The organism is Bifidobacterium phasiani, assembly GCF_019331775.1.
Classification (GTDB): domain Bacteria; phylum Actinomycetota; class Actinomycetes; order Actinomycetales; family Bifidobacteriaceae; genus Bifidobacterium; species Bifidobacterium phasiani.
The window spans coordinates 1-56,507 of the sequence record NZ_JAHBBD010000010.1; the positions used below are offsets into that span (position 1 = coordinate 1).

General features: G+C 70.4%; 49 protein-coding genes, 3 tRNA genes and 1 pseudogene. 14 read left to right on the plus strand and 39 right to left on the minus strand.

Annotated elements, in window-relative coordinates:
- Window positions 1-140: pseudogene (locus KIH73_RS10885) on the plus strand (IS30 family transposase); the annotation flags it as partial.
- Window positions 141-182: 42 nt separating this feature from the next.
- Window positions 183-704 (plus strand): YbaK/EbsC family protein, encoded by a 522-nt coding sequence (locus KIH73_RS05380; protein ID WP_219081348.1) that lies wholly within the window; start codon window positions 183-185, stop codon window positions 702-704.
- Window positions 705-851: 147 nt separating this feature from the next.
- Here KIH73_RS05380 and tsf read toward each other — a convergent pair whose 3' ends face one another.
- From tsf to KIH73_RS05410, 6 genes are all read right to left on the minus strand, one after another.
- Window positions 852-1,703 carry a translation elongation factor Ts gene (gene tsf, locus KIH73_RS05385; protein WP_219081350.1) on the minus strand — a complete coding sequence of 284 codons (852 nt, stop codon included), beginning with the start codon at window positions 1,701-1,703 and terminating at the stop codon, window positions 852-854.
- Between the two features lie 74 nt (window positions 1,704-1,777).
- Window positions 1,778-2,605 carry a 30S ribosomal protein S2 gene (rpsB, locus tag KIH73_RS05390; RefSeq protein ID WP_219081352.1) on the minus strand — a complete coding sequence of 276 codons (828 nt, stop codon included), beginning with the start codon at window positions 2,603-2,605 and terminating at the stop codon, window positions 1,778-1,780.
- 466 nt (window positions 2,606-3,071) lie between these two features.
- Window positions 3,072-3,554 carry a peptide deformylase gene (locus KIH73_RS05395; protein WP_219081354.1) on the minus strand — a complete coding sequence of 161 codons (483 nt, stop codon included), beginning with the start codon at window positions 3,552-3,554 and terminating at the stop codon, window positions 3,072-3,074.
- Between the two features lie 38 nt (window positions 3,555-3,592).
- A complete protein-coding gene (locus KIH73_RS05400; protein WP_219081356.1) occupies window positions 3,593-5,671 on the minus strand; it encodes an AMP-dependent synthetase/ligase in 2,079 nt (692 codons plus the stop codon).
- Window positions 5,672-5,817: 146 nt separating this feature from the next.
- A complete protein-coding gene (locus KIH73_RS05405; protein ID WP_219081358.1) occupies window positions 5,818-6,309 on the minus strand; it encodes an Rv3235 family protein in 492 nt (163 codons plus the stop codon).
- Window positions 6,310-6,436: 127 nt separating this feature from the next.
- The gene (locus KIH73_RS05410; RefSeq protein WP_219081360.1) at window positions 6,437-7,561 is read right to left on the minus strand and encodes a GuaB3 family IMP dehydrogenase-related protein; all 1,125 of its coding nucleotides are present in this window, start codon (window positions 7,559-7,561) and stop codon (window positions 6,437-6,439) included.
- A gap of 138 nt (window positions 7,562-7,699) precedes the next feature.
- On the opposite strand from KIH73_RS05410, the gene KIH73_RS05415 reads away from it, so the two are divergent.
- On the plus strand, window positions 7,700-8,917 hold the full coding sequence (locus KIH73_RS05415) for an NADP-dependent isocitrate dehydrogenase (protein ID WP_219081362.1): 1,218 nt from the start codon (window positions 7,700-7,702) through the stop codon (window positions 8,915-8,917).
- 154 nt (window positions 8,918-9,071) lie between these two features.
- Complete coding sequence (locus tag KIH73_RS05420; protein WP_219081473.1) at window positions 9,072-10,697, plus strand: substrate-binding domain-containing protein; 1,626 nt, start codon at window positions 9,072-9,074, stop codon at window positions 10,695-10,697.
- 456 nt (window positions 10,698-11,153) lie between these two features.
- On the opposite strand, the gene KIH73_RS05425 is transcribed toward KIH73_RS05420, so the two are convergent.
- On the minus strand, window positions 11,154-12,968 hold the full coding sequence (locus KIH73_RS05425; RefSeq protein WP_219081364.1) for an AMP-dependent synthetase/ligase: 1,815 nt from the start codon (window positions 12,966-12,968) through the stop codon (window positions 11,154-11,156).
- A gap of 58 nt (window positions 12,969-13,026) precedes the next feature.
- The gene (locus KIH73_RS10890; RefSeq protein WP_236022606.1) at window positions 13,027-13,788 is read right to left on the minus strand and encodes a M23 family metallopeptidase; all 762 of its coding nucleotides are present in this window, start codon (window positions 13,786-13,788) and stop codon (window positions 13,027-13,029) included.
- A 314-nt stretch (window positions 13,789-14,102) separates the two neighbouring features.
- On the opposite strand from KIH73_RS10890, the gene KIH73_RS05435 reads away from it, so the two are divergent.
- Together KIH73_RS05435 and KIH73_RS05440 are read left to right on the plus strand one after the other, a co-directional pair.
- Window positions 14,103-15,131, plus strand: coding sequence for a metal ABC transporter solute-binding protein, Zn/Mn family (locus KIH73_RS05435; RefSeq protein WP_219081366.1), 1,029 nt, complete (start codon window positions 14,103-14,105; stop codon window positions 15,129-15,131).
- A 554-nt stretch (window positions 15,132-15,685) separates the two neighbouring features.
- Complete coding sequence (locus KIH73_RS05440; RefSeq protein WP_219081368.1) at window positions 15,686-17,035, plus strand: polysaccharide deacetylase family protein; 1,350 nt, start codon at window positions 15,686-15,688, stop codon at window positions 17,033-17,035.
- A gap of 417 nt (window positions 17,036-17,452) precedes the next feature.
- Here the strand turns inward: KIH73_RS05440 and KIH73_RS05445 are convergent, their stop codons facing one another.
- The 18 genes from KIH73_RS05445 to KIH73_RS05530 all read right to left on the minus strand — a co-directional run bounded on the left by KIH73_RS05445 (window position 17,453) and on the right by KIH73_RS05530 (window position 40,064).
- Window positions 17,453-18,592, minus strand: a complete 1,140-nt coding sequence (locus KIH73_RS05445) for an MFS transporter (RefSeq protein ID WP_219081370.1) — start codon at window positions 18,590-18,592, stop codon at window positions 17,453-17,455.
- Window positions 18,593-19,157: 565 nt separating this feature from the next.
- Window positions 19,158-19,230 (minus strand) — tRNA-Asn (locus tag KIH73_RS05450).
- 412 nt (window positions 19,231-19,642) lie between these two features.
- Complete coding sequence (locus tag KIH73_RS05455; RefSeq protein WP_219081372.1) at window positions 19,643-20,536, minus strand: YobA family protein; 894 nt, start codon at window positions 20,534-20,536, stop codon at window positions 19,643-19,645.
- Between the two features lie 768 nt (window positions 20,537-21,304).
- The gene (gene tsaD, locus KIH73_RS05460) at window positions 21,305-22,348 is read right to left on the minus strand and encodes a tRNA (adenosine(37)-N6)-threonylcarbamoyltransferase complex transferase subunit TsaD (RefSeq protein ID WP_219081475.1); all 1,044 of its coding nucleotides are present in this window, start codon (window positions 22,346-22,348) and stop codon (window positions 21,305-21,307) included.
- Window positions 22,348-22,917 carry a ribosomal protein S18-alanine N-acetyltransferase gene (gene rimI, locus KIH73_RS05465; RefSeq protein ID WP_219081477.1) on the minus strand — a complete coding sequence of 190 codons (570 nt, stop codon included), beginning with the start codon at window positions 22,915-22,917 and terminating at the stop codon, window positions 22,348-22,350. The genes tsaD and rimI overlap by 1 nt, the downstream gene beginning before the upstream one ends.
- Window positions 22,917-23,762, minus strand: coding sequence for a tRNA (adenosine(37)-N6)-threonylcarbamoyltransferase complex dimerization subunit type 1 TsaB (tsaB, locus tag KIH73_RS05470; protein WP_219081374.1), 846 nt, complete (start codon window positions 23,760-23,762; stop codon window positions 22,917-22,919). Before tsaB ends, rimI begins: the two co-directional genes overlap by 1 nt.
- Before the next feature lie 60 nt (window positions 23,763-23,822).
- Window positions 23,823-24,764 carry a D-alanyl-D-alanine carboxypeptidase family protein gene (locus KIH73_RS05475; RefSeq protein WP_219081377.1) on the minus strand — a complete coding sequence of 314 codons (942 nt, stop codon included), beginning with the start codon at window positions 24,762-24,764 and terminating at the stop codon, window positions 23,823-23,825.
- Window positions 24,765-24,993: 229 nt separating this feature from the next.
- Complete coding sequence (locus KIH73_RS05480; RefSeq protein WP_236022611.1) at window positions 24,994-26,190, minus strand: sensor histidine kinase; 1,197 nt, start codon at window positions 26,188-26,190, stop codon at window positions 24,994-24,996.
- 127 nt (window positions 26,191-26,317) lie between these two features.
- On the minus strand, window positions 26,318-27,028 hold the full coding sequence (locus KIH73_RS05485) for a response regulator transcription factor (RefSeq protein WP_219081479.1): 711 nt from the start codon (window positions 27,026-27,028) through the stop codon (window positions 26,318-26,320).
- Between the two features lie 183 nt (window positions 27,029-27,211).
- Window positions 27,212-27,826: a tRNA (adenosine(37)-N6)-threonylcarbamoyltransferase complex ATPase subunit type 1 TsaE gene (gene tsaE, locus KIH73_RS05490; protein WP_219081381.1), complete on the minus strand. Its 615-nt coding sequence runs from the start codon at window positions 27,824-27,826 to the stop codon at window positions 27,212-27,214.
- Window positions 27,827-27,906: 80 nt separating this feature from the next.
- Window positions 27,907-28,887: a DNA polymerase III subunit delta gene (gene holA / locus KIH73_RS05495; RefSeq protein ID WP_219081383.1), complete on the minus strand. Its 981-nt coding sequence runs from the start codon at window positions 28,885-28,887 to the stop codon at window positions 27,907-27,909.
- Between the two features lie 152 nt (window positions 28,888-29,039).
- The gene (locus KIH73_RS05500) at window positions 29,040-31,112 is read right to left on the minus strand and encodes a ComEC/Rec2 family competence protein (RefSeq protein ID WP_219081386.1); all 2,073 of its coding nucleotides are present in this window, start codon (window positions 31,110-31,112) and stop codon (window positions 29,040-29,042) included.
- Between the two features lie 2 nt (window positions 31,113-31,114).
- Window positions 31,115-32,137, minus strand: coding sequence for a ComEA family DNA-binding protein (locus KIH73_RS10895; RefSeq protein WP_236022607.1), 1,023 nt, complete (start codon window positions 32,135-32,137; stop codon window positions 31,115-31,117).
- A 163-nt stretch (window positions 32,138-32,300) separates the two neighbouring features.
- On the minus strand, window positions 32,301-35,264 hold the full coding sequence (gene leuS, locus KIH73_RS05510; protein ID WP_219081388.1) for a leucine--tRNA ligase: 2,964 nt from the start codon (window positions 35,262-35,264) through the stop codon (window positions 32,301-32,303).
- A gap of 41 nt (window positions 35,265-35,305) precedes the next feature.
- Window positions 35,306-36,172, minus strand: coding sequence for a transporter substrate-binding domain-containing protein (locus KIH73_RS05515; RefSeq protein WP_219081390.1), 867 nt, complete (start codon window positions 36,170-36,172; stop codon window positions 35,306-35,308).
- Entirely contained in the window at window positions 36,169-37,119 is a 951-nt protein-coding gene (locus KIH73_RS05520) for a magnesium transporter CorA family protein (protein ID WP_219081392.1), read from the minus strand. Before KIH73_RS05520 ends, KIH73_RS05515 begins: the two co-directional genes overlap by 4 nt.
- A gap of 160 nt (window positions 37,120-37,279) precedes the next feature.
- A complete protein-coding gene (locus tag KIH73_RS05525; protein ID WP_219081394.1) occupies window positions 37,280-38,104 on the minus strand; it encodes a histidine phosphatase family protein in 825 nt (274 codons plus the stop codon).
- A gap of 31 nt (window positions 38,105-38,135) precedes the next feature.
- Window positions 38,136-40,064, minus strand: coding sequence for a DUF5696 domain-containing protein (locus tag KIH73_RS05530; RefSeq protein ID WP_219081395.1), 1,929 nt, complete (start codon window positions 40,062-40,064; stop codon window positions 38,136-38,138).
- A 137-nt stretch (window positions 40,065-40,201) separates the two neighbouring features.
- On the opposite strand from KIH73_RS05530, the gene KIH73_RS05535 reads away from it, so the two are divergent.
- A complete protein-coding gene (locus KIH73_RS05535; protein WP_219081396.1) occupies window positions 40,202-40,762 on the plus strand; it encodes a DNA-deoxyinosine glycosylase in 561 nt (186 codons plus the stop codon).
- Between the two features lie 135 nt (window positions 40,763-40,897).
- Here KIH73_RS05535 and KIH73_RS05540 read toward each other — a convergent pair whose 3' ends face one another.
- From KIH73_RS05540 to KIH73_RS05570, 7 genes are all read right to left on the minus strand, one after another.
- Window positions 40,898-41,188: a hypothetical protein gene (locus KIH73_RS05540; protein ID WP_219081397.1), complete on the minus strand. Its 291-nt coding sequence runs from the start codon at window positions 41,186-41,188 to the stop codon at window positions 40,898-40,900.
- 350 nt (window positions 41,189-41,538) lie between these two features.
- Complete coding sequence (locus tag KIH73_RS05545) at window positions 41,539-41,718, minus strand: hypothetical protein (protein WP_219081398.1); 180 nt, start codon at window positions 41,716-41,718, stop codon at window positions 41,539-41,541.
- Window positions 41,719-41,925: 207 nt separating this feature from the next.
- Window positions 41,926-42,642 carry an ABC-2 transporter permease gene (locus KIH73_RS05550; RefSeq protein WP_219081399.1) on the minus strand — a complete coding sequence of 239 codons (717 nt, stop codon included), beginning with the start codon at window positions 42,640-42,642 and terminating at the stop codon, window positions 41,926-41,928.
- Window positions 42,639-43,538 (minus strand): ABC transporter ATP-binding protein, encoded by a 900-nt coding sequence (locus KIH73_RS05555; protein WP_219081400.1) that lies wholly within the window; start codon window positions 43,536-43,538, stop codon window positions 42,639-42,641. Before KIH73_RS05555 ends, KIH73_RS05550 begins: the two co-directional genes overlap by 4 nt.
- Complete coding sequence (locus KIH73_RS05560; RefSeq protein WP_219081401.1) at window positions 43,535-43,915, minus strand: GntR family transcriptional regulator; 381 nt, start codon at window positions 43,913-43,915, stop codon at window positions 43,535-43,537. The genes KIH73_RS05555 and KIH73_RS05560 overlap by 4 nt, the downstream gene beginning before the upstream one ends.
- Window positions 43,916-44,116: 201 nt before the next feature.
- Complete coding sequence (locus KIH73_RS05565; protein ID WP_219081402.1) at window positions 44,117-44,980, minus strand: aminoglycoside 6-adenylyltransferase; 864 nt, start codon at window positions 44,978-44,980, stop codon at window positions 44,117-44,119.
- A 93-nt stretch (window positions 44,981-45,073) separates the two neighbouring features.
- Complete coding sequence (locus tag KIH73_RS05570; RefSeq protein ID WP_219081403.1) at window positions 45,074-46,042, minus strand: hypothetical protein; 969 nt, start codon at window positions 46,040-46,042, stop codon at window positions 45,074-45,076.
- Between the two features lie 533 nt (window positions 46,043-46,575).
- On the opposite strand from KIH73_RS05570, the gene KIH73_RS05575 reads away from it, so the two are divergent.
- On the plus strand, window positions 46,576-47,376 hold the full coding sequence (locus KIH73_RS05575) for a response regulator transcription factor (protein ID WP_219081405.1): 801 nt from the start codon (window positions 46,576-46,578) through the stop codon (window positions 47,374-47,376).
- A 21-nt stretch (window positions 47,377-47,397) separates the two neighbouring features.
- Here KIH73_RS05575 and KIH73_RS05580 read toward each other — a convergent pair whose 3' ends face one another.
- Complete coding sequence (locus KIH73_RS05580; protein WP_219081407.1) at window positions 47,398-48,987, minus strand: S10 family peptidase; 1,590 nt, start codon at window positions 48,985-48,987, stop codon at window positions 47,398-47,400.
- Window positions 48,988-49,156: 169 nt separating this feature from the next.
- Between KIH73_RS05580 and KIH73_RS05585 the strand changes: the two genes are divergently transcribed.
- From KIH73_RS05585 to KIH73_RS05595, 3 genes are all read left to right on the plus strand, one after another.
- A complete protein-coding gene (locus KIH73_RS05585) occupies window positions 49,157-49,669 on the plus strand; it encodes an LURP-one-related/scramblase family protein (protein WP_219081409.1) in 513 nt (170 codons plus the stop codon).
- A gap of 76 nt (window positions 49,670-49,745) precedes the next feature.
- Window positions 49,746-50,342 (plus strand): nuclear transport factor 2 family protein, encoded by a 597-nt coding sequence (locus KIH73_RS05590; RefSeq protein ID WP_219081411.1) that lies wholly within the window; start codon window positions 49,746-49,748, stop codon window positions 50,340-50,342.
- Window positions 50,339-51,073, plus strand: a complete 735-nt coding sequence (locus KIH73_RS05595; RefSeq protein WP_219081413.1) for an AAA family ATPase — start codon at window positions 50,339-50,341, stop codon at window positions 51,071-51,073. The genes KIH73_RS05590 and KIH73_RS05595 overlap by 4 nt, the downstream gene beginning before the upstream one ends.
- Window positions 51,074-51,545: 472 nt before the next feature.
- Here KIH73_RS05595 and KIH73_RS05600 read toward each other — a convergent pair whose 3' ends face one another.
- Together KIH73_RS05600 and KIH73_RS05605 are read right to left on the minus strand one after the other, a co-directional pair.
- Window positions 51,546-51,950, minus strand: a complete 405-nt coding sequence (locus KIH73_RS05600; protein WP_219081414.1) for a pyridoxamine 5'-phosphate oxidase family protein — start codon at window positions 51,948-51,950, stop codon at window positions 51,546-51,548.
- A 116-nt stretch (window positions 51,951-52,066) separates the two neighbouring features.
- Entirely contained in the window at window positions 52,067-53,071 is a 1,005-nt protein-coding gene (locus KIH73_RS05605) for a VanZ family protein (protein WP_219081483.1), read from the minus strand.
- A 284-nt stretch (window positions 53,072-53,355) separates the two neighbouring features.
- Between KIH73_RS05605 and KIH73_RS05610 the strand changes: the two genes are divergently transcribed.
- The gene (locus KIH73_RS05610) at window positions 53,356-53,871 is read left to right on the plus strand and encodes a hypothetical protein (RefSeq protein WP_219081416.1); all 516 of its coding nucleotides are present in this window, start codon (window positions 53,356-53,358) and stop codon (window positions 53,869-53,871) included.
- Window positions 53,872-53,961: 90 nt separating this feature from the next.
- Here the strand turns inward: KIH73_RS05610 and KIH73_RS05615 are convergent, their stop codons facing one another.
- Window positions 53,962-54,639, minus strand: coding sequence for an endonuclease III domain-containing protein (locus KIH73_RS05615; RefSeq protein WP_219081418.1), 678 nt, complete (start codon window positions 54,637-54,639; stop codon window positions 53,962-53,964).
- 100 nt (window positions 54,640-54,739) lie between these two features.
- Here KIH73_RS05615 and KIH73_RS05620 point away from each other — a divergent pair, with 100 nt between their 5' ends.
- Both KIH73_RS05620 and KIH73_RS05625 read left to right on the plus strand, forming a co-directional pair.
- Window positions 54,740-55,165: a hypothetical protein gene (locus KIH73_RS05620; RefSeq protein ID WP_219081420.1), complete on the plus strand. Its 426-nt coding sequence runs from the start codon at window positions 54,740-54,742 to the stop codon at window positions 55,163-55,165.
- A 311-nt stretch (window positions 55,166-55,476) separates the two neighbouring features.
- On the plus strand, window positions 55,477-55,623 hold the full coding sequence (locus KIH73_RS05625; protein ID WP_219081422.1) for a hypothetical protein: 147 nt from the start codon (window positions 55,477-55,479) through the stop codon (window positions 55,621-55,623).
- 575 nt (window positions 55,624-56,198) lie between these two features.
- Here KIH73_RS05625 and KIH73_RS05630 read toward each other — a convergent pair.
- A tRNA-Ala gene (locus KIH73_RS05630) sits at window positions 56,199-56,271 on the minus strand.
- 75 nt (window positions 56,272-56,346) lie between these two features.
- Window positions 56,347-56,419 (minus strand) — tRNA-Ala (locus KIH73_RS05635).
- Window positions 56,420-56,507: the final 88 nt, after the last annotated feature.

Here is a 56,507-nt window from a genome sequence, read left to right on the forward strand (position 1 = left end):
ACGCCATCGTCGAGGAGATCAACGACACCCCCATGCGCGTCCTCGGCTACAAGACACCCAACGAGGTTTGGCAGCACGAGCTCGAGGAGATAGCATCATACCGAAACCACCCGAAGACAGGTGTTGCACTCACAAATTGAAACCGGGCGGACACGGAATCGTCACGGCGCTACCATAGGGGCATGGCAACCCGTATCTGCGACGCCGCGGCCATCGAGGCTCTGCTCGCCGCCCTGCACGTCCCGTACCGCATCGTCGAACACGACCCGATCCTCACGGTCGAGGAGGGGTTCCGGCTCGGCGTGGTCGACAGGATCGGCGTGCCGGCCGGCAACGTCGTCAAGAACCTGCTGCTCGCCGACACCCATGGCGGCCTGCTGCTGGTCGCCGCGGCCGGCGCGGCCCGGCTCGACCTCAAGGCGATCGCCCGGACGATGGGCACCACGCGGCTGAGCTTCGCGCGGCCCGACGTCGTGACGGCCCGGCTGGGCGTGGAGCCGGGCGGCGTGTCGCTGTTCTCGCTGCTCGACGCCGCGGCGGACGGCATCCGGCTGGTCGTCGACGACACGCTGCCGAGACTGCCCGGCGACATCGGTTTCCCGGCCGGCGGCAACACGCGCACCGTCGTGTTCGCGGCGGCCGCGCTCCCCCGCGTCGCCGCCGCGCTGCGGCCGGACGCGGTCGTCATGCCGGTCGCGCGCTGAGACTCTCCCCGCGCGGTGCGGACGATATGACGAAGGTGGCCGCACATCCGTACGGGATGTGCGGCCACCTTCGTTCGATCATGCGATACGTGACGCCGCCGTCCGCGGCCGGGCCATACCCGGCGGGACGCTCACGGCGTCACCGGCTCACGCCTCCTCGCCTTTGCCGACCTCGACGCGGGCGAAGGACAGCGCCTGGCCGCCGACCTCCTTGAACAGGTCGCCGACGCTCTTGGACGGGTCCTTGACGAACGCCTGCTCGAGCAGCACGTTCTCCTTGAAGAACGCGTTCAGACGGCCCTCGACGATCTTCGGGACGATCTTCTCGGGCTTGCCCTCGGCCAGGGACTTCTCGGTGGCCACGCGGCGCTCGGACTCGACGACCTCGGCCGGGACGTCCTCGCGGGTCAGCCACTGGGCGCCCATGGCGGAGATCTGCAGGGCGGCCTCGTGGGCCACGGCGGCGCCGGCCTCGTCGGTCGCGATCATCGCCACGATGCTCGGCGGCATCTCGGCGGACTTCTTGTGCGCGTAGATCTCGACGTGCGGGCCTTCGATCTTGGCGACCTGGCCGACCTTGACGTGCTCGCCGAACAGCGCGGCGGCCGACTCGACGGCCTCCTTGACGGTGCCCTCGTCGGCGGCGGCCGCGAGCACATCGTCGACGGTGGCGGCGTCGGCCTTGACGGCGTAGCCGAGCACGGTCTCGGAGAACTCGACGAACTTCGGGGTCTTGGCCACGAAGTCGGTCTCGGAGTTGAGCTCGACGGCGTAGCCGGCCTGGCCGTTCGCGGTCTCGACGACGGTGGAGGCGATGGTGCCCTCCTGGGCCTTGCGGCCCTCACGCTTGCCGGCGGCCTGGATGCCCTTGGCGCGGATGATCTCCTTGGCGCGCGCGACGTCGCCCTCGGCCTCGGTCAGGGCCTTCTTGACGTCCATCATGCCGGCGCCGGTCTCTTCACGCACCTGCTTGATCAGAGCTGCAGTGATTGCTGCCATTGCTGTGTCTCCTCGTAGAAAATTCGTATGCCCCACGCGATGGGAGGCGGGTCACCTCCCATCGTACGGGATGATCACTCGGCCTTGGCCTCTTCGCCCTGGGCTTCGGCGGCGGCCTCGGCGGCCGGGGCCTCGGCGGTGGCGCCCTGGGTCAGCAGATCCTTCTCCCACTCGGCCATCGGCTGCTCGTCCTCGGCCTTGGCGGCCTTGCCCGAACGCTCGAGCAGGCCGTCGGCGACGGCGTCGGCCATCAGGCTGGTCAGCAGCTCGATGCCGCGGATCGCGTCGTCGTTGGCCGGGATCGGGTAGTCCACGGACTCCGGATCGGTGTTGGTGTCGACGATGGCGACGACCGGGATGCCCAGCTTGTGGGCCTCCTCGACGGCCAGCGCCTCCTTGTTGACGTCGACGACGAACATCGCGGACGGGGTGCGGGTCATGTTGCGGATGCCGCCCAGCTGCTTGGCGAGCTTGTCCTTCTCGCGCTCGAGCAGGAGCAGCTCCTTCTTCGTCAGGCCGGAGCCGCGCACGTCGGTGAAGTCCATCTCCTCAAGCTCCTTGAGGCGGGAGACGCGCTTGGACACGGTCTGGAAGTTGGTCAGCATGCCGCCGAGCCAGCGCTCGGAGACATACGGCATGTTCACGCGGGTCGCCTGCTTGGCGACGGCCTCCTGGGCCTGCTTCTTGGTGCCGACGAACAGCACGGTGCCGTTGTGGGCGACCGTCTGCTTGATGAAGTCGTAGGCGGTGTCGATCATGTCGAGCGACTTGAACAGGTTGATGATGTGGATGCCGTTGCGCTGGGTGAGGATGTACTGCTTCATCTTCGGGTTCCAGCGGCGGGTCTGATGGCCGAAGTGCAGGCCGGCCTTGAGCATGTCGCTCATCGTGATCTGAGCCATGGTATGACTGCCTTTCTTTGTCGGTTCTTGCCTGGCCATGCGCACCTGCGTGCAATCCCCGAGGGGACCGACCGACACAGGCCGTCGCGGGCATGGCGCGATGTGCGTGCGCCGGGTAGGGAACATCGGGTGGATCCGCCCGCCTGCGACCGCGGAGGGACCCGGTTGGCGCACGAGGCACGATGATAGCATACGGCCCCGCCATCACGCGGATGGCGGGGCCGTGGGCATCGATGGGTATGCGGGGCGCTCGGTGGAGGCCTACGGACAGCCCACCGGGCTGTCCAAACGGAACGCTGCCGCGTACCGCCATACTGCCTCGCGCTCGATACGATCGCGCTCGGCGCCGCCCTACAGACAGCCCACCGGGCTGTCTCAACGGAACGCTACGCGTACCGCCACGTTACCTCGCGCTCGAGCAATCGCGCTCGGCGGCAGCCTACGGACAGCCCACCGGGCTGTCCGTTTAACGGCTGCCGCGCATCATACGCATGGCTTTGCGGCGCTCCTCCTTTTCCAGGCGGTCGATGTAGACGTGGCCGTCGAGGTGGTCGCACTCGTGCTGGAGCATGCGGCCCATGATGCCCGTGCCCTCCAGCACCACGGTCTTGCCGTCCAGGTCGATGCCGCGCACGCGGGCGTAGTCGGCGCGCCTGGTGGCGTACCACAGGCCCGGCAGCGACAGGCAGCCCTCGTCGCCGTACTGCTCGCCGCGCGTCTCCTCGAGCACCGGGTTGAGCACGTAGCCGACCTTGCCGTCGATGTTGTAGGAGAACGCCCTCAGCCCCACGCCGATCTGGTTGGCGGACAGCCCGGCGCGCCCGGGGTCGTCCACGGTGTCCAGCAGGTCCTGCACCAGGCGGCGCACCGCCGGCGTGATGGTCTCGATCGGGTCGCACGGCGTGCGCAGCACGGGGTCGGGCACGACGCGAATCTCACGAATCGCCACAATGATCTCCTCTTCGATGTTCCGTTGGCGGGACGCCGCTACCGCTCGTCGGCGGCGGGCCCGGCATCCTCGGCGGCCTCGGGGCCGGCGCCCTCCCCGGGGCCGGCGTCGTCCTGCTGCTGCCGCTTCATCATCTCGGATACGCTAGCAATCGAATCAGACATGTTCGTCCTCGCCTGGTCGAACGCCTGGCGGACCTTCGGGCTGACGTTCTCCGAGGCCTGGCGCACGCTCTCCGAAGCCTGCTTGACCGTCTCCGAGGTCCGGTCGATGATGCGCACCGCGGCGGAGGCCGGGCGCGGGGCGCTCCTCGGCGCGTACAGCACGTCCTCGATGAGCTGCGCGTACCGTTCGAGCACCTTGGGGCGCACGACCTTCATGCTCGGGGTGAGCGTGCCCTCCTCCTGCGTGAAGTCGTGGTCCAGGATGACGAACTTGCGCACCGACTCGGCGCGGGAGACGCTGAGGTTCGCCCGGTCGACGTACTGCTGGACGTAGGCGCGGACCGCGTCGTTCTGCGCGATCTGCTCCGGCGGCATCTGCGGGTCGAGCCCCTGCGCGGCCAGCCAGGAGGACGTCATCTCGTCGTCCAGCGCGACCAGCGCCCCCACGAACGGCTTGGCGTCGCCGACAAGCACGGTGTGCGAGACGATCGGGCAGGTGGTGATGACGTCCTCCATCGGCGCGGGGCTGATGTTCTTGCCGCCCGCGGTGATGATGATGTCCTTCTTGCGCCCGGTGATGAACAGGAACCCCTGGTCGTCGATGTGGCCGAGGTCGCCGCTGTGCAGCCACCCGTCCTCGCGGCGCACCTCGGCGGTGAGCTCGGGCTGCCTGTAGTAGCCCAGGAACACGTTCGGCCCCTTGATCATCACCTCGCCGTCGTCCTCGGTCCTGATCGCGATGCCGGGGCCGGGACGGCCGACCGAGCCGACCTCGTTGGCGTCCTGGAAGTTGACCACGCACGGCGCCGCGGTCTCGGTCATGCCGTAGCCCTGGATGAACGTGATGCCGTCCATGCCGTTGAAGAAGTGCGCCAGGTCGGCGTTCATCGGGGCGCCGCCGCAGGCCAGGTACTTCAGGTTCGGGCCGAGCGCGGAGCGCACCGACGAGCCGACGGTCCTCATGTAGAACGCGTGGCCCAGCCGGTCCGCGAGGGAGTGCGCGCCGCCCGCCATCTCGTCCTTCGACCACTTGGTGAAATGCTCGACGGCCTTGGCGAAGATCAGGCCGCTGACGCCGGTGCCGGCCTTCTGCGAGGCCGCGTTGTACACCTTCTCGAACACGCGCGGCACGCCGAGCAGGTAGGTGGGCTTGAAGCCGCGCAGGTCGGCGAGCAGATGGTCGGCGTTCGGGATGTAGCCCACCACGCCGTTGGCCCCGATGGCCACGTACTGGATGTACCGGGCGAAGCAGTGCGCGAGCGGCAGGAACAGCAGCAGGCGGCTGGGCTGGTAGAGCATGTCGTCGAGCACGTCGTAGCCGGCGTACACGATGTGGGTGAAGTTGCGATGCGACAGCATCGCCCCCTTCGGCCGGCCCGTCGAGCCGGACGTGTACACGATCGTCGCCAGGTCGTCGGCCTTGACCCGGGCGATGGCGCGGTGCAGGTCGTCGTCGTCCACGCCCTCGCCGAAGTCGACCACCGCGTCCAGGCCCCCGGCGCGGAAGTTGAACACGTACCGCAGCGAGGGATGGCCGGCGCGCAGCTCCTCCAGCACGCGGGCGTGGTCGTCGTCGCCGGCGAACGCGATGGCGGGCTCCACGTCGCCGACGATGCTCCCCGCCTGGCGCGCGGAGTCGGTCTCGTAGATGGGCACGGTGACCACGCCGATCGCGGCGCAGGCGAAGTCGACGACACCCCACTCGTAGCAGGTCGGCGAGTAGATGACCACCATGCTGCCCGGCTTCATGCCGAGCCCCAGCAGCCCCTTCGCCACCGCATGGACCCGCGCCAGCATCTCGTCCGCCGTCACGTCGTGCCACTGACGCCGTTCATCCTGCCACTGGGCGACGACGCCCCGACCGTCGCGCGCCGCGCGGGCGCCGAGCAGCGAATAGATCGTGTCCTCGTCGGTCGTGGGATGGATGACGTCCACAGAATATTCACGCAACATGAATCCAATCTTAATGCCGGCGCGCGGCGGACCGCACCGGGTGAGTTGTGCGGTCCGCCGCGCCCCTCATGCTACCCGCGCGGGGCCGGTGCCGCCGGCCCGGACCGCGGCGCGGCGCCGGGCGGCGTGTACAGGTCGTCCCTCCTTCAACCGACGTCGGCGAGGGTGCACATCCACCGGCTGCCGATGCGCCGGAGCACGACGTTCGCCTGGTACCGCCGGTCGCCGACCGTCATGAACACCGAGGTGTCCAGCGAGGTCGGGCTGACGAGCGTGCCCTCCAGGTTGTCGGGCATGGCCGGCAGGTAGTACTTCGTCTCCCGCCGGGTGCCGTAGGCGATCGCATGGCTGTCCACCAGCTTGGCCATGGCCTCCAGGCGCCGCAGGCACGTCTCGGTCATCGCCCGCCTAAGCGCCGGCGGCGGCGTGCGTCCCCGCATGATGTCCACGGCCGCGCACGCCACCCGGCATGCGGACCTGGCCAGCGCGCGGCACTCCTCGGGGCCGGGCTCGCCGCGGAAGCACCGCGCGATGTGATAGCGCACGGGCCTGTCCGAGAGCTCGACCTCCAGCAGGCCGTCGATGCTGCCCAGGCCGTGCTGCGGCCGTTCCGGCCGCATGTCGTTGATGTCGTTCATGGCTGTCTCCTTGTAGGGGCTCGGCGCCGTCGCGGATCGACGGCGTGATCAGCCAAGCACATCACAACGGACAAGGCCCCGCCACCGGCGGGGCCAATATTGTGGAATTGTGCATAACTTCGGCGTGTCAGCCCGGGCGGTGGGCGCTGACGACCATGTCGCAGCGCTGGAAGCTCTTCAGGTCGACGTACCCGGTCGAGGCCATCGCGCGGCGCAGGGCGCCGATGAAGTTCGTGGTGCCGTCGGCCTGGTGGCTCGGCCCGAACAGGATCTGCTCGAGCGTGCCGACCGTGCCGACGTCGGTGCGGAACCCGCGCGGCAGGGTCTGGTGGCGGGCCTCGGCCCCCCAGTGCATGCCGTGGCCCGGGGCCTCCGTCGCGCGCGCGAGCGGCGCGCCGAGCATCACCGCGTCGGCGCCGAGCGCCAGGGCCTTGATGAAGCTGCCGGAGTCGCCCATGCCGCCGTCGGCGATCAGCTCGACGTAGCGGCCGCCGGACTCGTCCATGTAGTCGCGGCGGGCCTCGGCCACGTCCGCGATCGCGGTCGCCATCGGCGCCTCCACGCCGATCGTGGCGCGGGTCGCGGAGACGGCGCCGCCGCCGAAGCCGACCAGCACGCCCGCGGCGCCGGTGCGCATCAGGTGCAGCGCCGCCGTGTAGTTCGACACGCCGCCGACGATGACCGGGACGTCCAGGTCGTAGATGAACCGTTTGAGGTTCAGCGGCTCGTGCGTGCGCGACACGTGCTCGGCGGACACCACGGTGCCGCGGATCACGAACAGGTCCACGCCGGCCTCGACCACCGTCGAGTAGAACTGCTGCGTGCGCTGCGGCGACAGCGCGCCCGCCACCGTCACGCCGGCGTCGCGGATCTCGTGCAGGCGGCGGGTGATCAGCTCGGGCTTGACCGGCTCGGCGTAGATGCGCTGGATGCGGGCCGTCGCCTCGGCGGCGGGCAGCGACGCGATCTCGTCGAGCATCGGCTGCGGGTCGTCGTAGCGGGTCCACAGGCCCTCGAGGTCGAGCACGCCGAGCGCGCCGAGACGCCCCATCGCGATCGCGGTCGCCGGGCTGGTCACCGAGTCCATCGGGGCGCCGATCACCGGGACGTCGAACTCGTAGGCGTCCACCTGCCACGCGGTCGACACGTCGTTGGTGTCGCGGGTGCGGCGGGACGGGACGATGGCGATGTCGTCCAGCCCGTAGGCGAGACGACCCTTCTTGGCCAAGCCGATTTCAATTTCCTGAGACATGCCTCCAAGGCTAATGCTCAGGCGTGACACCGCGCCGCCGGCGTCAGCATCGTGGGACGGCGCGGGCGCTCGTTACAAACATGCGATATGACTGGAGGGACCAACATGCACCATGACAGGACCGTGACAGGAGGAAGCATGGCCAGAATCAAGGTCGAAGGCAAGGTCGTCGAGCTCGACGGCGACGAGATGACCCGCGTCATCTGGAAGGACATCAAGGACCGTCTCATCCTGCCGTACCTCGACGTCGACCTGGAGTACTACGACCTGGGCATCGAGAACCGCGACGCCACCGACGACCAGGTGACCGTCGACGCGGCCGAGGCGATCCGGCGCGAGCACGTCGGCGTCAAGTGCGCCACCATCACCCCGGACGAGGCGCGTGTCGAGGAATTCGGGCTGAAGAGGATGTGGAAGTCGCCCAACGGCACCATCCGCAACATCCTCGGCGGCACGATCTTCCGCGAGCCGATCGTGATCTCGAACATCCCGCGTCTGGTGCCGGGCTGGACCAAGCCGATCGTCGTGGCCCGCCACGCGTTCGGCGACCAGTACAAGGCCACCGACTTCACGGTGCCGGGCCCCGGACGGCTGACCGTGACCTTCACCCCGGAGGACGGCTCCGAGCCGATCGAGCATGTGGTGTTCGACTATCCGGGCGCCGGCGTCGCCCAGGTGCAGTACAACCTCGACGAGTCGATCCGCGGGTTCGCGCGCGCCTGCTTCAACTACGGCCTGCTGCGCGGATACCCGGTCTACCTGTCGACGAAGAACACGATCCTCAAGGCCTACGACGGCCGGTTCAAGGACATCTTCGCCGAGGTCTTCGAAACCGAGTACCGGGAGCGCTTCGAGGCCGAGGGCCTGACCTACGAGCACCGCCTGATCGACGACATGGTCGCCAGCTCGCTGAAGTGGCACGGCGGCTACGTGTGGGCGTGCAAGAACTACGACGGCGACGTGCAGTCCGACACCGTGGCCCAGGGCTTCGGCTCGCTGGGCCTGATGACCTCGGTGCTCATGACCCCGGACGGCCGGACCGTGGAGGCCGAGGCCGCGCACGGCACCGTCACCCGGCACTACCGCCGCTGGCGGCAGGGCGAGAAGACCTCCACCAACCCGATCGCCTCGATCTACGCGTGGACCGGCGGCCTGAAGCACCGCGCCAAGCTGGACGGCACGCCCGAGGTCGAGCGCTTCGCTCGGACGCTGGAGCAGGTCGTCGTCTCGACGGTCGAGTCCGGCCGCATGACCAAGGACCTGGCGACCCTGATCGGCCCCGACCAGCCGTGGCTGGACACCGACGGGTTCATGGACGCGCTGGACGAGGAGCTCGCCAAGGCGCTGCGCGACTGATCCCGGCTCCCGGCGCCGATGACGCCCGGCCGATCCGCCACGGCGGTCGGCCGGGCGTTTGTTATCCAGCTCCACTACAATCGGGCACAGTTCCAGACAACGATTCGACACGAGCTTAAGGATGGGATTCACGGTGACCTCGCTTCGCAGGAACATGCTCTCCCGTATGACGGCCCTGTGCGCGGCCGCGGTCGCGGCGGCGACGCTGGCCGCGTGCGCGTCACCCGCCGCCGAACCGGGGCCCGACTCCGGCGAGGAGCCTCGGTTCGTCGGCTCGGCGGCGATCTTCACGCCGTCCGACGGGCTGACGATATCCCAGCGCACCCCGCTGAACAAGTGGCAGGCGCTGGTGCCCGAGCTGACCGACGCGCTGGGCGAGCAGGGCTTCGAGGGCGACGCCGTCAGCACGCACACCTCCGATTCGCTCGACCGGCAGAGCCGCGACATCCAGGACTTCGTCGTCGACAGCATCGCCGACGAGTCGGTCGAGGCCGGCGACATCACCCTGATCGTGGCGCCGGCGGTCGAGCAGGACGATTCGACCCGCCAGTACGGCGACTACGTGTCCGGCGAGGTCGCCGGGGGCGACGCGGCGGACGACGGATCGTCCGGCGACGGGGCCTCCGACGGCGAGGCGTCCGAGGGCGGGACCGACGGGGACGGGACCGAGGAAACCGACGAGGAGACCCAGGCCGTGCAGCGGCTGGTCTCCGCACTGAACCTCGCCAAGGATTCGGGCATGCGCGTGGTGCTGCTGTCGGGCACGATCCGGGGGTTCGCGCCGGACGCCTACGTGCGGATGTCCGACGCGAGGCGCATCGGGGTCATCCAGGCCCAGAACATGGTCGACAAGCTCAACCTCGACGGCACCAGCCCGGACAACCCCAAGGCCATCGAGATCCTGCTCCCCCGCGACCCCTCGGCGGATGACGACGCGGACGACGACGCGGACGAGGAGTCCGGCGACGCCGCATCGGACGGCTCCGCATCCGATGCGGAGGGTTCCGCGGACGAGGCCGCGGACGGGTCCGGCGCCTTCGCCCGCGAGGCGTTCGCCGGCATCTGGGAGGTGCTCGGCCCGTACTTCCGCGAGGGCACCGCCGTCAGCCCGTCCGGGCTGCTCGACGCCGACACCACGCAGGACGACTGGCGATCGGTGACGTTCGTCGCCGACAGCGACGAGGCGATCGCCGACGAGCTGACCGGGCGGCTCGGCATGGAGGACTCGCAGACGCACACCCGCATCGACGGCGTCATCGCCATGAACGACTACGTGGCGTCGGCGGTGACCGACCGGCTGGCGGCGCTGGGCTACACCGGCACCTCGGCCGACATCAACCCGTCCATCACGATATCCGGCATCGTCGGCAACATCGCGGGGCAGGTCGACCTGCAGAAGGAGGCCGTCCCCGATCCGATCAAGGCCCCCGAGGAGGCCGGCGACGAGACCGACGAAACCGACATCGAGCAGATCAACTCGCGCTGGCCGATCGTCACCGGGTACGGCGCCTATCTCGACGTCATCCCGCAGATCGTCAACGGCCAGCAGTGGATGACCGCGTTCGAGGACCGCAAGACGCTGTGCCAGGACATCGCACAGGTGTGCGCGCGCCTGGCGCTGGGGCAGTCGCTGGACGGGCTGGACTGCGTCACGCAGGGCGACGTCGACGGCGTCCAGGTGCCCACGGTCACCGAACCGTTGGTGGCGGTCAGCGCCAGCAACCTCAAGGAGACGCTGATCGACCCGGGGTACATCACGCTCGCCGACGCCGGGCTGTGAGTCGCCCCGTGCGGCTCCGGGTCCCATCAGATCAAGGTGGTGCGGATCGAGATGGCGCACGGCGGCCGGGACCGGCGAGCCCCTACGGCTCCGGGACCTCACGACTTGGCATTGAACGGCAGCCGCATTCCGGGCGGGCCCCTTGCGGCCCTGGGCCTCGTGCGATGCTCCCGGACCGTTTGTCCGTGGCCTGACGAGCCCCGTATGGCCCCGGCGCCTCGTGTGATGCTCCCGCACCGTTGGACCATGGCCTAGTGAGCCCCATACGGCCCTGGGGCCGTAGCGCGGTGGAGCCGAACCGTACCACGTCCCATGTGGCCCGTAGAACGACCCAGAAACGGGCGAAGCCCGGTGCACCGTCCGGTCCGGGGCCGGGCTCCGGCCGCCGGGCCCGGTCACGCACCGGGCTTTCGCCCGCAATCGGCGGCGCCGTCCTCGGCGACGGCGCCGGTTGGACTAGCGCCTGACCGGTGCGTAGATGACGTTGTCGATCAGGTCGCGGTAGTACTCGGTGACGGCCTGCCGGCGCGCCTTCATGCTCGGCGTCATCAGGCCGTTGGCCTCGGTGAACTCGTCCGGCACGATCTCGAACTTGCGGATCGACTCGGCGCGCGAGACCAGCTCGTTCGCCGCGTTGACCGCGCGCTCGACCTCGACGCGCACGATGGGGTTCGCGGCCGCGGCCTGCAGGTCGGCGACGGGCGCCGCGCCCTGGGACCTGAGCCACTGGTTCGTCTCGGCGAGGTCGAGGGAGACGATCGCCGCGATGAACGGCCGACGCTCGCCGACCAGCACGCACTGGGCGACCACCGGCGAGGTCATCACCGAGGTCTCGAGCACGCCCGGGGACACGTTCTTGCCGCCGGCGGTGATGATGAGGTCCTTCTTGCGGCCGGTGAGCGTCACGAAGCCGTCGTCGTCGATGGACCCCAGGTCGCCGGTGTGCAGCCACCCGTCGACGATCTGCTCGTCGGTAGTCCGCGGGTTGTTGTGGTATCCGCGGCACACGGCGCGGCTCCTGATGCACAGCTCGCCGCTCTCGTCGACGCCCACCGTCACGCCCTGCAGCGGCAGGCCGATGGTGCCGATCCGGTAGCCGGCGGTCGGGTTCACGGTGGCCGGCGCGCAGGTCTCGGTCATGCCGTAGCCCTCCAGCAGCGGCAGGCCGACGCCGTTGAAGAAGTGCGCGATCGACACGTCGAGCGGCGCGCCGCCGGAGACCGCGTACTCGACGCTGCCGCCGAACACGTCCATGATCTCGGAATACACCAGCTTGTCGTACACCGCGTGCTTGAGCCGCAGCGACACCGGCATCGGCTCGCCCGACTGCTGGACGCGCGACCATTCGCGGGCGATGTGCGTGGCGTCCGCGAAGACGCGCCCCTTGAACCCGGCGCCCGCCTTCTGGGAGGCCGCGTTGTAGATCTTCTCGAAGATGCGCGGCACGGCGAGGATGAACGTCGGCTTGAACGCGCTGAAGTCGCTCAGAATCGTCTTGAGGTTGCTCGACAGGCCGAGCGTGACGTTGCCGGCGAAGCAGAAGAACTGCATGTAGCGCGCGAACACGTGCGCGAGCGGCAGGAAGAGCAGCAGGCGGCGGTTCGGCTTGAGCGCGATGTCCGGCATGGACTGCACGCCCGAGTACGTGATGAACACGAAGTTCCCATGGGTCAGCTCGATGCCCTTCGGCGTGCCGGTCGATCCGGAGGTGTACACGATGGTCGCCAGGTCGGAGCCGCCGATGGCGCGCTCGCGTTCGTAGAACTCGGCGTCGCTGACGGAGCGGCCGAATTCCTGCAGCGTCTCGATGGCGCCGCGGTCGATGACGTACACGTCCTCCAGGTTCGAGCAACGGTCGCGCACCGACTCGATCTTGTCGCGCTGCGCGTCGTTCTCGGCGAACGCCATGCGCACCTGGGCGTCGTTGAAGATCATCTCGACCTGCGCCGGCGAATTGGTCTCGTACACGGGGACGGTCAGCGCCCCGATGGACATGATCGCCATGTCGAGGGCGGTCCACTGCCAGCAGGTGTGGGCGATGACGGACACCGAATCGCCGGGCATGACGCCACGGGCGATCAGGCCCTTCGCCAGCTCGATCACCAGATTCCTGAACTCGACGGCGCTGAACGAACGCCACGTGCCGCCCTGGTCCTTGTATTCGACCAGCGAATCGTGCGGGGCGCGCTCGGCGCGCTCCTCCAGAATGGAGAACAGGTTCTTGTCGTCGTCGATCGGCTCCTGCAGTTGCCGGGTGTATTCCTTGTCCATATCGCTCCCTGATGGTCGGACCCTGACACTTGGATTGTACATGGGCACATGGGCAAAGTTACGATGCCGTAACCGGCTGCGTCGCCACGGGTTTCAGCGCGAGCGCCGTCGGCGACGCCCGCGACTGCGGGTCGAGGTACCGGTCCCGCCCGCGCCTGAGCCCCCAGTGCACGCACCCCCGAGCGCAGTGGTCCGAGCCTCCCCCGACCTCGGCGAACGCCTCGCCCCGACGCACCCGGGCGCCCACGGCGAACCCGCTTCGGGCCGGCTCGAACGTCGAGGTCAGCGCTCCGTGGCCGATCGTGACGACGGATTTGCCCGCCACGGTCCCGTTGAACGCGATGACCCCGTCCGCCGGCGCATGCAGCGGATCCCCCGGCGCGGCCGCGAGGTCGACGCCGCGATGCCCGGCCAGCCACGGTTCGGGCGGCGGTTCGAACACCGCGACCACGTCGGGGTCGCGCACGGGCCACCGCATCGCGGCCCGGCAGCCACCGCCGCGCGCCGCATCCGTGCCGCCTCCCCCGGTTCCGCCGGCACGCGGCGCCCCGGCGGGTCCGGCACCGGCGCACCGCGCCGCCGACCCGCCGGTCCCGGCCGCCATCGCCACCGCAAGGTCGGTACGATCGCCGTCCGCGGCGCCCTCCCACCGCACGACCGACGCGCCCCCGCGCGACGGAGGCGTCGCGATCGCGGCCGCTCCCGCCGCAAGGCACAGCGCCAGCGCCAGCGCGCACAGCAGCGCCGCCGCGCGGCCCCGCTCGCGCCGCTCCCGGAATCGACGCCGCCTGACGCGCCGTCGGTAGTCATGGATATGCATTGGTGCCCCCTGTCGTCGTCCCGTCTGCGCCATCAACTCTCGCAGGTCCGGATCGCGGCGTCGAGCCGGGGCGGCCATTGTGGTCGAACGATACCGGGTTATCCACAATTCGGCGTGTCGCCGCGCGCCGGCCGCCCTGCCGACGCATCCGCGAACGTCCCCGCCCCCTCCTTGTTGATAATGATTATCAATTTATGTATGCTGGACGCCAACGCCGCACGACACCCGCACAAGCCACGCGCACGACCCGCGCGGCTTCGGGACGACACGGCGGCGGCGCCCCAAAGAACGCGACACGACCGGAAAGGCCGACCATGCACACACCACGCAACGACACGAACCGCGCCACCCACGCCGCGCCATCGCGCCGCCGCCGGCGCCGCACCGCCGCGATGGCGGCGACCGCGGCCGGACTCACGCTGCTCGCCGCGTGCGGACCCGCCACGGCACCTGCGACCGACGCCGGAGCGGTCGACTCGAACACCTGTTCGACGACGCTCGCCGTCACGGCCTCGGTCAGTCAATGGGGCGCACTCGCCCGGGAGCTCGGCGGCCCGTGCGTCGCCGTCACCTCGCTGATCGATTCATCGGTCGCCGACCCCCACGACTACGAGCCCACCCCTGCCGACCTCGCCGCGCTCGCGCAGGCCGACATCGTCGTGCTCAACGGCGCCGGATACGACGGCTGGGCATCCGGCGCGCAATTCGACGAGGAACGGCAGACGGTCATCTCCATCGGCGAGCTCATGGGAGTCGACGGCGGGGACCACGACGACACCCCCGAAGATCATGAGGGACACGACCACGGCACTTCCAACCCGCACCTGTGGTTCAGCCCCGAGGCGGTGAAAACCGCCGCGCAGGCGATCGGCGACGCCTACCTCGAGCGCGTCGCGGACGACGGCGACGCCGCGACGCTGACCGGCCTCGTCGACGACTGGAACGACGACTACGCCGAATTCGCCGCGCTGCTCGACCAAGGGCGGGCGCAGGGCGCCGCGCGCGGCTACGTGGCCACCGAATCGATCATCGGCCACCTGCTCGACGCCATCGGCGCCGAGGACCGCACGCCGCAGGCCTACACGAACGCCGTGAACAGCGAGGCCGAGCCGTCGGCGGCCGACCTGAAGGCGGCCACCGAGGCGGTGGCCGACGCCGACGTCGACTTTCTGGTGACCAATCCGCAGGAGATGACCGGCTTCGCCGAACAGCTGGCGCAGGCCGCCGAAACCGCCGGCAAACCCGTCGTCGCCGTGGGCGAGCAGCTCTCCGCCGACCAGGAGACCCTGCTTGGATGGCTGACCTCCATCACCGAGCAGATCCTCGCCGTCGGCGGCGAATAACGAACGACGACCCGCACGCCGGCAACGGCCCATGCACGGCGGGCGGGCGTCATGCCCGACGCGCGGCGCCGACCGGACCGAACGCCCGCGCCGCGGTCTCGAAGGCACGCCGCGCCCGGTGCGCACGGAGCCGGGCGACAAAACCGGGCGACGGAACCGGGCGATATGGATTACGTGGGGCGGATTCGCGGGGCTGCGGACATCCATCTGCGCTACGTGCGGCATCGAAACCCGCACGCCACGGATGCCCGCGGCGGTATTCCGCGGCCGATACCGCGGGCGCCGCCGCCAAGATGCCTCACGTAAGCCCGTTGGATGTCCGCATGGCCCGAAATCCGCTACAGCTTATCCGGATACGGCCGTCAGGCGCGGACTCCTCCGCGGCATCTCCACATCAGTCCACGTGTCCCCGCCGTATCGGACGTATCATTGGCGTACCGGCAGCGCATGTGGTTGTTTGAGGGAATGCGCCGCCGCGGCTCCACACGATCTCACCAACCGACGCGGCGCCGGACGTCGGGCACCTTTCCGGCCATGAACCATGAGGAGTCGTCATGACCGCGCATATGGGGAGGCGCCGCGTCCATCCGGTCGTCGTCGCCGTCATCGCGCTGTTCGTCGCGGCCCTGGTGTTCGCCGGGGTCACGATCGCACGCGGCGTGGGGAACGCCCGCCGGGACGCGCACGAGCGGGCGCTCGAGGCCTGCGAGTCGGCGCGGCGGTCGTTCTCCACGACCTACACCACGTACTCGGCCGCGCTCTCGACGGCCGAGGAGCTCGCCCGGACCCCACAGGACGAGGTCGGCAGCCAGGTCGCGCTGGACGACCTGAACCGGACGCTCGCGCCGATGACCGGCGACGGCGACGGCGCCCTGGCGCCGGACGCGCTGGCCGGGCGCTCGTGCAACGCTTCGATGGACGTCGACGGGCTGGACGCGCTGGCCTCGGACCTGGCGCGCGCCGACAGCACGATGGTCAACCGGATCGCCGACGTGCAGTATCAGATCGACACGGTCCGCGACAGCATCGAGAACCAACGCCGCACGAACGCGCGGGCCGCGCTGCGCGCGCTCGTCGACGACGCCGCCTTCGCCCACGAACACAGCGCCGGCCGGGTCGACGAGGGGCTGCGCGCCACGCTCGACGCGCGCATCGCCGACGCGCGCTCCGCGTTGGACGGCGCCCCGGACATCGACGACGAGACGTGCCGGTCGCTGGGCGACCCGCTGCGCGCGGCCATGGACGACGTCGTCGCGGCGATGCCGTTCGACTGCCACTTCCACGACTGCGTGGCCCTGACATTCGACGACGGGCCGAACGAACGGCTGACCCCGCAGCTGCTCGACGCGCTGGAGGCCGCCGGGGCGCCGGGCACGTTCTTCGTGCAGGGCCAGTTCGTGTCGGGAGGCAACATCGCGATCGTGCGCCGCATGGCCGACGAGGGCCACGACGTCGGCAGCATCTCCTGGCGGCACACGCAGCTGCACACGATGGACGCGGACACGCTCGCCACGTGGTTCGCCGACACCGACGCGGTGATTGAGGAGGCCACCGGCGGCAGGGCCGTCACGCTGTTCCGCCCGCCGGACGGCGCGTGGAACGACGCGGTGCGCGCGCAGGCCGAGACCAGCGGGCAGTCGATCGTCCTGTGGGACGTGGACTCGGGCGACTGGCGCGGCGACCAGGCCGCCGACATCGCGCACACGGTCGTCGAGGGCGCCCGCGCCGGCTCCATCGTGGCCATGCATGACGGCAACCAGGCCACCATCGACGCGATCGCCGACATCGTGCAGGGCCTGCGCGACAAGGGACTGACCCCGGTGACCGTCTCCACGCTGCTCGGATGCCAGATGCGGCCCGGCGTCGCCTACTACGGACTCGACGAGACCGCGGGCGACGAGTAGCGCCGCGAACGGGACGCCGCTCCGCCCCACGGGGCATAGGTGGACATCATGCGGCCATCCCGATGCGATAGGACGCGGCCGGGCCTCGCACGCCCGCCTCATGCCAATCACCCCAATTCGACGGCACGCCGCCACCGTACGATTCCAGCATGGTCCGCCCGCACGCCCGACCCGGGCGGCGTCCGCCGCGTCTGTATGGGAGGAGGCGGGGCCGGTACCATCCACAAGGGCCTGACCTTCTCAAGGCGTCCGCCGCGTCTGTATGGGAGGAGGACTTGCCGGAGACGGGGGCGAAACGCTGGAGCCGGGTCATGGCGGACACGATCCCGCCGCCCGGAACGAGCAGGCTCGAACTATGGATCGGCGACTCGCCGCGCCGTTTGACGGGCGGGCGCCGAACCGCCCGGGCCCGTCCCGTCATGCGGCGCGGCGGGCCCGGGGCGAAAACACCGACCAGACGAGGGGCACCAGATACACGACCAGCGTGACCGACATGCCCGCGCCCAGCGACACGGCGTCCGCCACCCACCCGCACAGCGGCGCGACGGCGGCGGCCACGAGCGTGTTGCCCATCGACAGCACGGAGAACACGGTGGCCCGCTCGTCGTCGTCGATCACGGCGTGGACCCGGCCCGAATAGTAGTTCAGCACCCACGAGTGCACGGTCACGTGCGCGAAGAACAGCGCCAGACCCGACGCCAGCCCCGTGCTCCAGGCGAACGCCGCGCACAACGCGATGTTGCAGACCAGCGGCAGGGCCGGGGACCGGAACGTCCGGCCCACCGGCAGCCTGCGGTTCAGCGCGCCGGCGACCGACTTGGCCACGTTCATCATCACCAGCCCGAGCAGCTGGTTCCACACGCCGTCCGAGCCGATGCCGAGCCTGACCTGCCACAGGTAGTACACGCTCAACGCGCCGACGTCCATGCACAACGCCATCCACCACTCGGGGTAGCGGACGGCCTTGACCAGCGATGTCCTGAACCCCTTCAGCAGTCCGGCCCGCCTGCGCGGCCCGTCGTGCGCGGCGCGGGCCGGCACGGCGGCGAGCGGCAGCATGGCCAGCAGGTAGATGCACGCCGGCACGACCCATATCAGAACGGGGTTCACCGGGTACAGCACCGCGCCGACCACCCCTCCGGCGACGATCGACAGACCGGTCGCCTCGGCGAGCTCCCCGAGGATCTTCTCGAACGAGCCCTCCTCGCGCAGACGGTCGTTGATGAACAACGCGGAGGCCGCGCCGCTTTCGGTGGCCGAGCCGATGCCGGCCAGCGCCTGGCCCAACAGCACGCACCAGAAATCGGACGGGGCGACGGCGAAGCAGATCAGGCCGGCCGCGCGCACGACGTTGCCGACCGCCAGCATCCTCTTGGGCGAGACGTGATCGAACACGATCGACGTCGGCAGCTCCGAGACGACCGACACGACATCGAAGCAGGAGCTGGCGACCATGATCAGCGCGAGCGGCAGACCCGCGCCATGGAAATAGGCGACGTCATAACCGACGAAGACGCCCATCGCAAGACTGAGCAGTATGTTGTACAACTTCGACAACGCAACCCCCCCATCAACAGCGTGACGGCGCACGCCGACGGCCCGCATCGGCGGCCCGTCCGGCCGGCAGGACCTCCCGATCGCGCCGAACGCCCGCACGGCACCGCATCATGAGCCGCGACATGACTCGCCGACATTCGCCCGCGCCGGGCAACGACGAACGCGCCCGCCCCCGCCATGTCCCCATGACAGATCCATCAAGCGCATCCCGCAGGAGGAAGAGCCTTCCGCGACGACGCACGCCAATGAATGTAGTCGGTCGTTTTTCACGCGAATGTCCGGCATGTTACCGTCGGGTTACGAAGGGGCGCGAGGCACGGGCACCGATCGACCGCACGCCCGCCGCGGCAGCGGCCGGCCCGGGCCGACCGGGCGCATGCCGGACGTCCCGCGTCACCGCGACAGACCGCCCTAAGGGGAAAGCGTCATGGTCCCGATCGACGCGGTCACGACCGCACGTCATCCCGCCACGTCCGCGGGCAATCTGCCCGACGACTCGCCGAAGCGCGCGATGGGGGTGGCAAAAACGAAGAAGGCCACCTCCGAAAAGGTGGCCTCCGATGGGCTCCTGCGGCTGGGCTTGAACCAGCGACCGTCCGATTAACAGTCGGATGCTCTGCCAACTGAGCTACGCAGGAATGTCTTCCGTGCTGAGCTGTATGCTGCGCACAAGATGAATATAATACACAGAAACCATCCGGTTGCAAGTTCGGCGTGTCGCCCGCCATTGCAGGCATATCGAGACACCACGCGGCGACCCCCGAGGCACGCCGACCGGCGTCCGCGACCTCACCCCTTTCGGCCATATGGCACGACGCCGCACCACGGCCGGTGACGAAGCCATCGACGAATCGCCCGGCGGGCAGGCCGCCCTCCCACGCCTCGACGCGGGGGCGCCCTGCCGGAACGCCGGTCCAAGCATCTCGCGCAGGGTTCGCGTCCCGCCATGGAGACCAAGGCAGGACACCGACCAAGGCAGGACGACCACGGAATCCGGGTGCTCTTCCGTCCGCGACGCGGCGCATTCCCGCGGCCGCGATGCCCCGCCGCTCAGTCAAGGGCGACGAACACGTACCCGACCGCGCCTTCGGCGAACGTGGCGTCCAGGGCGTACCGATATCCCGGCGTCATCGTGAACGTGGCCTCGGTGCCTGCGAGCGCGGCGTCCACGGACTCCCCGGCGAGCGCGTCCGCCTCGACGCCCTGATACGAGCCCGCCGCGGACGCCGCCCGTTCGACGGCCTGTTCGTTCCACCGGGTGACGGTCAGCGCCGTGGCCGCCCTGTCGAAGACGACCCTGGCCTCGATGGGTCCGTCGATGCGGGCGTCGGGCAGGTCCTCCGGGGCGATCTGGACGGGGTGCGCCGCATCGGCGGCGACCTGGACGGACTCGCCATTCTCCTCATACGTCCATGTGTATCCATTGTCCCGCAGCGCGAGCGTCACCCTCGCCAGGTCGGTGGCGTATTCGAGATCGGCGGTGGCGGGTTGCGACGGATCCGCCGTCGCGGACAGCTCGGTGATCAGGTCGGCGTATGCATCGGCATCCGCCTCGGAGCCTTCCTCGACGACCTCGATGGCGTCGATGCCCGGATACTGTCCCGGGTAGCTTTCCAGCATGATGCCGTTGCCGGAGACGCGCACCACGTTGCCCGTCCGCAGCTCGTCGGGCGTCAGCGACCTTCCGTCCGCTCCCGCGATGTCGGCCTTATCGATGGCCGTCGGCACGAACGGCGAGCCGGTTCGACGGTCGATCAGCAGCAGGCTGCCGTCGTCGAGACGGACGACCATCGCCTCCATATCCGCGGCGTCCTCCGTGGGCGCCACGGCGGGCGATTCGTCCGCGGGCAGGGTCTGGGCCGTCCCGCCGCATCCGGCGGGGATCATGCACAGCGATATGCAGCACAGCATCGGAACGATCATCTTCGCCGCAGGACGTCCCATCGGCGCCTCCCGTCATCCGCCGACCGCGCATCGGCCGGTCCCTGCCCCATACTACATCGGCCGCGGGCCGCGACAGCCCACGCACGGCACCGTTGACGGGACGGCGGCGAGCCGGTATGCCATGATCCATGTCCCGGCAGGTATGGACCGTTATCCTGTGTACGATGGTTCGCCGGACCGCGGGGCCGTCCCGTGCCGACCGGCGGGCTGAATATCCGGCCGTGAATCGGACGGTCGACGGTTCGCCCGCGAGCGCGTCCGCCGACGGTCCGGGTCCGGCGTGGCCGTCGCGCGCGACGTCATGGCCATGATGCAGCCCGATTCCGGCGATGGATACCGGGCATGAGGCAGCTATCTTGACTAGGTGCGGCATATTTCGGCCTCTGCGGACATCCAACTGCGCTACGTGAGGCCGCCTTGCCGCGAGACCCACGGTATGCATGGCGGTATTCCGCGCCCGCTACCGGAGCTACGGCGATATAGGTGCCTCACGTAGCGCAGATGGATGTCTGCAGCCCCTCGAATCGACCACACGTAGTCCGGATTGCCTGCGCGCACCGCCACGCAACCCGCCGTACAGCGCACCATTCGGCGCACACCGGCACGCCAGCGCACCGCCATCCGGTGCAGTGCGCTTCGGCACGCCGTCAACCAGCGCGCATCGGCGCCGTCATCCGGCGCGCACCGGCACGGAGCCGCCCCATACCCGCCGTATGGCGCCCGCACCCTGCACGCCGCCCGGCCCGCCACCGGCATGCCGCAGGCCCGCTACATGCAGATGCGGTCGAGCGGCATCGCCGAGTCAATCGGAAAATCGGGCGAGGAGGGGGCCACGCCGGCCTCGACGAGGTTCACGCCCAGCATCGCGACCATCGCGCCGTTGTCGGTGCACAGCCTCAGCTCCGGCACCCGGACCTCCACGCCGTGTTCGGCGCCGACCTCCAGCAGCTTGGCGCGCAGCTGCGAGTTCGCCGAGAACCCGCCGCCGACGATCAGCGTGCGCGACCCGTACTGCTCGCACCCGCGCATCGCCTTGCGCGCCAGCACGCCCGCCACCGAATCGGCCAGCGACGCGCACACGTCGTCGACCGGGACGTCGAGCCCCTGGGCCCGTCGTTCCTCGATCCACCGCGCCACCGCGGTCTTGACCCCGGAGAAGCTGAAGTCGTACGGGTGCTCCCGGCCGGCCCTGCCCTGGGTCAGCCCCTGCGGCACTTTGATGGCGTGCGGGTCGCCGGCCTGGGCGTGCCGGTCGATGTGCGGCCCGCCCGGGTACGGGAAGCCGAGCAGTCGGGCGACCTTGTCGAAGCACTCCCCCGCCGCGTCGTCCAGCGTGGTGCCGACCACGTCGATATGCCTGGCCACGTCCCCGACGTGCAGCAGCGAGGTGTGCCCGCCGGAGACGATCAGCGCCAGCGTGTCCGGAGGGAACGCCCCGAACTGCAGCTGGGTGACGGCGATGTGCCCGATGACGTGGTTGATGCCGTAGATCGGCTTGTTCGCCGCCCAGGCGAGCGCCTTGGCGCCGGACACGCCCACCGCCAGGCATCCGGCCAGGCCGGGGCCGGCGGACACCGCGATGGCGTCCACGTCGGAGACGCTCATCCCCGCGTCGGCGAGCGCCTTCGAGACGACGGGCACGAACGCCTCCGCGTGCGCGCGCGAGGCGATCTCGGGGATCACGCCGCCGTATCGGGCGTGCTCGTCCATCGACGAGGCGACGACGTTGGACAGCAGGTCGTGCCCGCGCACGACGGCGGCGGCCGTCTCGTCGCATGTCGATTCGATGCCCAGCACCACTGGTTCGTTCATCATCGCTCTCCTTCGTTGTGCGTGGCGGATCGGAAGCCGACGGCGCGCGGGGCCAGGTCGAGCGCCATCGTGTAGGCGTCGATGCCGCCCGGCTGGTAGTAGCGCCGGCGCAGTCCCATGCGGCGGAATCCGAACCGTTCGTACAGGGCCAGCGCCGGGTCGTTGTCGACGCGCACCTCCAGCAGCATGCGCCGGGCGCCCTGCGCGCGGGCCCGGTCGATGAGCGCGGCGAGCAGCGCGGCGGCGATGCCCTGCCGCTGGTAGGCCCTGCCGACGCCGATGGTCATGAGTTCGGCGTCGTCGCCGTCGTACCAGAATCCCGCGTATCCGCGGATGACCGGCGGCCGGGTCGCGGACTCCGGGTCGGCATGCCCGGTTTCGGCGGGCGGGCCGGGCGCGCCGGGGTCGGGTTCCGGCGCGAGGTCGACCAGGTAGGTGCGGGCGGGCGCGTCGAGCTCCTGGGCGACCATGGCCTCGCTCCAGGCCCCGGCGTCGAACAGTTCGCGTTCGAGCTCGGCGATGCGTGCGACGGCGGTGGCGCGGTCGATGCCGGCGATGTCGGCGATCATCATGCGGTCCTGTCCGCGGCGGCGTGGTGGAGCACCTGCTTGAGCGGCCTGGGCACGGAGACGTCCGGTCGGCGCAGGTACAGCGGCTCGATCGCGGCGGCGGGCACGGCGTCCGCCTCGTCCGTGGATTCGCGCCGCGCCGTCAGGTCGGCGAGCGCGGCGAGTCCGTCGCGTCCCGCGTCGAGCAGGGTCAGGTCGGAGACGACGCCGAGGCGGCCGATCGCCGGCCAGGCGTCCGCGTACTTCCGTGCGCCGTGGCCGACGACGTCGACGGCGATGCGCCGTCCGGGGGCCGCGGCCTGCAGTTCGGCGACGGCGTCGGCGACCCGTGCGGCGATGTGGTCGGGGTAATCGATGTCCATGGGGATGACGGCGTGGGGGCGGCCGTCGGCGTCGGTGTCGTAGAGCGCGAAGTACAGCTGGCGACGGCGGGCGTCGTTGACGGCGAGCGTCAGGTGGAGGGCGTCGTCCGGCTCCTCGGGCGGGCACCCGATCTGTTCGCGCAGCGCGGCGAGGCCGGCGGGCGCGTCGGCCGCGCGGGCCAGCAGCATCATGTGGTGCTGGGGGCCGAGGATGTCGGTGCCGACGAGCGTGGCGCCGGTGGCGTAGGCGAGCGCCTTGGCGGTGACGACGCCGGCGCGCAGGCCGGTGAACGGCGCGGGGCCGACGCCGACGACGATGCGTTCGATCCGGCCGGGTTCGAGGCCGGCCTCGGCGGCGGCGCGGGCGATGTTGGTCTGGAGCCGTTCGACGTGGGTGCGCGAGTCGGTCTCGACGATGGGGTCGTGCCCCACGATGCCCACCGTGGATCCGTACGAGGTGTCGATCACCAGCGTGTTCGTCATTGCGCGCCTCCTGCCTTGCGTGACCATCTCACTGTACACCGCGCCGGGCCGAGGCGTCCCCTACCAGGTGATCTGGCGGTAGATGTAGCGCGCGTCCTCGACGTCGAAGCGTTCGGTGCTATGGTCGCCGGGCGCGCCGGCGGTGACCAGCACGTAGGTGCGCAGCCCGAACCGCGCCACGGTGGCCAGGCACAGCCCGGCGTGCTCGGTGTATCCGGTCTTGCCGCCGGTGACGACGCCGGCGCCGACCCGCGCGTCGCCCAGCGCGTCGAACACGGTGCTGGTCACGGTCAGTCCGTCGTGCATGCTCGCCGTGGCCATGTCGTGGCTGCGCGCGCCGATGATGTCGGCGAACGTCTCGTTCCTCAGCGCGTACACCATCAGCGTGGCGATGTCGTTCGCGGTCGAGTAGTGGTCGTCGTCGTGCAGGCCGGTGGCGTTGGTGAAGTGGGTGCCGGTCATGCCGATGCGCGCGGCGGTCTGGTTCATCAGTTCGGCGAAGGCCTGCTCGCCGCCGGCCACGTACCGGGCGATGGCCAGGGCGCAGTCGGCGCCGGAGGCCAGCAGCAGCCCGTAGAGCATGTCCTTGGCCGAGGCGGTCTCGCCCGGGTAGAGCCCGGCGACGGAGGCGTTGCGTTCGGCGAGCATGGCCGAGGCGTCCGCGGGCATCTGCAGCGTGGCGTCGAGCGAGGGGATGCGTTCGAGCGCGACGACGGCGGTCATGACCTTGGTCAGCGACGCCGGGTACATCCGCTCGTCGGCGTTGAGGCCCTGCACGTATCGGCCGTCGGAGGCGTCGACCAGCGCCGCGTAGGCGCTGTTCAGGCCGTCGACGTGCACGGTGGCGGCGGTGGCCGGCCGGCTGAACACCGCGTAGACGGCGGCGAGCAGGAGCAGCGCCGCGGCCACGGCGGCGGCCGCCACGGTCCCGCGGCGCCGGCGGGGGGCCGGGTACGCCGTCAGTTGGCCGGAGTGCTGGGGAGGGTACTGGTAGTCGTTCATCGTTCCTTGCCTTGTCCGTGCGTGCGGGCGGACGGGTCATCCGCCGTCCCTGTCCACGCTATGCGGGCGGCGATCGGCAGTGATGGCGGAACGATGAGCGGACGATGAAGAAACGATGAAGGCCGCCGCGGCGGGCCGGCGGACCGTCGTATGGGCTTCGGGCGGAGCGCCGGATGGCCTGCCGGGCGGCCGGGCGACGGCCTGTCCGAGCGGACCGTCGGGCGGCCGGTCAGGCGGCCGGGCGCGCGGTCCGGCCGTGCGGTCCGGACGGCCCGGGGAGCGACCCCGCGGGCGGCGCACCGGACGATCGCGCGGAGGACTCCCCGGACGGCCCCGTGGACGGCGACCCCGTGGACGGTTCCGTGGGCGCTTCCGCGGACGGTTCGGCCGGCAGGACGACGGTGAACGTGGTGACGCCGCGTTCGCTGGTCGCGCCGATCGTGCCGCCGTGGCTCTGGACGATCTGCCGGGCGATGGCCAGGCCGAGCCCGGCGCCGCCGGTGCCGGCGTTGCGGGAGGCGTCGAGCCGGTAGAACTTGTCGAAGAGCATGGCCAGGCGCTGGGGCGGTATCGTGCGGCCGTGGCTGCTGATGGCCACGCGCGCCGCGCCGGCCTCGATGCCGCCGTCGATGCGGATGACGCTGTCGCGGTCGCCGTACGAGATCGCGTTCTTGAGGATGTTGTTGAACACGCGCGCGATCTGCGCCGCGTCGGCGGGCACGGGGCAGGTCGGCGGCATCCGGTTGTCGACGGTGTTGCCGTGCGCCCGCAGCTGGGGGTGGAACTCCTCGACCATCTGCACGAGCAGCACGCTCAGGTCGACGCGTTCGATCTGCAGGGCGATGTCCGTCAGGTTGTAGCGGGTGATGTCGAAGAACTCGTCGACCAGGCGGTCCAGGCGGCGCGACTTGTCCAGGGCGACGCGCACGTAGCGCTCGCGCTGCGCGGCGGGCATGTCGCGCGCCTCGTCCAGCAGGCTCAGGTAGCCGATCACCGAGGTCAGCGGCGTGCGGATGTCGTGGGCCAGGTACATGACCAGGTCGTTCTTGCGCTGCTCGTCGAGTCGGGCCTCCAGGTCGCGCCGCTCCATGCGCAGCCGCACGTCGTTGAGCGTCGACTCGACGTCGGCGAGCTCGCCCGGCAGCTCGATGCGCGGGTGGCCGGAGTCGAGCAGCGCGTTCACGCCCGAGGACAGGCTGCGGCAGATGCGCATCACATACGGCCGGAAGACCAGCAGATAGCCGGGGACCAACGCGACCAGGAACACCGCGACGCCCAGCGGGATCCCGTAGCGGCGGACCGCCTGCAGGAAGGCCACCGCGCTGTCCCAGTCGCCGAACACCACGTTCGTCAGCAGCACCGCCGCGGCGTCGGCGTCCCACATCAGCCTGAGCACGAGCAGGATCGCCCCGGCGAGCCCCGCCATGAGCAGCACGCGGGCCAGGATCGCCCCGGCCAGGCGGCGGCCCGCACGGTCCGCGTACGGCGCGGGAGGGGCGACGGGCGGCGCGGCCGGGGGCGCGACGGGCGGCGGCGCCTGCGGCCCGGCGGCGCTATCCGTTGTCGTCGATGCGGTATCCCACGCCCCAGACGGTGTGGATGTAACGGGGTCGTTCAACGCTGTCTCCGATCTTGTCGCGCAGGTGGCGGATGTGCACGCTGATGGTGTTGCTGGTCTTCAGGTACGCCTCGTCGCCCCAGATCGCGTGGAACAGCTCCTCGGCGCTGACGACCTCGCCGCGGCGGCGGCACAGCGTGGCCAGGATCGTGAACTCGCTGGGGGTCAGGTGCACCGGCGCGCCGTCGACGCGGCATTCGTGCGTGCGCGTGTTCACGCTCAGCCCGTTGATCTCGACGACCCCGTCGTCCGGCGGCGGCGCGATCGGCTCGCGGCCCCCGTCGTAGCGGCGGTAGCGGCGCAGCTGCGCGTTGACGCGCGCCACCAGCTCCAGCGGCATGAACGGCTTGGTCACGTAGTCGTCCGCGCCGAAGTTCAGCCCGGCTATGGTGTCGACCTCGCGGTCGCGCGCGGTCAGCATGATCACCGGGAAGCGGTGCGCCGTCCTGATGGCGCGGCAGACCTGGAACCCGTTGACGTCGGGCAGCATGACGTCGAGGATGGCCATGTCGAGGCGGATGCTCGGATCGTCGACGACCTGGAGCGCGGTGCGCGCGTCGTAGCGCACGATGACCTCATGGCCTTCGTTCTCCAGGTACAGGGCGACCAGGTCGGCGATCTCCCGTTCGTCGTCGACCACGAGGATCGTGGCGTGGTCATCGTTCACCGGCACGGCCCGTGCGCTCCTTTCCGCTGATGGCGCCCGGCGACGCGGGCGGGCGCGGCGCGCGGCGCGGCGGCCGCGCCGCCGACGTCGCGCCGTCGGGGCGTTCCGTCCCAGCTTAGAGGCGCCGTGGCGCCACACGGCGGCGAAACGATGAAGAAATCGTTAATATCGGCCCGAGCGGTCGCTTCCGGCCGCCCCCGTCACGGGGGGCATCGCCGCGAGACGGGCCGACCAGTCGCCGCCGCAGGGCACGAGCGTGACGAGCCGCACGCCGTCGCCGGTCAGCTCGCCGTCGGCCTGCCCGTCGCGGTCCCCGGCGGGCAGGGGCCGGTCGATGTGGATCTCGAGGCGTTCGGGCGCCAGCGCGGCGGCCATCTGCTCGCCCCATTCCATCAGCACCACGGTGTCCTCGCCCGGGGCCTCCAGCTCCTCGTCCAGGCCGAGCGATTCGAGCTCGTCGAGCAGGCGGCCTACCGCGTCCTGGCCGGGCGCGTACGCGTGGCCGCCGAGGCGGTAGGCGTCCACATGCACCAGGTGCGCGCGCCGGCCGTCCGCGAACCGGCCGTCGAGCTCGCGGGCGATCGTGAACGTCGGCGAGACGATCGGCCCCTCGATGCCCAGGCCGGCGCCGAATCCCTGGGCGAAGGTGGTCTTGCCGGCGCCGAGCGGCCCCGACAGCAGGATCACGTCGCCGCCGCGCACCAGGCGGGCCAGGTGCTCGCCGAGCCGGCGCATGTCGCGGGATGCGGGGATCGAGATGGGTGTGTCAGCGGCCATGCCGCCCTCCTTGTGTCCGTGGTGTCCTGTGCCGCCGCGTTCCGTCTGAGCGATGCGCGGCGGGCCGCCGTGGCCGCGCCTTATTCGGCGCCCTTGCGGCTGATGAGGATGATGCTGCGCTCCAGCGCGTACACCGGGTCGCCGCCGTTGGTCTTGCTCTGCTCGTCCGCCCACGCCAGGGTCCGGATGCACCGGCTCAGGCCGGCCGAGGTCCATCCGCCGAGCTGGCGGGTCGCGTTCTTGAGCACCCAGGGGTTCGTCTTGGCCTCGGCCTGCGAGATGACGCCCGATCGCACGGCGGAGGCCTTCGCCAGGGTGCGCAGCTTCATCGCGAGCGCGCCGATCAGGGCGATCGGCTCGGTGCCCTGTTCGACGGCCGAGCGCATCGCGACGATGGCCTCGGCGGTCCGCCCCTCCATCGCCTTGTCGGCCACGGCGAACCCGGTGACCTGCGGGTTGGCGGTCAGGTACTGGTTCACGCGGTCCAGGCCGATCGGATCGTCGTCGAAGTCGAAGCACAGCTGCCCGCACATCGCCGCGAGCTCGCCGGTCCGGTCGCCGAGCACGGCGACCAGCTGCTGGGCGGCCATCGGCTCGACGCGCCGGCCGCGGCGTTCGAACTGCTGCATGACGAAGTTCAGCCTGGCGTCCGCCTTCTTCAGGTCGGGCACGTCCTGGCGGCGGGCGCCTGCCCTGAGCAGCTGGTCGACGACGCGCTTGCCCTTGACGCCGCCCTCGTGCTGGGCGATGACGACGGCTCCGGCGGCCGCGGGGTCCTTGCCCGCCTGGCGGCAGTACGCGACCATCGCCTCGGCGAGCTTCTCGTCGGCGTTCTGCAGGTTGGACACGACGACGATGGCCGCGTCGCTGAGCAGGGACGGGCTGACGGCCTCGTCGAAGGCGTAGCGGTCCGCGTCGGTGGCGTCGAGCTCCACGGTCTCGGCGTCCGGCCGGCGCCGTTCCGCGGCGTCGCGCAGGTCGCGCACGGTCTGCGCGTTGAGGTAGGCGTCGCCGCCGAAGACGATGTGGAACGGCGCGTCGGCCGATGGGCGTTGTGGCATACTGTTCAATCTCTTAGCATCGCTGGACAAACCGGCCGACGGCGAACGCCGGGCATGACGGCGCCGGCTCTACGGCGCCCCGGCGTCGGCGCGCCCGACGGCGTGCGTCGGCGCATCCGGTGACGGGCGCCGGCCACGGCGTCCGCCGGTCGTCATCGCGGCCCGTCCCGTCCGCCGCCGTCGCCCGGCGCGCCGCGGCCGGGACCCGCCCATGACCCGAAGGCGTCCGGGGTCTGCCGCCACCACAGCGCCGCGCGTGCGCGCCATCCGTCCCAGCGGCGCCACCGTTCGCCGACCGGTGCGACGGGCGTGCCGCCGGACTCCGCCGGATCGAGGGGGTCGACGGGGTCGGCGGGGCGGACCAGCAGGCGCGCCCCCGCCGCGACCGCGACGCATGCGCACGCCTCGACGGCCAGGACGAGCATCGCCCCGGGCACGCCGTCCGCCCAGGGCAGCGTCGCATGACCGTCGTCGGCCAGCCAGGCCGCGCACCGGTCCATGACGTGCGTGCCGCAGCCGGCCAGCCATGCCAGCGCGGCCCCGAGCTCGACGCTGAGCGGACTGGCCAGCAGCGCGGCCAGCCCAGCCAGCGTGGACAGGCCGACGACCGGCGCGACGACGAGGTTCGCGGGCACGGACATCAGCGGTATCCGCGGGTCCATCAGCACCTGCACCGGCAGGGTGCACAGCTGGGCCGACACGCTCACGCCCACGGCCTCGGCCACGGCGCGGGGCAGCGCACGCCCCAGCATGCCGCCGATCGCCGGCCCGAACGCCGTGATGCCGAACACGGCGGCGCACGACAGCGCGAAGCCGAAGCTGCGCGACATCGCCGGGCGTACGGCCAGCACGACGACGACCGTCCAGCACAGCGCGCTCATGGCCTGCGGGCGCCGGCCGACCGCGCGGGCCGCGATGCCGAACAGCCCCATGACCACGGAGCGCAGCACGGAGTCCGACGGGTACACGAGCGCGGCCAGCGCCGCGTATCCGAGCGCCGTGGCGGCCGCGACGACGCCGCGCGGGGCCAGCGCCCACGCGCACAGGCGCCGGATCAGCGCGGCCGCCAGCGCGAAGTGCCCTCCCGAGACGGCCATCAGGTGCATGATGCCGGATTGCCGGAAGCGCCGCTCCAGCTGCGCGCCATAGGCCGCGTCCACCGCCACGGCGGATCCGTCTCGCATGGCGACGTGGTCCTGGCCGAGCACGCCGAGCGTCAGGCCGGGCACCAGCGCGCGCCCCTGGTCCGACAGCCCGGAGCACGCCTCGAAGAACGCCGCGTGCATCGCCGCCACCGTGCGCGCCGCCGGCCCCGGCTCCCGGATGATGCGCGGCGGCGCATCGCCGATGACAAGCCAGACGCCGCCATCGTCGAACGCCGAGGTTCGCAGCGTGCCGGATGCGCGCATCGTCGCGCCGCGGACCAGCGCCGGGCATGCCGCGCCGTCCGCGAGCACGCGCACCGATGCCGTCGACGGCAGCGTCGCGCCGTCGGCGTCCAGTGCCAGCATCCGCGCCTCGGCCTGGCAGTCCGAGCCGCGGACGGCCGAAGCGACGACCGGGTCGGCCACGCGGAGGGTCGCGTCGACCGTCGCCGGTCCGTCACGCGCGTGCACGGCGGCCGGGTCGCGCCACGCCGCAGCATCGGCGCACCATGCGGCCGTGCCGGCCATCAGCGCGGCGCATATCGGCACCGTCAGCGTCGAGGCCGCGACGGCGAGAACACGGGCGCGCCCGCACGCGGACGCCGGGTCGCGTCTGCGGCGCATCAGCGCCGTCATCGCCGTCACCGCCGCCATCGCCACGGCCATGCCGACGACGAGCGCCAGCGCGGTCGCGACCGGCGGCATCGAAGCCGTCACACCGCCGACGGTCGCGATTGTGTCCGCGGGGACGGCCGAGCCCATGGATGCCGCCGCATTTACGGCCGTCGTCGCGCCATCGGTGCGCGCAATGGTGTCCGCGGGGACGGCCGGGCTCGCAGGTACCACCGTGCCTGTGGCCGCCATCGCATCCGTGGGAGCCGCCGTATTCGAGAACGCCGCCGCATCCGCGGCCGCCATGCCCGTCGGCGCCGCAGCCGCGGCCGGCCCGTCCGGCGTCCGTGCCGCGCGGCCGCCGTTCATCATCAGGTCGAACATGCGGTGCGCCGCCAGACTCGCCGCCCAGGCCGCCGCGGCGGCGGCCAGCATGCGGCGGTCGCGGCCGCCGCACTCCCCCGTCATGATCATCGCACCACCACCTGCGGCCGCATGCGCTCCAGCGTCTTGGGGCCGATGCCGCTGACGTCGAGCAGCTGGTCGACCGAGGTGAAGCGGCCGATCGCCGCGCGATGCTCGATGATGCGGCCGGCGATCACGGGGCCGACCCCGGTGATGGCGTCCAGCTCGGCCAGGCCGGCCGTGTTCAGGTCGATCGGCGCCGTCGCCGTCCGCCCGGCCGCGGCATCCGCCCCGACGGCTCCCTGGGCCGGCGAATCGCCGCCGGCGTTCCCGTCCGCCGACGGTTCCCCGCCCGGCGGCGCGTCCTGCGTCGCGGGCGTGCCGCTCCCCTCCGGCGGCGTCGATGCGGCGCCGGCATCCGCCGCTTCACCGGCATCCTCGCCTCCACCGGGCCCCGACATATCGCCATCCGCGGCGTCGGCATCCACCTGGTCCCGAGACTCCCCCGCCCCGGAGCCTGCCGTCGACAAGGCCGACGCCCCATCCAGCGCCGCGTAGTTCAGCGACTGCTGCACGAGCATGGTCAGGCTGGCGCACAGCGCGCAGGCCAGCAGCAGCACGGCGGCCAGCGCATGCACCGGGCGGAACGACCAGCGCGGCACCCGACGCCGCGACGCCGCGGCCATGGCTCCGCCGGCCGTAGCGCCGGCCCCGGCCATGGCTTGAGCCGTGGCCGGGGCCTCGGCATCGCCGCCGCGCACCCCGGACAGCGACCGCGCCGTGGCCCGGCGCGCGGCGCCGCGCCCGCTCCCGCCCGGATGCGCCGTCGCGCCGTTCGCCCGCACCGCGGCGACGGCCCGCATCCCGTCATCCGGCCGCGCTCCAGCACCAAGCCGCGCCTCGTCGCCGAGCCGCGCACCGCCACCAAACCGCGCCCCGACGGCGGGGCGTGCGCCCCCGCCACGAAGCGCGCCGCCCGGGCGCGTCCCATACACCGCGGCGCCACGCCGCCCCAACGCCAGCGCGTGCAGCCGCCGTTCGGCCGCACCGCCCTCCGATCGTCCGTTCATGCCACCACCCTGCGGCATGCCGGCATCCGGCGTCCAGCCGGGCGGGGCATTGTGGTCGAACGATGCCGGTTATCCACAATGCAGGCGTGTCGCGCCATGCGGCGGGACGCCTGCGACGGCGAAGCGCCGCGCCCCCGGATCGGGGTGCGCGGCGCTTCGCGGACGAGACGGCGGTGCCGGTCTACTCGGCGGGCACGACCGACACGATCTTCGGGGCCTTGACGATGACCTTGCGCGGGGCCTTGCCGCCGAGACGGTCGGCGACGGCCTCGAGCGCCATGCGCTCCAGCTCGTCCGGGTCGATGTCCGGGCTGACCTCGAGCTTGGCGCGCACCTTGCCCTTGATCTGCACCACCGCGGTCACCGTGTCCTGGCCGACGTAGCGTTCGTCGGCGGCCGGCCACGGCTCGTGGGCCAGCGATTCGGGGTGGCCCAGGCGGTTCCACAGCTCCTCGCAGATGTGCGGCGCGATCGGCGCGAGCATGAGGATCAGCGGCTCGACGGCGGCGCGGGGCGCGGCGTCGAGAGAGGTGAGGTGGTTGTTGAGCACGATGAGCTTGGCGATGGCCGTGTTCGGGCGCATGGCCTCCATCTCCACGGTCACCTCGGCGATCGTGTTGTTGAGCAGCTTGAGCGTCTTCAGGTCGGGCTCGGCGTCGACGACGCGCACCTCGCCGGTGGCCTCGTCGATCACGTTGCGCCACAGGCGCTGCAGGAAGCGCATCGCGCCGACCACGTTGCGGGTGTTCCACGGGCGGGACTCGGCCAGCGGGCCCATGCTCATCTCGTACAGGCGGAACGTGTCCGCGCCGTAGTGCTCGTACATGTCGTCCGGCGTGATGATGTTCTTCAGGCTCTTGCCCATCTTGCCGAACTCGCGGTTGACGTGCTGGCCGTTCCAGGTGAACGTCGGCTCGCCGTCGGCGCCCGCCGGGCCCTCCTCGACCTCGGCGGCCGGCACGTACTGGCCGCGGTCGTCGGTGTAGGCGTACGCCTGGATCATGCCCTGGTTGAACAGCTTGTGGAACGGCTCGGACGAGTCGACGTAGCCGAGGTCGAAGAGCACCTTGTGCCAGAAGCGCGCGTACAGCAGGTGGAGCACCGCGTGCTCGACGCCGCCGATGTACAGGTCGACGCCGCCGGAGGGGCCGTTGCCGCGATCCGGGCCCATCCAGTAGTCGTACTCGTCCTTCTCCACCATGTGCTCGGTGTCGTTCGGGTCGAGGTAGCGCATGTAGTACCAGCACGAGCCGGCCCAGTTCGGCATCGTGTTCGTGTCGCGGTAGTAGGTCTTCTCGCCGTCGCCCAGGTCCATCGTGACCCTGACCCAGTCCTCGTTGCGGCTCAGCGGCGCCTCCGGGTTGGACTCGGCGTCCTCCGGGTCGAAGGTCTTCGGGCTGTAGTCCGGCACGTCGGGCAGGTTGATCGGCAGCTGGTCGTCGGGCAGCAGGTGCGCCACGCCGTCCTCGTCGTAGACGATCGGGAACGGCTCGCCCCAGTAGCGCTGGCGGCTGAACAGCCAGTCGCGCAGGCGGTAGCTCGTCGTGCCCCGGCCCACGCCGGCCTGCTCGAGCCAGGCGTTGACCTTGGCGATGGCCTCGTCGACGCGCAGCCCGTCGATCGACAGCGGCCCGCCGTCGGCGCGCGTGGCCTCGACCGAGGAGTTGATCACGATGCCGTCGTGCGAGACGAACGGCGCGCGGCCCTCGTAGTCGGCCAGGTCGTCGCCGGATTCCGGCAGCGGGCGCACGGTGTAGATGACGGGCAGGCCGTACTTGACCGCGAAGTCGTAGTCGCGCTGGTCGCCGCCCGGCACCGCCATGATCGCGCCGGTGCCGTAGTCCATGAGCACGTAGTCGGCGGTGAACAGCGGCAGCCGCGCGCCGGTGATCGGGTTGATCGCGTACAGGCCGGTGAACAGGCCGGTCTTCTCGCCGGCCTCGTCGACGCGGTCCTTGGCGGTCTTGGCCTCGGCGGCGCGGCGGTAGGCGGCCACGGCCTGCTTCGGGGTGGCGTAGCCGCCGGTCCACGACTCGGGCACGCCCTCCGGCCAGGCGTCGGGCACGAACTCGAGCAGGTGGTGCTCCGGGGAGACCACGGCGAAGGTGGTGCCGAACAGCGTGTCGGGGCGGGTGGTGTAGATCTCCATGTCGCGCTCGCCGGACGGCGTCTCGACCGTGAAGTGCACGGAGGCGCCGTGCGACTCGCCGATCCAGTTGCGCTGCATGAGCTTGACCTTCTCCGGCCAGTCGATGGTCTCGAGGTCCTCGATCAGGCGGTGGCCGTAGGCGGTGATGCGCATCGACCACTGGCGCAGCTCGCGCTGGAAGACCGGGAAGTTGCCGCGCTCGGACCTGCCCTCGGCGGTGACCTCCTCGTTGGCCAGCACCGTGCCCAGGCCCGGGCACCAGTTGACCGGGGACTTGGAGATGTAGGCCAGACGGAAGTCGTTGAGCACGTCGGCCTGCTCGGCGGCGCTCAGGTCGGCCCAGGCGCGCCCCTCGAAGCCGGGGATGGCGCGCTCGCCGGACTCGAACCGGGCGACCAGCTCGCCGATCGGCCGGGCGCAGCCCTTGGAGCCGGAGGGGTTGGTCGCCTCCGGGTCGTACCAGGCGTCGTAGATGCGCGAGAAGATCCACTGCGTCCAGCGCACGTAGCCGGGGTCGATGGTCGCGAAGGAGCGGCGGTCGTCGAAGCTCAGGCCCATGCGGTGCAGCTGGCGGCGCATGTTCGCGATGTTCTGCTCGGTGGTCACGCGCGGGTGCTGGCCGGTCTGCACGGCGTACTGCTCGGCGGGCAGGCCGAAGGCGTCGTAGCCCATGGCGTGCAGCACGTTCTCGCCCTTCATGCGGTGGTAGCGGCTGACCACGTCGGTGGCGAGGTAGCCGAGCGGATGGCCGACGTGCAGGCCCTTGCCCGAGGGGTACGGGAACATGTCCATCGCGAAGTAGGACTTGCGGCCCTCGGCGTTGCGGCCCTTGCCGTCCTTGAGCTCGCCTTTGACGTTGGCGGCCCAGAAGGTGCCCTGCTCGTCCCAGGTGCGCTGCCAGCGTTCCTCGATAACCTGCGCCATCGCCGCGTTGTAGCGGAATGCGGGTTCGGCGGGGTCGGCCGCCGTCGCCGTGTTCTTCTCGTTGTCACTCATAGACAAGGATTATTGCCACGCAACTGGACACTCGGGCCGTCTCATCCGTCCGACGGGACGTCGCGCATCGGCGCCGGCGCCTCGCCGGGGTCGTAGCCGGTCCCGGCGCGCAGCTCGGCGGCGCAGGCGTCCCAGGTGCCGTCGGCGACCATGGCCCGCAACGCCAGGGCGATGCGGTCGGCGAGTTCGTCGTCGCCGCCGCGCACCGCGACGCCGCGCCACGAGTCGGCGTAGGGCCGTCCGAGCGTGACGAGATAGCCCTCGCCGTGCTCGGCGGCGAACCCCGCCAGCACGGCGCCGTCGGCCGCGACCGCGTCGGCCTCGCCGATCATCAGCGCGGTGACGCACTGCGCGACGCTGTCTCGCTCCTGGATGGCCACGCCGGGCGCCGCCTCGCGCAGCGCCGTCGCCGCGGCGGCGCCGCGCGAGGTGCAGGCGACGCGCCCGTCCATCGACGACGCCGAGGCGATGTCGCCGGACTCGTCGCCGCGGATCAGCAGGTCGAGGCCGCCGGACAGGTAGGCGCCCGCGATCTCGACGTCGTCGGAGGCGGCGTCGGTGCCGTCGCCGACGGCGGCATAGCCCACCATGACGTCGACGACGCCCTCGTTGACGGCCCGGTCGCGCTCCGCCGCGTCGACCGGCACGTAGACGATCTGCTTGCGGGCGTACCCCAGGTCGCGGGCGATGTATTCGGCCACGTCGATGTCGAAGCCCTCGTACCCCTCGCCGCGCAGCACGGCGAGGCCCGGCTGGCCGCCCGGCACGCCGACGGTGAGCGCCGGGCCGACGGGCAGCTCGACGGCCGCCGTGCCGTCGGTCGCGCAGCCGGCCGCGGACGCCACGACGACGGCGCACAGCGCGGCCGCGGCGGTCCGGCGCGACGCCCGCATCGCGATCCCGGTCATTTGAACATCTTCGAACGGGTCAGGAACCACGTCACCAGCACGGCGAGCGCGATGGAGATCACCACGACGATGATGAAGCCCCACGGCTTGTCGGTCAGCGGCATGCCCATCATGCTGCCGTCGAAGTTCATGCCGTACATCGAGAAGATCAGGGTCGGGATCGACAGCGAGATCGAGATGATCGTGAAGATGCGCATCACGTTGTTCAGGTTGTTCGACACGATCGAGGCGAAGGCGTCGGTCATGTTCGCCAGAACGCCGCTGTAGATGTTCGCCATCTCGATGGCCTGCTTGTTCTCGGTGATGACGTCCTCGAGCAGGTCCTCGTCCTCCGGGTACTGCTTGATGCGGGCGAGCGTGGTGAGCTTCTCCATCACGATCTCGTTCGATTTGAGCGAGGTGGTGAAGTAGACCAAGGTCTTGCTCAGCTCGAGCAGCATCAGGATCTCCTTGTTCTGCATCGAGTGGCGCAGCTTGAGTTCGAGCTTGTCGCTCTCGCGGTCGATGATGCGCAGGTAGCGCAGGTACATCGTGGCGTTGCGGTACAGGATCTGCAGGATGAAGCGGGTCTTCATGTACGTGTTGAACCCGCGGATCGTGCCCTCCATGAACGGGTGGAGCACCGGGGTGTCCTGCATGCACACGGTGATGATCATGTTCTGGGTCACGATGATCGACAACGGGATCGTCTCGTACCAGTCGCGCCCGCCGCGCTCCTCGACGGTCGGGATGTCGACGATGATCATCGTGTAGTCGTCCTCGACGTCCACTCGCGAGCGCTCCTCGTCATCCAGCGGGGCGCGCAGGTCGGCCAGGTCGATGCCGGTCTCCTGGGCGACGGTGGCGAGCTCCACGTCGGTCGGCTCGGACAGGCATAGCCACGACCCGTTCTCCGGTTTACTGATCTGCTCCACCTGTCCGTTGATGGTGTTGAACATCCTCAACATGGCTCTCACCTGCCTTCCGTGCCGTATGTCGGTCCTTCGCCGCGCGGGTCGGCGCGCGGCGGCCGTCCGCCGGACGGCCCTCTCAAGGATAGACCCTGTCCCCCGACGTCGCGGCGCGGCGACGGCGATGTTCAACCGTTGTTCACGCCGCCGGCGAACGTCACACGATGGGTCTCCACAGCGGCATGCCGGGGCGGCGCAGCTCGGCGGGGCCGTTCTCCCAGTCGGCCGCGTCGGCGATGCGCGGGCCCTGGTTGTACTCCTCGAGCAGCCAGCCGATCGAGCCGTCGGCGCGGCGGCGGGGCGTCATGCGCGACCAGAACGCGTTGCGCATCGCCCCCAGCTCGCTGACGTCGTCGACGTCCATGCCCAGCAGGGTCTGGATGGTGGCGACGATCCACGAGCCGTGGCCGACGAGCATCAGCGTGGTCGTGCCGTCACCGTCGTGCGCCGCGACCAGCGAGCGCACCGCCTGCGCCCCGCGTTCGCCGAGCGCCCGGCGGCTCTCCACGCCGTAGGCGAGCTCGCCGCCGGTGTGGGCGCGCCACGAGGCGAAGGCCCGGGCGTCCATCTCGCGGATCTCCTCGCGGGTCATGCCCTCCCACCGGCCGAAGCTGCGTTCGCGCAGCCGCTCGTCCGTGGCGACCTCCAGGCCGAGCAGGTCGGCGAAGGCGTGGGCCGTCTGCACGGCGCGGAACAGGTCGGAGGCGACGACGGTGAGCCGTCGGCAGGCCGCCGGGGCCTGGCGGTACTCGTCGATGTCGCTGCGCCGCGCGGCCCGCGGCCCCGGTTGGGCGAGCAGGCGCTCGTCCCGGGCGACTGCGGCGACCTTGGCCCAGTAGTAGCGCTGCGCCAGCTCGTAGGCGCTCTGGTCGGCCTGCCACTGGCCGACGATGTCCAGCGGGACGTCGATCTGCCCCTGCATGCGCCTGGCCAGGTTGAACGTGGTGCGCCCGTGGCGCATGAACAGCACTTCGTCGATCAACGGTGTTCCTCCCGGTCTGCTTTGCCCGCCGCTATCCGCGCACGGTGCGCCCGGGGTAGGCGATCTCGTACGTGCCGCGCCCCAGGTCGACGCTCACCCGCGTGCCGTCGGCGAAGACGGTGCGCTGGCGCAGCGGGTCGTCGTCGATCAGCGCGAAGTCGGTCATCTCCAGCATGCCGACGCGCCGGTGCAGGTCGGCGACCACGCGGCATCGGGCGATGTCCTCGGCGAGCGCGCCGCGCACCCCGGCGCCGGCGAGGTCGCCGTCGACGCCGGCGTACGCGGCGTCGCGGATCAGATAGGGCGCACCGCCGTTGAGCAGCGCGTAGAGCATGTAGTCCTCGCCGCCCTCGACGCGGTCCATCATCCACGGTTCGACGACGCAGTCGTGGTAGACGAGGTTCTGCAGCGGCACGGGCACGCCCTCGCGCGGCGCGTCCGGGCCGCGCAGCTGGAACTCGTAGGGCGCGTAGTGGCAGAACACAAGGGCGGGCATGGCCCAGTCGGCCACCTCCTCGGAGCTGGTCAGGATACCGTGCGCCAGCAGCCATTCGAAGCAGCGCAGGCGCTCGCCGTAGCATTCGCGGCGGGTCATGCGGTGCGCGGGGTCGGCGCATTCGTCGCCCTCGTTGCAGGTGAACACGTCCAGGTAGGTGCCGTCGAGCCGCACGCCGTGCGCGGCGATCGCCGTGTAGTTGCGCGCGACGTAGTCGGGGGCGAGCCGCGCGCACAGGTAGCGCTGCCGGCCGCCGGCCCACCGCGCGTGCTCCGGCCGGCCGCCGCCGGGCAGCATCACGGCGTTGCGCTCGTCGTGGCTGGCCGCGGCGAGGTAGTAGTCGCGGTACTGGTCGTGCAGCCCGAACAGGTATCCGCACTCGTGGGCGGTGTCGGCGAGCGCCCGGAGCCCCTCCCATCCGCCGGCCTCACGGCAGGCGGGCAGGTAGTCGGGGTGCTGGTTGTCGTAGCCGGGCTGCCCCCAGCCGTCCAGGTGCAGGTACAGGCGTTCGACGCCGGCGTCGCGCAGCGTGCGCAGCTGTCGGGCGCGCTGCTCGAAGGTGACGAGCGAGTCGTTGCGTTCCGGGTGTTCCCGGTCGTACATCTCGGAGTCGGGCTGGACGTGGGATTTGGCGCCGACGTGCATCCACATGCAGCCGGGCAGGTCGTCGACCCCCGGGTTGCGCGCCGCCTTCTCGGCGAGCGTGCGCAGCATGCCGTGCTCGTCGGCGTGACGCCGGTAGGCCTTCGCCGCGCCGCGCACGCTCGCCTCGTCGCCTTCGAGGCAGCGGTAGCGCACGACGCGGCGGTGGTCCATGCGCCCCAGGCTCGGCTCGAACCAGGTGCCGATGTGGGTGTACGGGCCGCCGGCCGGGTGGTCGATGGCGTAGCCGGCGTTCCACGGGGTCTCGCAGATGGCGATGTAGCCGTCGGCGCGGTCGCCGCGCAGCTGCGCGAAGAACGGCATGTAGCCGCCCTCGGTCTCGTATCGGCCGCCGAAGGGGATGCCGTCGGGCCGGTGCGGCCAGGTGTTGGGGATCATGACGCCCTGGCCGTGGGTGATCAGCGTCGTCCAGTCGCCGCGCAGCCGGTCGAAGTCCATCGGCGCGGGCCAGCGCACGCCGGCGACGGCGCCCTCCCGCTCGCGCAGCGGGATCCATTCGGCGACGACGTCGCCGGTGGCGGACTCGACCCAGATGAAGGTCTCGAAGGCCACGTCGGCGGCGGCGAACCCCTCGTAGCGGGTGACGACGCCCTCGCCGGTGCCGAAGACCCGGCGCTCGCAGGTGATGCGGGACGCGGCGGCGAACGGGACGGCTTCGGATCGGCCGGCGGCCGGGTCGGCGAGCTCGATGGCTTCGGCGCCCGGCAGGGTGCGCCACTCGTGGCCGTGCCGGCTGATGGTGACGGCGTGCGTGGTCTCGTCGTAGGCGATGGCGGTGCCGCCGCCGGAGCATGCGATCATCGGTCCCCCTTCGTGTGGTGCGGTGCGCTGATGTGGTGTCCGTCCCAGCATAGCCCGCCGTACGGAGCCGCCCCGGCGGTCGGCCCGCATGCCGGCGCCGGTCGGCCGGGTGGCGCGGCCGCGTTACGATGGCCGGTATGACGGAGCATGTGGAGCATGGGTTCGGCCCGGTGTGGGACCGGGATTCGCGGCTGCTGGTGCTGGGGTCGATGCCCAGTCCGAAGTCGCGGCAGGCGGCGTTCTACTATATGCACCCCCGGAACCGGTTCTGGCCGGTGATGGGCGCCGTGTTCGGCGACGGCGCCGACGACGTGCCGGGCGGGACGCCCGCGTCGCGTCGCGCGTTCGCGCTGCGCCACGGCATCGCGCTGTGGGACGTGATCGCCTCGTGCGACATCGACGGGGCGAGCGATGCGAGCATCCGCAACGCGGTGCCCAATGATCTGGCCCCGCTCATCCGCGGCTCGCGCATCGCGGCCGTGGCCACGACGGGTGCGAAGGCCGCACAGCTGTATCGGCGGCTGTGCGCGCCGATGCTGCGGGACGCCGGCCTGGAGCCGCCGCTGATCGCGCTGCCGTCGACAAGCCCGGCGAATGCGGCGATGCGCCTGGATACGTTGGTGGCGGCGTACCGGGAGGCGCTGCGCGGGTTCATGCCCCGGGGCGGCGGCGAGGAACCGCGGTCCCGGCGGGGCTGACAAGGTCAGCGGGACCGGCGGTTCGCGGTGACTAACGACAGCCGACAGCGACGGCCGGCGGCTCGCAGCGGCTGGCGGCGGCTAGCGGCTATCGGCTCACGGCCAGCGGTTCAAGGCCATGGCGGCCGGCGGCGGCTAGCGGCGCAGCTCGTCGCGGATGGCCGAGCGCACCGCCATCTTGGTCGTCCAGTACCGCAGGGCGAGCGCACCCGCCGCGACGACCGCGTAGACCGCCAGCACGGCGATCAGCTGACCCGTGGTCGGCCGCCGGCGCCGCCTCGCGGCGTGGTCCGCGTCCTGGATGTCGTCGGGTTCGATGCCCGCGCCGGCTCCCCATGCGTCGGCGCGCGAGGCCGCCTCGTCGGCGGGGTCGCGGTGGTAGGTCTCCTCGTCGATGACGTCGTCGTCGATGGCTGCATCGTCCATGATGGGTCCTTTCGTCGTCGAGGCGCCTCGCGTGCGACGCCTCCGTGACGGCCATTATCCTCCGCATCGCGAATCGACGCGCCCGACCCGCCGACGGGCCGGGCCGGTCGCGGGGCGCGCGACGCGGCGCCGCGGACCGGCGCGGACCGACGTTCATGGATACGGAACGTCCCCGACACCGGCATGCGCCGGCTTCCGCAGTCCGGCACCCTGGCCGACGTTCGCCGGCGCGGAGCGGTCCGGGCCGCCATGCGGTTCGCGGGCCGATAAGGCGAACCGACGCCCACCCGGAGCGGCCCCGATGCCGATATATGCCGGCTCCCGCCGCCCGGCCCGTGCGCGGGCGCGGGCTATTCGTGGCGGTGGCGCCCGGCGCGCGCCGCGAGGACGGCGAAGGCGACGCCGAGAACGAGGAAGGCCGCCGCCGCGACCCATGCGCCGGCGGCAGCCAGCCAGACGCCGCCGAGTATGAAGAACACCGCGCAGAAGATGTAGAACCCGCGATGCGTGTGCCGTCCGCCGCCCACCATGCCTCCTCGTCAGCCGCCGTGCCGTTGTCACCGCCAGTATATCCGGCGCCGACGCCGGGGACGCGGCCGCGGCCGGCATGGTCCGCCGGCGCGTGCCGACGGCGCCGTCTCGCCCAACGGTTCGCGACGCCCCCTCCATGACCCGCCGATGCGCGGCCGGCGCAGCCGCGCGGACCGGCACGCCATGCGGTCGGCCCGCGCGTCGCCTTACATCTGCCGCCGGTCGTAGACCGCCATCGAGCATGCGGCGCTGACGGCCATCACCGCCGCCGTCGCCACGAGCAGGACGCCGCAGGCGGTCAGCGCGCCGGACGCCGTGGCGAGCCAGTCGAACAGGCCGGGCAGCGCCGCGAGGATGCCCGCGCCGGCGTCGCCGAGCAGGGCGAAGCCGCCGAGCACGCCCAGCAGGAGGACATACGGCAGGATCATCGTCACCTTGGTCGCGCCGAACCTGAAGTTCAGCGGCGTGACGATCCCCGTCATCACCGAGGTGACCAGCAGCGTCAGGCAGGCGGCGACCGCCGTGGCCTGCGGCATGCCGACGGCCGTCAGCTCCGGCGGCAGGAACGAGTCCCTGGCCGCGGCGCGCCAGACGGCGTCGGCGGCCAGGACCGCCGCGGTCACGGCGCCGGCCACGGCCACGCCCTCGAGCGCCAGCGCCCCCATGAGCAGGTAGCGGCCGGCGACCACGTCGCGCCGGCTGACCGGCAGCGTCAGGCGCACGGCGCTCCAGCCCCTGGCCTCGTCGTACGAGCCGAGCGACACGGCGATCATCGGGTAGGCCATGAAGATCGCCGCCGCGTAGGTGCCGGGGAACGCGCGCATCTGGAAGGTCAGCCACAGGCAGATGAGCGTCATCATGCCCGCCATCAGGCCGGCTCGCGAGCGGATCATCATCCAGTCGAGCAGGAACGCGCGGATCATCGCGACCCTCCTTCCAGCACGAAGTGCATGTAGTCGTCGATGGTCATATGGTCGCAGGGGATGTCGGGGAACCTCCCGGCGAAGGCGAAGCGGTCGGGCACGGCGACGTCGACGCCGTATTCGCGCCGCAGAACCAGCGGCCCCGACGGCCCGTCGCACAGCCCGGAGCCCAGGACCGAGTCGAGGTCGCGGGCGCGGCACCGCGCCACGCCCATCATGTCGGTGATCTCGTCCTTCGGCCGGTCGAACACGATGCGTCCGGCGTCGATGCACACGACGCGGTCCGCAATCCGGTCCAGGTCCGAGGTGATGTGGCTGGACATCAGGACGCCGCGGCTGCCGTCCTCCACGAATCCGCGCAGCAGGTCGAGCGCCTCGTCGCGCGCCATCGGGTCGAGCCCGGCGGTCGCCTCGTCCAGGACGAGCAGGCGCGGGGCGTGGGCGAGCGCGCAGGCCAGCGACAGCTTCATGCCCATGCCGCGCGACAGCTCGCCGACCGTCATGCGCGGTCCGATGCCGAAGCTCCGCATGAGTCCGTCGAACGCCGCGTCATCCCAGTCGCGGTAGCAGCGCCGCATGACGCCGGCGATGTCGCGCACGCGCACGGCGTCCGGATAGGCCAGCGTGTCGAAGACGACGCCGATGCACTGCTTGGTCGCGGTGCCGGCCTTCCGGCTCATCTCGCGGATGGGTGTGCCGAGCACGGCGCCGTCGCCCTCGTCGGGGTCGATCAGGCCGAGCAGCGCCTTGATGGTGGTGGTCTTGCCGGCGCCGTTGCGCCCGACGAAGCCGACCACCTCGCCGGGCCCGACCCGCAGGTCGACGCCGGACAGGGTGAAGCCGTCATAGTGTTTGCCGAGTCGGTGCGCCTCGAGCAGAGGCGAGGGGATGGTCATGATGCGTCGCTTTCCAGAATGAGATCCAGCATCTGCCTGATGTCGTCGTCGGGCAGCCCGGCGGACCGCGCGTCGTCGACCAGCCGCGTCAGCCGCTGTTCGATCTGCCGGCGGCGCTCCTCGCGCAGCAGCTCGACGTTGCCGCCGGTCACGAAGCTGCCCTTGCCCTGCACGGTTTCGATGAACCCCTGGGCCTCGAGGTCCGTGTACGCGCGTTTGGTGGTGATCGCGCTGATGCGCAGCCCGTTCGCGAGCGCACGGATCGAGGGCAGCCGTTGCCCCGGCTGCAGCTCGCCCGTCAGGATGAGCTCCCTGATCTGCGTGGCGATCTGCTCGTAGATCGGCTTATCCGACGAGTTGGCGATGATGAGATCCAATGGCTTGTCCTTTGCTGATGTCGCACGCACGCCCGCACGTGGCCCGTGCGTCGTGCGCTCGCCCTTGCCGAAAGCGTCCCTTCGAAAGAGCCCGAGTGTATATACCCTCTATACACACTATATACACACGCGGCCGTCCGGTCAACCGCGGCATGCCGGGCCGGCCGTGAACGGCGGCACGTCCGCGACGAATCCGCCCGCCTACCAGACCCCGGCGGCGTCCGTCGGCAGTTCGCGCATGCGCCGCAGGTACCGGCGCGCCCCCTCCGCCTCGGCGTCGTCGTAGGCGAACCCGAACGCGGCGGCGACCTCGCGGGCCGTCTCGTCGAACAGACGGCACGCCGTCGCGACGGCCCTCCATACCGGCCCGGGCTCCGCGGCGGCATAGGTCGACAGGTACCGCCGGTACGCCTCGGCGGGCAGGTAGCGGTCCAGGTATTTGCCCGACTTGCCCATGCTGGCGCGGAAGCCGCATGCCAGTCCGGCCTTCCACTCCAGCATGCGCCTGAGCATCGGGCGGACGGGATCGTCGAGCATGTCCATCACGTAGGGCATCTCGCCGCGCCACAGTCCCTTGCCGACGTTGTTCAGGCACCACCAGAACTCGTTGCACGTCTCGGCGAACCGCCTGGCGCTCGGCGGCCGCACCCAGTAACGCTCGTCGCCGGCCAACGCCGCGGCGGGCATCACGCCGTCCTTGTCAACCAGGGTGCGGTAGAGCTCCAGGCACCCCGGGATGCACTCCGGCGTGCACACGTGCAGGTCCAGCCGGTTGCCGTCGTCGAACAGCATCAGCCAGCAGTACCAGCGGTCCGGATCGTCCTCGTCGCCCTCGAACTCGCCGGGCCGCTGCATGAGCAGCCGCGTGCCGAACCGGTCGATCCACGCCCGGTCCTCGATGAACGGCCGCGTGCACGTCACCACATAGCCGACGTCGTAGTCGCGCACGATGTCGCGCGGCGCGTTGTCGTCGGCGCGCGACCCCTCAAGGTAGGCGGCGCGGATGCGCGGGTCGGCCTCGGCCACGCCGACGATCAGTCCCATCATCTCGTCCTCGGAACGCATGCCCCCAGTGTATGCCGCCGGCGCGCGACGCCCTCGTCTCGGCCTTGCGCCCGTCCTCCCCGTGACGGTGTATGCCGCCGGCGCGCGACGCCGTCAGAACCCGTCGTCGGCGATGTAGCGCCCATAGCCTTCCCCACGCTCCGGCCACGGATCCGCGCGGAACGCCGGCGGCATCGGCTGGGGCGACACGCGGTACGGCCCGTCCGCGCTCCAGCCCTCCATGAACCGCTCCAGCTCCCGATTCCCGGGCGGCGGCACCTCCAGGTCGACCAGTTCGGGGTGCAGCCCCGGATCCTCGCGGTCCACCCGCTCGCGCAGCAGCCCGATGCCGCACAGCGCCTGCTCGCGCAGCGGCCCGTCGAATCCCTCCACCGCGCCCTCCAGCGCGTCCAGGAACTCGCGGCGCCGGCGCATGGCCAGGTACTGGACCGCCATGTCGTCGAGCCTGCGCATGATCACCTCGGATTCGTACCGCTCCTCGCCGCGCCGTCGGATCCGCTCCCATTCGACCCGGCGTTCGCGCTCCAGCCGACGCCGCTCCTGCGCCGCGACGAACGCGCGGAACACCCCGGGGATCTTGCCCTCGACCATCGAGGCGGTGCTGTCGCGCGCGGTCTTGCGGCAGTCGCGGTCGCCCTCGCTGCGTATCTGCATCTGCAGGCGTCCGGTGCTGATGAACTCGCGGCTGCGCTCGGCGATCCACCGTGGCTCGCCCTCACCCTCGCCCTCGCCGTCGGCCGGACCGCCGGGCGGCGTGGGGGCCTTGCGCCCGGGGTTCGGGGCGCAGATCTCCTGGACGCGGAAGAAGTACGCGGCGTCGTCGGCACCGACCGCGATGTGCGCCCACCGCGCGTCCGCGCCGAACCGTTCGACGAATCCTTCGTCGTCCGGATGGGGCACCTCGAACCCGCACTCGCGCGCCTGCTCGGCGACCAGCTCCAGCACGCCCACCGCACGCTCGACATACGGTCCGCTCACGCATTGCTCGTCGACGTTCCCCCGATAGCGACGCACCCAGGCGTCGATGGCCTCCTGCTGCGATCCGTCGTTCCCCTGCGTCATGATTCCGCCCTCCTATGCGCGTCGATCGCCGCACATCCGCCGCGCGGCGTGCCCACAGCATGGCAGACGACGCGCCGGCCGCGCCACCGCCGCGCGGGAATTTGTGGATTTGTGGACGGCGGCGGCGTTGTCCACATCATTCCACGGCGTACGGCGCGACGACGGAGGCCGCCCCGGAAACGCAGGCTCGGCGCCGGATGGCGGGCGGACGCGATGCGGCAACGCGTCCGCGGCGACGGCCCGATGACGGAAGGCGGCGCAGCGATCCGGCGGAAAGCGGCGCAGCGATCCGATGGAAGCGACGCAGCAGTCCGAGGGAAGCGACGCCGCGGCCCGCACGGGGCGAGCATCGGGAATGACGACGCGCGGGACGGCCCGGAGGGGCATGCAAGGCCTTCCGTCTCCCGGACGGGAACGACGGCGCGGGAACGGCCCGGAGGCCCGCGCACGCGCGTCGCAGGCGGCCGGACGGGCCGGCGGTTAAGCTGGGTACGGGATGGACCACGCAACAGCACCATAAGAAGGCGGCAGTCATGCGAATCTTGCTGGTGGAGCCGAGCGGCGCGCTCGCGTCGGCGCTGGGCAACGCACTCGATCTGGAGTTCCATGAGGTCGACGTCGCGCCGACGGCCCGGCAGGCCGAGGCGCTGGCGGAGGACGGCCCCTACGACGTCATCGTGCTCGACGACGCCGCGACGGCCGACGACGGGACCGCGGACACGGCAGGCGACACGACCGAAGGCACCGCCGGAGACGGCCGGCCCGCCGACGGGACGCCGGCGTTCGCCGCGCGCGCCCGCCGGGCCGGAACCCGCGTGCTGCTGCTGCGTTCGCCGCACCGCGTCACCAAGGGGACGCCCGGCGCCGACGTGTGGCGCGAGGCCGCACGCGCCTCCGACGCCGCGCCGTCCCCGCCCCCGCCGGGCACGCCGGCCGCCGTCCATGCCGACGCCGTCCTGGACAAGCCCTTCACCGATTCGGAGTTCCTCGCGCACATCCACGACCTCGAACGCCCGGCCTCCGCGTCGGACGGAAGCGGGCCGGGCGTGGTCACCTGCGGCGCGCTCACGCTCGACACGGCCCACGGCCGCGCGTACTACGACGACCTGTCCACCGCGCTGCCGCTGTCGCCGCGCGAGTACGGCGCGCTGGAGGCTCTGGTCAGGGCCGACGGCGCGTTCCTGAGCTTCGACGAGCTGGTCGGCATCGTCTGCGGCACCGGTCTGGCCTCGCAGCGCGAGGTCATGGCGCAGGCCATGTACTCGCTGACGGCCAAGCTGCGGCGGGTCGGGTTCTTCATCACCAAGCGCGGCGACCGCTACCGCATCCGCTGAGCGGCGTGCGCGGCCGCGCGCCTACAGGGCGAGGATCGGGGCCGGCGGCTCGGGACGCTCGTTCATCGCCGGCAGGTCGGCGGCGTCGCAGGCATAGAACCGCGTAAGGTCGGCCGAGAACTTGGCCAGGCTCTCCCTGGCCGAATACAGCATGTGCCCCGCCGGGTAGTAGGTGAACGCCACGTTGCCGCGCAGCGGCCGGGGCAGCCCGAGGTGGTCGATGTCGTACTCGGTCTGGAAGAACGGGGTGCACAGGTCGTACCAGCCGTTGCCGATCAGCACCTTCAGCGTCGGCTGGTGCACGATCGCGGCCGCCAGGTCGGCGACGACCGAGGGGAAGGGGATGACGCCGCCCTCCGAGGCCTTCGCGCCGGACGGCAGGCGGTGCCACCACATCCAGCTCTTGCCCGGCTCCGTCGACTCCCAGTCGAAGTCGGCGTAGCCCTTGCGCTCGGGCGTGCGCGCCCAGCCCAGCTCGTCGCGCAGATATGCGTTCACCAGGCTCGAATACGCCGGGTCGAGGTACGCGTCGTCGACCACGAAGCTCTCGTCGTCGCGGACCCGGTCCATGTCGTAGCCGCTGGCGCGCCCGTCGTACCGGCCGACGATGCGGTCGTCGGCGCGCAGCAGCTGCTTGCGGAAGCGGGTGTCCAGCACGCGCAGGTCGGAGTCGGCCACATAGTCGGCGTCCAGCCCGGTCAGTTCGGCGAACCGCTCCGCCACGGCGCGCTTCGTCGCCTCGTCGAGCGAGTCGCCGGCGGCCAGGGCCTGGCGCAGCGGGCCGTTGGCGAAGGCGCGGGCCCGCCGCGCGTGCTCCTCGAGCGTGACCTGCGCGCCGGCCCTGCCGTGGTAGCGCGCCACCGTGGCGAAGGTCGGGAAGTAGCCGATGTAGAACTGGTCGTCCGTGTCGAAGCAGTGCGCGTAGTCCAGGATGTTCGAGATGAGCACCAGTCCGTTGAGCGCCACGCCGTCCTGCTGCAGCCGGTACGCGAGCGCGGCGCCGCGCGTGGTGCCGTACGACTCGCCGAGCACGTACTTGGGCGAGTTCCAGCGGCGGTACCGGGTCAGCCAGGCGCGGATGAACGCGCTGAAGCCCTTGACGTCGCCGTCCACGCTCCACAGCTCGGCCTTGGCCTTGTCCAGGATGGTGGAGAAGCCGGTGCCGGGCGCGTCGATGAACACCAGGTCGGTGGAGGGCAGCATCGTCATCGGGTTGTCGGCGAGCGTGTAGGGCGCGGCGGGCACGGCCGCGGTGTCGACGACGTCGATGCGCCTGGGCGCGATCGAGCCGAGCAGCAGGAACGTCGAGGACGATCCGGGGCCGCCGTTGAAGATGAAGGTGACCGGGCGCGCGGCGTCGGGTTTGCCGTCCTCGCCCACGGCGGCGAACGCGGCGAAGAAGACGCTCGCGGCCGGCCGCGCCTTGGCCGTGTCGATGTTCAGCGTGCCGATGGTCGCGTCGTAGCGCCACTCGCGGCCCTCGAGCGTGATGGCGTGCCGTGTGGTGATCTCGCAGGGCTCGGGCAGGGTCTCCCCGTTCTCGGGACGGCCGGCCGAAGCCGATCCGCCTGCGTTCGGGTCCGGGGCCGTCGTGGTCCGTTCGTCGCTCATCGTTCCTCGTTTCGTCGTCGTTCGGTGGTGTCGCTGACCACTATAGCCGCGTCGGGCCGCCTCCCGGGTTCCGCTCCCCTTTCCCGCCCACGCCCCTGTTCCCCCGTTTCCGTCGGACGCCGCGCGGCCGTTATGATGAATTGGTACCGTTCGATCGAGGGGAGTCACGATGAGGCGGCTGTACATCAAGCAGAGGATGTTCACGTTCGGCGGCGAGAAGTTCGACGTCACCGACGGGGACGAGCGCCCGGTCTACCATGTCGAGGGCAGCTTCATGCACATCCCCAAGTCGTTCACGATCACCGACATGAACGGGTTCGAGGTGGCACGCGTCGAGAAGAAGACCTTCAGCTGGCTGCCGCATTTCAGCGTCATCGTCGGCGGGACCGAGGTCGCGGGCATCGACAAGGAGTTCTCGTTCCTCAAGCCGAAGTACCGCATCGACGCGCAGGGGCTGCGCATCGAGGGCGACTGGGCCGACCTGAACTTCACGGTCACGCGCGACGGCGAGACGGTCGCCGAGATCGCGCAGCGCTGGCTGAGCTGGGGCGACACGTACGAGGTCGCCGTGTACGACGACGCGCTGGAGACGCTCATCGTCTCGCTGGTCATCGCCATCGACAAGGTCAAGGCCGACGAGGAGAGCGGCAGCGCCGCCGCGGCCGTCAACAATTCGTACTGACCGGATCGGCCCGGCGGATCGCATGGACGCCCGGACCGACCGGCCGAGGCGGGCGCACGGACGGGAGGGGGCGGTCATGGCGCCGGTCGACGGACCCGCCCGCGGCACGTGCCGCGGGCACGACGACGATGCCGCGGCCCGGCGGGAACGGGCCGTCGCCGAGTACTTCGCGATGTGGGTCTCGCGCGACTTCTCGCGTTTCGACGAGCTGTTCGCGCCGGAGTGCCGGTACGAGGAATGCTACGGCCCGGTCTACGTGGGGTTCGGCGAACTGCATCGGTGGATCGATGCGATGCTCGCCCGACAACGGGTCGAGTCGTGGGACATCCATGAGTTCATCCACGCGGCGGACGGCCGCTCCCTCACCGTGACGTGGACGTTCGCCGCGACGGAGCGGGACTCCTACATCTTCGACGGCGTCTCCATCGTGAGGTTCGACGACGACGGGCGCATCGCGCGCATCCGCGAGTTCCGGGCCGACCACCGGCGCCGGCGTCCGTTCGCCCCGGCGCCTGACGAGACCGACGCCCCTGAGGATGCGGGCGTGTCGGGCGGCGAAGTCGGGACGCCCCGATTCGACGGCCATGTCATCTTCGAACAACCCGACGCGGATCACGGACCGCGATCGTCGGAATGCTGCGGAACGATTCGAGGAAGCGGAGCGCAGCCATGACCAGGAGGCTGTTCGTCCGCGAGGTGCGCATCGACTGGGACGCGGCTCCGGACTCGTATGTCCGTTCGATTCCCGCGCTGCGCAGGTCATCGACATTGACGTTCACCGTACCGGTCACGTTCTTTGCCGGAACGAACGGCACGGGCAAGTCCACGTTGTTGGAGGCGATTGCGGCGGTCTATGGATTCAACCCCGAAGGAGGGACTCGCAACTATCGGTTCAGCACCTATGACGACGTATCCGATCTGGCCGACGCCATCACGATGGTGCGGGACCTGCCGCCCACACGTTCCGGCATGTTCCTCCGCGCGGAATCGTTCTTCACGATGGCCACGCAAGCCGCCGAATACGGAACATTCGGATTGCATGAACAGTCACACGGCCAGGGAATGATGGCGTTCATACGGATGTTCACCGGGCCGGGTCTGTACCTCATGGACGAGCCGGAGTCCGCGTTATCGCCGCAGACGCAGCTCGAACTGCTGATTTACATCGACGAACTGACCAAGAGAGGGGCCCAGTTCATCATCGCTACGCACTCCCCCATCCTGTTGGGGTTCCCGCACGCGACGATTCTGTCGTTCGGCGAGGACGGAATCCACACAATCGGATACGAGCAAACGGAGGCATATCGCATCACCGAACTGTTCATCAATCACCGGGCGTCACTGTTGCATCGGCTGTTTCGGGAAGACGAAGGCACAGACGGTCATGACGCGGATGAAAGATGAAAAGAGAGGATTGCGTCCAGATATCTAGGCTCAAGACAGCGTATCTTGCTTAGATGATGCGGATTTGAAGACTTGCGGACATCGATCTTGCCTAGGTGAGGTGGCCAAACCGGGAAACCCAAGGTAGGATCGGCGAAATGACGCCAGCCATAGTCGGGGTATGGTGGCCAGGCGGCCTCAAGTAATCAAGATCGATGTCTGCAGAGGCCCAAATCCACTACACGTAAGAGAAATCATGCCGATTGCGGCGAAAAACAAGCCTTGGAATGACGGTTCATTGACGAACCGTCCTCGGAAAACCCGATTTAAAGCCCACACAGGGGCCAGTCCGCGCCCCAATACGGACCGATACAGCAAGAATCGTCCCGCCTTCGACGCCATGTTGGCGAAGGCGGGACGATTCGTCATCGATATCGCCTGTCACTCCCCTCGATCACATCTGCTTCGCGGTCGAGACCGAGGGACGCACCGATCAGTCCTTTTCGATGGTCTTGCCGGCGTTCGCGCCGGAGGTGAGGTCCTGGATCTCGGTGATCTCCATGACCGGGATGGCGGCCGGGATCTTGGTGCCCTTCTCCTGGGCGACCTTGACCTGCGCGTCGTAGATCTCGCCCTCGGTGACGATGGTCACCGGGCCGCGGAAGCGGTAACCGCGCTTCTCGGCGAGGTTGGCCACGGCGATGACCAGCGGGCTGCCGTCCTGCAGGTTGCGGTAGACCTGGCCGGCGGTGCGCTCGTGGTAGGCCAGGTGATGGTCGTCGAGCACGAACATCGACATCTTCGGACCGAGATCGAGTTCGCCGTCCTTGCCGATCGTGGTGACCCACGCCAGGTTGTTTTCGATGAAGGTCTTCATCTCGTCGGTGAGCGTTGCCATATGTCCATCCTTTCGTTAGACGTATCTCCAGCCTACTTCACCGGGCCGCGGTTCGCCCCGTGAAATCGCCGACTGTGACGAACATCACCACGCCGCCCGCGGAGCCTGGGGACCCGTCAGATGAAGTCGTAGGGCATGCAGTGGGCCACCAGCCAGAACACCCCGAGGCCGAGCACCAGCATCGCATGCGCGCCGGTGCCGGCGCCGCTCAGCCACCAGGCGACCAGGCCGATCACCGCGAACCGCGCCAGGTAGAACACGACGCGGCGCGCGCCGTCCCGCGGCCTGGTCTCCACGGTCATCCGGGTGAATCCCGCGCCCAGCGTGCGCCCGCCGCGCATCCAGGGGATCACCCATTCGGTCACGACGAGGCACGCCATGAACACCACCCGGTCCATGTCCGCTGTCAACGGCCTGAACCCGACGAACTGGATCGCGACGAGATAGATCACGGCCGCGCACGGCAGGCTCATGGCCCCGGTGATCACGTAGTCGATGCAGAAGGCGACGAGCCTGCGCACGAACCCGGGCTCCGTCACGATCGCATCGTCGTCGACGGCACGGCTCGGCAGCGCACGGTTGGCGAGCGCCGCGACGGCGTACCCCGCGAGCGCACCCGACGTGTTCCAGATCAGGTCGTCGACGTCGAACAGGCGGTAGGCGCACGGGTACAGGTGGAACGCGCCGGTGAGCTGCGCGGTCTCGATCAGCAGCGAGACCGCGAACCCGGCGAGCGCCGCATGGCGGAGCCGCGCGTTCAGGAAGCGTCCGAGCATGAAGCCGAGCGGGACGAAGAACACCACGTTCATGCCGATCTGCAGCAGCGCGGTCACGCCGTCGGCGCGGATGTCGCCGATGAACTGCAGCGGGTTGAGCTGCGGGGCGAGATGGTGCGTCGCGCAGTATTCCGCGGGGTTCTCCGGCATCGGATACAGCGTGAAGCATCCGAGCGCGAGCAGGTAGAGCACGCACCCGTAGGCCACAACGACCGATACGAAGCGGATGCGGTTCTCGCGGTGGTACAGGAGGGCGAGCACCGGCAGCGTGAGCAGCGCCGAGACGAACGGCCAGAGCGCCACCGCGAACATGAACGGTCGGCTGAAGCTGCCGAGGAATGCCATCATGGTTCTCTCCCCATCGGTGTGAGTGCGCGGCATGCCGCCGCCTGACACCATCCACGGTATTGCCGGCGGGACGCGTCGCCCATCGGCCGGACGGCCCATTTCGAGGCCGCGGGAGCGCCGGCATCCGTCTCGGGGATGACGTGTCGCGCGCACTCCGGGGCATCGGCGTCACGCGCGTCGACGCGGGCGATGCCGTATTGTTCCGTTCGCGGGATATATTCGGCATCGTCGGGACAGACGCCTTCGGTTGGGTTCGGCATACCGGCAGGCAGGGGGTTCGCATGAGGGGGCATGGCACCGCGCATCGCCGGCGGCGCGTCATCGGCGGTCTGGCGGTTGTGGCGGCAATCGCACTGTTGGGGTACTTCTGGATCTGGCTGCCGACCCGGCCGGCGGACACCAGCCATCTGCGCGTCACGGTCTCCGATTCCGACCGTTTCACCAGGCGACAGCTCGATGACGCCGTGGCCATGCTGCTTGACGGGAAACGCGACTATCGCGGATGCTCGATCGACGCCATCGTCTACGACGAGGCGTGGTCGGACCGGCTGCTGGCGTTGGAGAAGGAGACCATCGAATCCACGCCGGGCAGCGACTCGACGGTCTACAGTCGTGGCATCGCCCGGTACGGCGTGGAGGGCATGGCCGTATTTTCCACGGACTTCACCTGCGGCGAGAACGCCCCAAGCATGGGGTTCAGCCCCGGCACCACAAGCGGCTGGTACGACTTCCTCGCCTACGATCCGGACTCCCCCGACGCCGACCGCGGCTGGGTTCGGATCGACAGCGGGTGGTGACGGCGGACGGCCGACCGTCGCGCCGCCATCACCATTCGAACGGCAAAGGCGGATTACGGCAGAAGACGAATCGGAGGTGGACCGCGACGGCTAGGGCAGGTCCAGCCGGCAGCCGGCGACGACGCTGCGCCGCCAGTCGTCCGGAGTGCGGCACGTCTTGCCGTGTTCGTCGATCAGACCGTGGAACTCCTTGAGATCCGCGATGCTCCACTCGTCGGTGAGGATGTGCGGCATGACGCGCCGGCGGAACCCCTCGTAGGATTTCGGCAGGTCGGCGACGCCCAGGGCTTCGAACAGGCGCCGGGCGTACGTGTCGGCCACGAACGCCGGACGGTCGAACACGTACAGCAGGATGTCGTCCGCGGTCTCCCCGCCGACGCCCGGCACGGCCAGCAGGTCACGGCGCAGGTCGTCGTCGCCTCGTCCAACGACACGCTGCGGAAAGTCCGGCCCCTCGCCGGGCAGGGTCGTCAGCCATGCGCACAGCGCCTTGAGGTACCGGCTCTTGGCGCGGTAGAACCCGGCGGGGCGGACCATGGCCTCAAGCTCGGCGTCCGGCAGGGCCACGATCGCCGCGGGGCGCAGCAGGTCGGCGGCCCTGAGCGCATCGAGCGCCGCCTCGGCGTTGGTCCACGACGCGTTCTGCACCAGCACCGCGCCGAGGACGATCTCGAAACGCGTCTCGGCGGGCCACCAGTGGGTCGGCCCCATGGCGTCGAGCAGCAGGTCGAACAGTCCGCGCACGTCAAGGATCCGGGTCTTCTCCATACCGTCATCGTAGACCGTGCGGAGGCCGCGGGCCGCCGAACCACTGTTCCGAATCCGAATGCGTATAATCATTGATGCAGAACGAGCGTAAGGATGTCGCATGTCCAAGGACTCTTCGCATGGCGCGGCGCGCATCATCGAGCACATCGTCCTTGCGGCCGCACTGGTCTGGGCCGCAGGCTGCACGCTCGTTTGGACGCAAACGGACATGCCCCGTCGCATCGTCGACGAGAAGTCCGCCGACGGCACGTGCGAGGTGACGGTCAGCGAACTCGGCTCGCCCGTGTTCTTCGGCCCCAGCGACATCAGGATCAGGGTCGCATGGGACACCGATCCGAACGTCATAGGGGACGAGAACGTCACACAGATCGAAACGACCCTGCGTAACGACGGGAAAACATTGAACGCGAGCAATTTCACCATCACATGGCGCGGCGACGTTCCGACCGTCACCACCCATGGCGAGGAGCAGCCCGACCAAAGCTACACGTTCGACTGGAAGAACGTGTCTCACCGGTTTGAATGATGCCGCTACCAGCGACCGAGGTTCGAGCGATCCGCAGATATGGCATCGATGATTCGGGCCTCGTTTGCAGACACGTCACGACTTGACGACTCATGCGCATGATGCGCATCAAAAAATATGGGATTCAAGGAAATCGAAAGACGTCCGCCGGAGGACGGATGACGATCGGCCGGGCACCGCGGCAGCCACTGCCAGTACGTGCGCCCAGCCAACCCCGGACGCGCGACGGTTCCCGAGCGCTACGGCGACGTCGCCCCGGTCACGGTCCGCTCGATATGAAGGCAGGCCGGCATCGACGGAGGGAAGACGACATGAGGCCGGCAACCCCATCATCGCGATTCCGTGATGTCACCGTCCCCGCACGACTCGGCACCTGGGCCGATAAGCACGACGTCAACTACAGCGGCGTGCTGCGCGACGTCCTCGAACACCTGTACCGACAACCCGCCGCGGTCTAGCGAACACCCATCCGCCGAATGCGGCACCGGCGGCGCAACGACGCCATAGCATTCATTGGCGTGTCATGTGGCGTCTTCATGGGGTTACGGATCGGAGTATGGGCCTTAGGCTCGGAGTTGAGGTCGCGGCCGCAAGCGCATCGGGTGCGGCCCGCATTCCCGGCGGCAGGCGAGGCCCCCGAGCGTCACATCCGGCTTGTCCCGCGGGCGGGTCGGGGCCCGACGGCGCAGGATTCGACGCGTCGCACTCCAACGCCTGTCCGACGACGGGGCTGGCCCCGCGGTCCGGCTGCTGTCCGGCGGCCGTCGGCGTCGGTTTTGGTTGATAAACAACAAGGCGACTGCGTTTTAGCAGACGCTGGGCGATTCCCAGTGTCGGTTCGGTAGCACACGTGCCGCCGCAAGTGCTACCGAACCGACGCCCGGACGAAAGACGGCCTCGACACGCTCGGCGAGACCATGACGGAGATGCTCGAAACGGATGACGTGGTCAAACGGGGTCACACGCCGTGACCACGGCAGGCCAATACGACGAAACCCCTTGCAATGCAAGGGGTTTCACACTCTCGTAATCGTGGAGCTAAGGGGATTCGAACCCCTGACCCTCTCCATGCCATGGAGATGCGCTACCAGCTGCGCCATAGCCCCGTATTCTGTTATCGGCCCGCAGGAGTTGCGAAAACCCGCTGCGAGTCCGTGGCGAAACCCGTGGGCTTCGCTTCGTGGAGCTAAGGGGATTCGAACCCCTGACCCTCTCCATGCCATGGAGATGCGCTACCAGCTGCGCCATAGCCCCAATCTGTAGTTATCAGCTCCTCACGAGCCTTAGATACATTACAACACGGTTTTCAAAACGGCAAATCAGGCGTGTCGCCTTATGCGAG

What these genes read in the sequence shown, in the direction of transcription:
- KIH73_RS05540 (WP_219081397.1), bottom strand. Translation starts at nt 41,188, where the DNA reads ATGGACGATGCAGCCATCGACGACGACGTCATCGACGAGGAGACCTAC.
- KIH73_RS05500 (WP_219081386.1), bottom strand. Translation starts at nt 31,112, where the DNA reads ATGACGGGGGAGTGCGGCGGCCGCGACCGCCGCATGCTGGCCGCCGCC.
- KIH73_RS05625 (WP_219081422.1), top strand. Translation starts at nt 55,477, where the DNA reads ATGAGGCCGGCAACCCCATCATCGCGATTCCGTGATGTCACCGTCCCC.
- KIH73_RS05600 (WP_219081414.1), bottom strand. Translation starts at nt 51,950, where the DNA reads ATGGCAACGCTCACCGACGAGATGAAGACCTTCATCGAAAACAACCTG.
- KIH73_RS05520 (WP_219081392.1), bottom strand. Translation starts at nt 37,119, where the DNA reads ATGTTGAGGATGTTCAACACCATCAACGGACAGGTGGAGCAGATCAGT.
- tsaB (WP_219081374.1), bottom strand. Translation starts at nt 23,762, where the DNA reads ATGACGAACACGCTGGTGATCGACACCTCGTACGGATCCACGGTGGGC.
- KIH73_RS05555 (WP_219081400.1), bottom strand. Translation starts at nt 43,538, where the DNA reads ATGACCATCCCCTCGCCTCTGCTCGAGGCGCACCGACTCGGCAAACAC.
- KIH73_RS05440 (WP_219081368.1), top strand. Translation starts at nt 15,686, where the DNA reads ATGACCGCGCATATGGGGAGGCGCCGCGTCCATCCGGTCGTCGTCGCC.
- KIH73_RS05415 (WP_219081362.1), top strand. Translation starts at nt 7,700, where the DNA reads ATGGCCAGAATCAAGGTCGAAGGCAAGGTCGTCGAGCTCGACGGCGAC.
- KIH73_RS05405 (WP_219081358.1), bottom strand. Translation starts at nt 6,309, where the DNA reads ATGAACGACATCAACGACATGCGGCCGGAACGGCCGCAGCACGGCCTG.
- KIH73_RS05550 (WP_219081399.1), bottom strand. Translation starts at nt 42,642, where the DNA reads ATGATCCGCGCGTTCCTGCTCGACTGGATGATGATCCGCTCGCGAGCC.
- rpsB (WP_219081352.1), bottom strand. Translation starts at nt 2,605, where the DNA reads ATGGCTCAGATCACGATGAGCGACATGCTCAAGGCCGGCCTGCACTTC.
- tsf (WP_219081350.1), bottom strand. Translation starts at nt 1,703, where the DNA reads ATGGCAGCAATCACTGCAGCTCTGATCAAGCAGGTGCGTGAAGAGACC.
- KIH73_RS05475 (WP_219081377.1), bottom strand. Translation starts at nt 24,764, where the DNA reads ATGAACGACTACCAGTACCCTCCCCAGCACTCCGGCCAACTGACGGCG.
- KIH73_RS05455 (WP_219081372.1), bottom strand. Translation starts at nt 20,536, where the DNA reads ATGGGACGTCCTGCGGCGAAGATGATCGTTCCGATGCTGTGCTGCATA.
- KIH73_RS05575 (WP_219081405.1), top strand. Translation starts at nt 46,576, where the DNA reads ATGCGAATCTTGCTGGTGGAGCCGAGCGGCGCGCTCGCGTCGGCGCTG.
- KIH73_RS05425 (WP_219081364.1), bottom strand. Translation starts at nt 12,968, where the DNA reads ATGGACAAGGAATACACCCGGCAACTGCAGGAGCCGATCGACGACGAC.
- KIH73_RS05410 (WP_219081360.1), bottom strand. Translation starts at nt 7,561, where the DNA reads ATGTCTCAGGAAATTGAAATCGGCTTGGCCAAGAAGGGTCGTCTCGCC.
- KIH73_RS05615 (WP_219081418.1), bottom strand. Translation starts at nt 54,639, where the DNA reads ATGGAGAAGACCCGGATCCTTGACGTGCGCGGACTGTTCGACCTGCTG.
- KIH73_RS05420 (WP_219081473.1), top strand. Translation starts at nt 9,072, where the DNA reads ATGCTCTCCCGTATGACGGCCCTGTGCGCGGCCGCGGTCGCGGCGGCG.
- rimI (WP_219081477.1), bottom strand. Translation starts at nt 22,917, where the DNA reads ATGATCGCCGACATCGCCGGCATCGACCGCGCCACCGCCGTCGCACGC.
- tsaD (WP_219081475.1), bottom strand. Translation starts at nt 22,348, where the DNA reads ATGAACGAACCAGTGGTGCTGGGCATCGAATCGACATGCGACGAGACG.
- tsaE (WP_219081381.1), bottom strand. Translation starts at nt 27,826, where the DNA reads ATGGCCGCTGACACACCCATCTCGATCCCCGCATCCCGCGACATGCGC.
- KIH73_RS05380 (WP_219081348.1), top strand. Translation starts at nt 183, where the DNA reads ATGGCAACCCGTATCTGCGACGCCGCGGCCATCGAGGCTCTGCTCGCC.
- KIH73_RS10890 (WP_236022606.1), bottom strand. Translation starts at nt 13,788, where the DNA reads ATGCATATCCATGACTACCGACGGCGCGTCAGGCGGCGTCGATTCCGG.
- KIH73_RS05585 (WP_219081409.1), top strand. Translation starts at nt 49,157, where the DNA reads ATGAGGCGGCTGTACATCAAGCAGAGGATGTTCACGTTCGGCGGCGAG.
- KIH73_RS05610 (WP_219081416.1), top strand. Translation starts at nt 53,356, where the DNA reads ATGAGGGGGCATGGCACCGCGCATCGCCGGCGGCGCGTCATCGGCGGT.
- KIH73_RS05435 (WP_219081366.1), top strand. Translation starts at nt 14,103, where the DNA reads ATGCACACACCACGCAACGACACGAACCGCGCCACCCACGCCGCGCCA.
- leuS (WP_219081388.1), bottom strand. Translation starts at nt 35,264, where the DNA reads ATGAGTGACAACGAGAAGAACACGGCGACGGCGGCCGACCCCGCCGAA.
- KIH73_RS10895 (WP_236022607.1), bottom strand. Translation starts at nt 32,137, where the DNA reads ATGCCGCAGGGTGGTGGCATGAACGGACGATCGGAGGGCGGTGCGGCC.
- KIH73_RS05530 (WP_219081395.1), bottom strand. Translation starts at nt 40,064, where the DNA reads ATGATCGCATGCTCCGGCGGCGGCACCGCCATCGCCTACGACGAGACC.
- KIH73_RS05480 (WP_236022611.1), bottom strand. Translation starts at nt 26,190, where the DNA reads ATGGCGGGGCTCGCCGGGGCGATCCTGCTCGTGCTCAGGCTGATGTGG.
- holA (WP_219081383.1), bottom strand. Translation starts at nt 28,887, where the DNA reads ATGCCACAACGCCCATCGGCCGACGCGCCGTTCCACATCGTCTTCGGC.
- KIH73_RS05595 (WP_219081413.1), top strand. Translation starts at nt 50,339, where the DNA reads ATGACCAGGAGGCTGTTCGTCCGCGAGGTGCGCATCGACTGGGACGCG.
- KIH73_RS05400 (WP_219081356.1), bottom strand. Translation starts at nt 5,671, where the DNA reads ATGTTGCGTGAATATTCTGTGGACGTCATCCATCCCACGACCGACGAG.
- KIH73_RS05580 (WP_219081407.1), bottom strand. Translation starts at nt 48,987, where the DNA reads ATGAGCGACGAACGGACCACGACGGCCCCGGACCCGAACGCAGGCGGA.
- KIH73_RS05605 (WP_219081483.1), bottom strand. Translation starts at nt 53,071, where the DNA reads ATGGCATTCCTCGGCAGCTTCAGCCGACCGTTCATGTTCGCGGTGGCG.
- KIH73_RS05565 (WP_219081402.1), bottom strand. Translation starts at nt 44,980, where the DNA reads ATGCGTTCCGAGGACGAGATGATGGGACTGATCGTCGGCGTGGCCGAG.
- KIH73_RS05535 (WP_219081396.1), top strand. Translation starts at nt 40,202, where the DNA reads ATGACGGAGCATGTGGAGCATGGGTTCGGCCCGGTGTGGGACCGGGAT.
- KIH73_RS05515 (WP_219081390.1), bottom strand. Translation starts at nt 36,172, where the DNA reads ATGACCGGGATCGCGATGCGGGCGTCGCGCCGGACCGCCGCGGCCGCG.
- KIH73_RS05590 (WP_219081411.1), top strand. Translation starts at nt 49,746, where the DNA reads ATGGCGCCGGTCGACGGACCCGCCCGCGGCACGTGCCGCGGGCACGAC.
- KIH73_RS05570 (WP_219081403.1), bottom strand. Translation starts at nt 46,042, where the DNA reads ATGACGCAGGGGAACGACGGATCGCAGCAGGAGGCCATCGACGCCTGG.
- KIH73_RS05545 (WP_219081398.1), bottom strand. Translation starts at nt 41,718, where the DNA reads ATGGTGGGCGGCGGACGGCACACGCATCGCGGGTTCTACATCTTCTGC.
- KIH73_RS05620 (WP_219081420.1), top strand. Translation starts at nt 54,740, where the DNA reads ATGTCCAAGGACTCTTCGCATGGCGCGGCGCGCATCATCGAGCACATC.